47 protein-coding genes and 1 riboswitch (2 of these 48 cut by a window edge) are annotated in these 57,671 nt (G+C 53.4%); of the genes, 27 read left to right on the plus strand and 20 right to left on the minus strand.

Going from position 1 to position 57,671, the window contains the following annotated elements:
- A protein-coding gene (locus THS27_RS02445) for a nucleotidyltransferase family protein (protein ID WP_085587514.1) crosses the window boundary here: on the plus strand, positions 1 to 216 show its final stretch. Its footprint begins 363 nt before the window's first position; the window shows 216 of its 579 coding nt (coding positions 364–579); its start codon lies off the left edge, out of view; it ends in the stop codon at positions 214 to 216.
- Positions 217 to 251: 35 nt separating this feature from the next.
- Here THS27_RS02445 and rfaE1 read toward each other — a convergent pair whose 3' ends face one another.
- The gene (gene rfaE1 / locus THS27_RS02450) at positions 252 to 1,724 is read right to left on the minus strand and encodes a D-glycero-beta-D-manno-heptose-7-phosphate kinase (protein WP_085587516.1); all 1,473 of its coding nucleotides are present in this window, start codon (positions 1,722 to 1,724) and stop codon (positions 252 to 254) included.
- Positions 1,725 to 1,796: 72 nt separating this feature from the next.
- Positions 1,797 to 2,378 (minus strand): D-sedoheptulose 7-phosphate isomerase, encoded by a 582-nt coding sequence (locus THS27_RS02455; RefSeq protein ID WP_085587518.1) that lies wholly within the window; start codon positions 2,376 to 2,378, stop codon positions 1,797 to 1,799.
- A gap of 392 nt (positions 2,379 to 2,770) precedes the next feature.
- On the opposite strand from THS27_RS02455, the gene THS27_RS02460 reads away from it, so the two are divergent.
- Positions 2,771 to 4,006, plus strand: a complete 1,236-nt coding sequence (locus tag THS27_RS02460; protein WP_085587520.1) for a hypothetical protein — start codon at positions 2,771 to 2,773, stop codon at positions 4,004 to 4,006.
- A 137-nt stretch (positions 4,007 to 4,143) separates the two neighbouring features.
- Here the strand turns inward: THS27_RS02460 and cobT are convergent, their stop codons facing one another.
- Positions 4,144 to 5,178: a nicotinate-nucleotide--dimethylbenzimidazole phosphoribosyltransferase gene (gene cobT, locus THS27_RS02465; protein ID WP_085587522.1), complete on the minus strand. Its 1,035-nt coding sequence runs from the start codon at positions 5,176 to 5,178 to the stop codon at positions 4,144 to 4,146.
- A gap of 114 nt (positions 5,179 to 5,292) precedes the next feature.
- On the opposite strand from cobT, the gene THS27_RS02470 reads away from it, so the two are divergent.
- The gene (locus THS27_RS02470; protein WP_085587524.1) at positions 5,293 to 6,192 is read left to right on the plus strand and encodes an adenosylcobinamide-GDP ribazoletransferase; all 900 of its coding nucleotides are present in this window, start codon (positions 5,293 to 5,295) and stop codon (positions 6,190 to 6,192) included.
- Positions 6,192 to 6,803 (plus strand): histidine phosphatase family protein, encoded by a 612-nt coding sequence (locus THS27_RS02475; RefSeq protein ID WP_085587526.1) that lies wholly within the window; start codon positions 6,192 to 6,194, stop codon positions 6,801 to 6,803. Before THS27_RS02470 ends, THS27_RS02475 begins: the two co-directional genes overlap by 1 nt.
- A gap of 172 nt (positions 6,804 to 6,975) precedes the next feature.
- On the opposite strand, the gene THS27_RS02480 is transcribed toward THS27_RS02475, so the two are convergent.
- Positions 6,976 to 7,647 carry a hypothetical protein gene (locus THS27_RS02480; protein WP_085587528.1) on the minus strand — a complete coding sequence of 224 codons (672 nt, stop codon included), beginning with the start codon at positions 7,645 to 7,647 and terminating at the stop codon, positions 6,976 to 6,978.
- Between the two features lie 455 nt (positions 7,648 to 8,102).
- Positions 8,103 to 8,315, plus strand: a riboswitch (cobalamin riboswitch).
- A gap of 63 nt (positions 8,316 to 8,378) precedes the next feature.
- On the opposite strand from THS27_RS02480, the gene cobU reads away from it, so the two are divergent.
- From cobU to THS27_RS02530, 9 genes are all read left to right on the plus strand, one after another.
- Positions 8,379 to 8,906: a bifunctional adenosylcobinamide kinase/adenosylcobinamide-phosphate guanylyltransferase gene (gene cobU, locus THS27_RS02485; protein ID WP_085587530.1), complete on the plus strand. Its 528-nt coding sequence runs from the start codon at positions 8,379 to 8,381 to the stop codon at positions 8,904 to 8,906.
- 49 nt (positions 8,907 to 8,955) lie between these two features.
- Entirely contained in the window at positions 8,956 to 9,996 is a 1,041-nt protein-coding gene (gene cobW / locus THS27_RS02490) for a cobalamin biosynthesis protein CobW (RefSeq protein ID WP_085587532.1), read from the plus strand.
- Positions 9,997 to 10,109: 113 nt separating this feature from the next.
- On the plus strand, positions 10,110 to 13,895 hold the full coding sequence (gene cobN, locus THS27_RS02495) for a cobaltochelatase subunit CobN (protein ID WP_085587534.1): 3,786 nt from the start codon (positions 10,110 to 10,112) through the stop codon (positions 13,893 to 13,895).
- On the plus strand, positions 13,882 to 14,718 hold the full coding sequence (locus THS27_RS02500; RefSeq protein WP_085587536.1) for an endo alpha-1,4 polygalactosaminidase: 837 nt from the start codon (positions 13,882 to 13,884) through the stop codon (positions 14,716 to 14,718). Before cobN ends, THS27_RS02500 begins: the two co-directional genes overlap by 14 nt.
- Before the next feature lie 331 nt (positions 14,719 to 15,049).
- Entirely contained in the window at positions 15,050 to 15,730 is a 681-nt protein-coding gene (locus THS27_RS02505) for a hypothetical protein (RefSeq protein ID WP_085587538.1), read from the plus strand.
- 219 nt (positions 15,731 to 15,949) lie between these two features.
- The gene (cobO, locus tag THS27_RS02510) at positions 15,950 to 16,594 is read left to right on the plus strand and encodes a cob(I)yrinic acid a,c-diamide adenosyltransferase (protein WP_085587731.1); all 645 of its coding nucleotides are present in this window, start codon (positions 15,950 to 15,952) and stop codon (positions 16,592 to 16,594) included.
- A 101-nt stretch (positions 16,595 to 16,695) separates the two neighbouring features.
- On the plus strand, positions 16,696 to 18,417 hold the full coding sequence (locus THS27_RS27300; RefSeq protein WP_246832818.1) for a cobyric acid synthase: 1,722 nt from the start codon (positions 16,696 to 16,698) through the stop codon (positions 18,415 to 18,417).
- 339 nt (positions 18,418 to 18,756) lie between these two features.
- Entirely contained in the window at positions 18,757 to 19,431 is a 675-nt protein-coding gene (locus tag THS27_RS02525; RefSeq protein ID WP_085587540.1) for a glutathione S-transferase family protein, read from the plus strand.
- On the plus strand, positions 19,428 to 20,243 hold the full coding sequence (locus THS27_RS02530; RefSeq protein ID WP_085587542.1) for a trans-aconitate 2-methyltransferase: 816 nt from the start codon (positions 19,428 to 19,430) through the stop codon (positions 20,241 to 20,243). The genes THS27_RS02525 and THS27_RS02530 overlap by 4 nt, the downstream gene beginning before the upstream one ends.
- A 101-nt stretch (positions 20,244 to 20,344) precedes the next feature.
- Here the strand turns inward: THS27_RS02530 and THS27_RS02535 are convergent, their stop codons facing one another.
- Complete coding sequence (locus THS27_RS02535; RefSeq protein ID WP_085587544.1) at positions 20,345 to 21,376, minus strand: substrate-binding domain-containing protein; 1,032 nt, start codon at positions 21,374 to 21,376, stop codon at positions 20,345 to 20,347.
- 62 nt (positions 21,377 to 21,438) lie between these two features.
- Positions 21,439 to 22,317 (minus strand): tetratricopeptide repeat protein, encoded by an 879-nt coding sequence (locus THS27_RS02540; RefSeq protein ID WP_085587546.1) that lies wholly within the window; start codon positions 22,315 to 22,317, stop codon positions 21,439 to 21,441.
- Between the two features lie 333 nt (positions 22,318 to 22,650).
- Between THS27_RS02540 and THS27_RS02545 the strand changes: the two genes are divergently transcribed.
- Together THS27_RS02545 and THS27_RS02550 are read left to right on the plus strand one after the other, a co-directional pair.
- Positions 22,651 to 23,553: an SDR family oxidoreductase gene (locus THS27_RS02545; protein ID WP_085587548.1), complete on the plus strand. Its 903-nt coding sequence runs from the start codon at positions 22,651 to 22,653 to the stop codon at positions 23,551 to 23,553.
- A 175-nt stretch (positions 23,554 to 23,728) separates the two neighbouring features.
- Positions 23,729 to 24,736: a complex I NDUFA9 subunit family protein gene (locus THS27_RS02550; RefSeq protein ID WP_085587550.1), complete on the plus strand. Its 1,008-nt coding sequence runs from the start codon at positions 23,729 to 23,731 to the stop codon at positions 24,734 to 24,736.
- A gap of 174 nt (positions 24,737 to 24,910) precedes the next feature.
- Here THS27_RS02550 and THS27_RS02555 read toward each other — a convergent pair whose 3' ends face one another.
- Positions 24,911 to 25,492 carry a flavodoxin family protein gene (locus THS27_RS02555; protein ID WP_085587552.1) on the minus strand — a complete coding sequence of 194 codons (582 nt, stop codon included), beginning with the start codon at positions 25,490 to 25,492 and terminating at the stop codon, positions 24,911 to 24,913.
- Between the two features lie 130 nt (positions 25,493 to 25,622).
- Positions 25,623 to 26,018, minus strand: coding sequence for a DoxX family protein (locus THS27_RS02560; protein WP_085587554.1), 396 nt, complete (start codon positions 26,016 to 26,018; stop codon positions 25,623 to 25,625).
- A gap of 117 nt (positions 26,019 to 26,135) precedes the next feature.
- Here THS27_RS02560 and THS27_RS02565 point away from each other — a divergent pair, with 117 nt between their 5' ends.
- Complete coding sequence (locus THS27_RS02565; protein ID WP_085587556.1) at positions 26,136 to 27,047, plus strand: LysR family transcriptional regulator; 912 nt, start codon at positions 26,136 to 26,138, stop codon at positions 27,045 to 27,047.
- Between the two features lie 48 nt (positions 27,048 to 27,095).
- Here THS27_RS02565 and THS27_RS02570 read toward each other — a convergent pair whose 3' ends face one another.
- Together THS27_RS02570 and THS27_RS02575 are read right to left on the minus strand one after the other, a co-directional pair.
- Positions 27,096 to 27,773: a GntR family transcriptional regulator gene (locus THS27_RS02570; RefSeq protein ID WP_085587558.1), complete on the minus strand. Its 678-nt coding sequence runs from the start codon at positions 27,771 to 27,773 to the stop codon at positions 27,096 to 27,098.
- A gap of 4 nt (positions 27,774 to 27,777) precedes the next feature.
- Positions 27,778 to 28,674, minus strand: a complete 897-nt coding sequence (locus THS27_RS02575) for a dihydrodipicolinate synthase family protein (RefSeq protein ID WP_085587560.1) — start codon at positions 28,672 to 28,674, stop codon at positions 27,778 to 27,780.
- A 192-nt stretch (positions 28,675 to 28,866) separates the two neighbouring features.
- Here THS27_RS02575 and THS27_RS02580 point away from each other — a divergent pair, with 192 nt between their 5' ends.
- The 3 genes from THS27_RS02580 to THS27_RS02590 are packed head-to-tail and all read left to right on the plus strand — an operon-like array spanning position 28,867 to position 31,693.
- Entirely contained in the window at positions 28,867 to 29,871 is a 1,005-nt protein-coding gene (locus THS27_RS02580) for a sialic acid TRAP transporter substrate-binding protein SiaP (RefSeq protein ID WP_139835448.1), read from the plus strand.
- Positions 29,872 to 29,927: 56 nt separating this feature from the next.
- Complete coding sequence (locus THS27_RS02585) at positions 29,928 to 30,401, plus strand: TRAP transporter small permease (protein WP_168184802.1); 474 nt, start codon at positions 29,928 to 29,930, stop codon at positions 30,399 to 30,401.
- Entirely contained in the window at positions 30,398 to 31,693 is a 1,296-nt protein-coding gene (locus THS27_RS02590) for a TRAP transporter large permease (RefSeq protein ID WP_085587564.1), read from the plus strand. Before THS27_RS02585 ends, THS27_RS02590 begins: the two co-directional genes overlap by 4 nt.
- 115 nt (positions 31,694 to 31,808) lie before the next feature.
- On the opposite strand, the gene THS27_RS02595 is transcribed toward THS27_RS02590, so the two are convergent.
- Positions 31,809 to 32,606, minus strand: coding sequence for a cobalt-precorrin-6A reductase (locus THS27_RS02595; protein WP_085587736.1), 798 nt, complete (start codon positions 32,604 to 32,606; stop codon positions 31,809 to 31,811).
- Positions 32,607 to 32,763: 157 nt separating this feature from the next.
- The gene (locus tag THS27_RS02600; protein ID WP_085587566.1) at positions 32,764 to 33,867 is read right to left on the minus strand and encodes a cobalt-precorrin-5B (C(1))-methyltransferase; all 1,104 of its coding nucleotides are present in this window, start codon (positions 33,865 to 33,867) and stop codon (positions 32,764 to 32,766) included.
- 280 nt (positions 33,868 to 34,147) lie between these two features.
- Here THS27_RS02600 and cobA point away from each other — a divergent pair, with 280 nt between their 5' ends.
- The 6 genes from cobA to THS27_RS02630 all read left to right on the plus strand — a co-directional run bounded on the left by cobA (position 34,148) and on the right by THS27_RS02630 (position 40,562).
- Positions 34,148 to 35,068 (plus strand): uroporphyrinogen-III C-methyltransferase, encoded by a 921-nt coding sequence (gene cobA / locus THS27_RS02605; protein WP_085587568.1) that lies wholly within the window; start codon positions 34,148 to 34,150, stop codon positions 35,066 to 35,068.
- Positions 35,069 to 35,183: 115 nt separating this feature from the next.
- Positions 35,184 to 36,008 carry a sulfite exporter TauE/SafE family protein gene (locus tag THS27_RS02610; protein ID WP_085587570.1) on the plus strand — a complete coding sequence of 275 codons (825 nt, stop codon included), beginning with the start codon at positions 35,184 to 35,186 and terminating at the stop codon, positions 36,006 to 36,008.
- A gap of 138 nt (positions 36,009 to 36,146) precedes the next feature.
- A complete protein-coding gene (locus THS27_RS02615) occupies positions 36,147 to 36,785 on the plus strand; it encodes an SCO family protein (RefSeq protein WP_246832809.1) in 639 nt (212 codons plus the stop codon).
- Positions 36,786 to 36,807: 22 nt separating this feature from the next.
- Positions 36,808 to 38,253: a cobyrinate a,c-diamide synthase gene (locus tag THS27_RS02620; RefSeq protein ID WP_085587572.1), complete on the plus strand. Its 1,446-nt coding sequence runs from the start codon at positions 36,808 to 36,810 to the stop codon at positions 38,251 to 38,253.
- A gap of 225 nt (positions 38,254 to 38,478) precedes the next feature.
- Positions 38,479 to 38,919 (plus strand): YcgN family cysteine cluster protein, encoded by a 441-nt coding sequence (locus THS27_RS02625; RefSeq protein ID WP_085587574.1) that lies wholly within the window; start codon positions 38,479 to 38,481, stop codon positions 38,917 to 38,919.
- Positions 38,920 to 39,071: 152 nt separating this feature from the next.
- Complete coding sequence (locus THS27_RS02630) at positions 39,072 to 40,562, plus strand: PAS domain-containing methyl-accepting chemotaxis protein (RefSeq protein WP_085587576.1); 1,491 nt, start codon at positions 39,072 to 39,074, stop codon at positions 40,560 to 40,562.
- Positions 40,563 to 40,688: 126 nt separating this feature from the next.
- Here THS27_RS02630 and THS27_RS02635 read toward each other — a convergent pair whose 3' ends face one another.
- From THS27_RS02635 to THS27_RS02660, 6 genes are all read right to left on the minus strand, one after another.
- Complete coding sequence (locus THS27_RS02635) at positions 40,689 to 40,958, minus strand: DUF1150 family protein (RefSeq protein ID WP_085587578.1); 270 nt, start codon at positions 40,956 to 40,958, stop codon at positions 40,689 to 40,691.
- A 33-nt stretch (positions 40,959 to 40,991) separates the two neighbouring features.
- Positions 40,992 to 41,474, minus strand: a complete 483-nt coding sequence (locus THS27_RS02640) for an Hsp20 family protein (RefSeq protein WP_085587580.1) — start codon at positions 41,472 to 41,474, stop codon at positions 40,992 to 40,994.
- A 220-nt stretch (positions 41,475 to 41,694) separates the two neighbouring features.
- On the minus strand, positions 41,695 to 43,455 hold the full coding sequence (locus tag THS27_RS02645; protein ID WP_085587582.1) for an adenylate/guanylate cyclase domain-containing protein: 1,761 nt from the start codon (positions 43,453 to 43,455) through the stop codon (positions 41,695 to 41,697).
- A gap of 168 nt (positions 43,456 to 43,623) precedes the next feature.
- The gene (locus THS27_RS02650) at positions 43,624 to 44,352 is read right to left on the minus strand and encodes a gamma-glutamyl-gamma-aminobutyrate hydrolase family protein (protein WP_085587584.1); all 729 of its coding nucleotides are present in this window, start codon (positions 44,350 to 44,352) and stop codon (positions 43,624 to 43,626) included.
- Between the two features lie 162 nt (positions 44,353 to 44,514).
- Entirely contained in the window at positions 44,515 to 44,946 is a 432-nt protein-coding gene (locus tag THS27_RS02655; RefSeq protein ID WP_085587586.1) for a DUF6691 family protein, read from the minus strand.
- 1 nt (position 44,947) lies between these two features.
- The gene (locus THS27_RS02660; RefSeq protein WP_085587588.1) at positions 44,948 to 45,373 is read right to left on the minus strand and encodes a YeeE/YedE family protein; all 426 of its coding nucleotides are present in this window, start codon (positions 45,371 to 45,373) and stop codon (positions 44,948 to 44,950) included.
- 298 nt (positions 45,374 to 45,671) lie between these two features.
- On the opposite strand from THS27_RS02660, the gene THS27_RS02665 reads away from it, so the two are divergent.
- Positions 45,672 to 46,655: a methyltransferase domain-containing protein gene (locus THS27_RS02665; RefSeq protein WP_085587590.1), complete on the plus strand. Its 984-nt coding sequence runs from the start codon at positions 45,672 to 45,674 to the stop codon at positions 46,653 to 46,655.
- A 217-nt stretch (positions 46,656 to 46,872) separates the two neighbouring features.
- Here the strand turns inward: THS27_RS02665 and THS27_RS02670 are convergent, their stop codons facing one another.
- Together THS27_RS02670 and THS27_RS26840 are read right to left on the minus strand one after the other, a co-directional pair.
- A complete protein-coding gene (locus tag THS27_RS02670; RefSeq protein ID WP_085587592.1) occupies positions 46,873 to 47,715 on the minus strand; it encodes an FTR1 family protein in 843 nt (280 codons plus the stop codon).
- Positions 47,716 to 47,950: 235 nt separating this feature from the next.
- The gene (locus THS27_RS26840; protein ID WP_168184803.1) at positions 47,951 to 48,286 is read right to left on the minus strand and encodes a cupredoxin domain-containing protein; all 336 of its coding nucleotides are present in this window, start codon (positions 48,284 to 48,286) and stop codon (positions 47,951 to 47,953) included.
- A gap of 961 nt (positions 48,287 to 49,247) precedes the next feature.
- Here THS27_RS26840 and THS27_RS02680 point away from each other — a divergent pair.
- Positions 49,248 to 57,671, plus strand: partial view of a cadherin-like domain-containing protein gene (locus THS27_RS02680; RefSeq protein ID WP_085587595.1) — the start only. It continues 9,975 nt past the right edge of the window; the window shows 8,424 of its 18,399 coding nt (coding positions 1–8,424); it begins with the start codon at positions 49,248 to 49,250; the stop codon falls past the right edge of the window.

The raw sequence follows: 57,671 nt of genomic DNA on the forward strand, positions 1-57,671 counted from the left end.
ATTGGCCGTTTTGCCTATCAAACCACGGCAATTGGCGTGGCGCAAAATCCGGCTGGCGATTGTTGTGTTCATGCGCCATTCGGTTTGGAAAATGTGATGGCGGGGCGGGTTGTGCCTAATCCGGTTTTGCCGGTGGGTGATGTTTACCGTCAGAAAACAGCTCGCTGGGGTAAAATCTGGCCCCAACTTTCCATCCAGCCATGGCCGGATGCATAACTGTTAAATTGATTTGATGTCGAAATAACCCTGTTTCAGTCTGGCTTGCGGTTCATGCGCGCGATGGTTGAGGTGGTTGAAAATCCATCGGCCAGCTGGGCCAAAAACACCTTGCCGCCATAGCCCTGAACAATATCGGCCCCAACCACGGTTTCGATGGTGTAATCCGCCCCTTTGACCAGAATATCGGGTTTTAAGGCTGAAATAACGTCGCGCGGGGTATCTTCATCAAAAATAACCACACCGCTGACGGTTTCAAGCGAGCCCAAAACGGCTGCACGGGCGGCTTCGGACTGAACCGGGCGGGTTTCACCCTTCAGGCGTTTGACCGAGGCATCGGAATTCAGGCCAATCACCAGCCGGTCGCATTGCGAGCGCGCCTGTTGCAACAGGCTGATATGGCCCGGATGAAGCAAATCAAAGCAGCCATTGGTAAAGCCAACCTTATATCCCTTGCGGCGCCAGCGTTCGACCCGATCGACCATGCGGTCCAGTTTCATCAGTTTGGCTTCACCGATCATAAGGTCATGGTGATGCAACAACGTGATCAGTTCGTCGGGGTAAACAATGGCGGTGCCGATTTTACCGACCACAATACCGGCGGCAACATTGGCAATGCGGGCCGCATCGGCGATGCTGCTGCCTGCGGCAATGCTGGCGGCAAGGCAGGCAACCACGGTGTCACCGGCACCCGAAACGTCATAAACTTCGCGGGCTTCGGTGGGTAAATGAAGCACATCGCCGTTCGACGATACCAGCGTCATGCCATCCTGGCTGCGGGTCAGCAATACATTTTCAATGTCGCAGTTTTCAATGATATGGCGTGCTGCGCGTACTGCATCGTCATCACTATTTACGGCAATGCCGGTGGCGGCTTCTGCTTCGGTCCGGTTGGGCGTTACCAGTGTTGCCCCGCGATAGCGGCTGTAATCATTGCCTTTGGGATCAACAATAACGGTTTTGCCGGCGGCACGGGCGGCGGCAATGGTCGCGCTGACGATATGGGCATCCACAAGGCCCTTGCCGTAATCTGACAGAACAATGGCGTTTACATCGGGTGTTAGCTGTGCGGCGAGTTCGCCCACATGGGTCAGAGTGATCGCAGACGGGGGTAATGTGGTTTCGTTGTCGGAGCGTAATAATTGCTGACCGCCCGCGATAAAGCGGGTTTTAATCGTGGTCGGGCGGTTACGTTCGATCTGGATATAGGGTTCAACCAGTTTATCGCCCGCAACATATTCCATGACCTCGCGTCCGGGCAAATCATCGCCAACCATTGATAAAAATTTGACGGCTGCACCAAGAGCAGTGGCATTGCGCACCACATTGCCAGCCCCACCCAGCATTGCGCTTTCGCGTTGTACCCGAATAACCGGAATGGGGGCTTCGGGCGAAATGCGTGTGACAGACCCATAAACAAACCGGTCCAGCATGACATCGCCAATACAAAGGATTTTGGCATTGCCTAAATCTTCAACCAAACGGGCAAGGTGGCTAAGGTCGGTCATCGGCGGCACTTTCGGGTTTAGGGGCTGTTGGGTGTGGCAGGCAATGCAGGCAATAGTTGTGGCAGGGTAAAACTAGTCGCGCAGGCCCAGCCGGTATTCCAGAATACCCACCAGCATCTGGCCCAGCATGATGTGCATTTCCTGAATGCGGGCGGTGGTCTGGCTGGGGACGATCATTACCGGGTCACACAAGGCGGCCATGTCGCCGCCCGAACGCCCAGTCCAGCCAGTGGCAACCAGGCCCATTTCAGTGGCTTTTTTTAGTGCCAGATTAACATTTTTGCTGTTACCTGACGTTGAAATGCCAATGGCGATGTCACCGGGTTTGCCCAGGGCTTCGATCTGGCGTTCAAACAAATGATCAAAGCCGAAATCATTGCCGATGGCCGTCAGAGCTGAACTGTCGGTGGTTAATGCAATCGCAGGCAGGGCACGGCGGTTATGGACATAGCGAACCGTGAATTCAGTGGCGATATGCTGGGCATCGCCCGCAGAACCACCATTGCCAAAAAACAGCAATTTGTTGCCGGCGTTAAAGGCATCAGCGCACAGGTCAACCAGCTTGATAAACGGGTCGCGGGTGGCCTCGCGGGTTTTGTTGACCAGATCAAAATGCTCGTCAAATTCGGCATCAAAAAACGTGTTAATGTCCATTTTTCGGCTCATATCTTAATTTTTGAAAGTGTCAGCCACATCACGCGATCAGGTCACGGAAACAGTGGAAAGTGAGTTTGGCGATCGGGGTGATCATAGCGGTCGTGTTACAGGGCCTGTGTCCCGCCATGCCAGGAATTTCGATCGGGCCGGTTATCAGGGTGCGATAGCGTCGCCATATATCAATCCACAATCTTTCACGGTAATGATCGCGGCGAAACTAGCACTTTGGTTTGTGTGTGGCTACGGCTTATCAGACTGAAAGTAATGGAAGCATTCAAGAAAATATTCGACAATTGTTGGGTGTTGGATACATATGCTGTTAACGATAGGACGTTATATTATTCTTGAATCCGTATTTTCGGATTAAATGTGCAAATAACCGGGTAAACATGTCTGACAATTCATTACCCTCACCCGAGGCATTTCTGGTTGATTATGTCCGGCGGCTGGAACGTCGCAGGCAGGGTGTGGGTGCTGTCCATGTGCATATCTCGAAATTGCAAAACTATAACCGTCGCGAACATCATATTCGCACTTGCCTGACAGCGTTTGAAGACCTGGTGCCCGTTGTTACCGGGCGATTGTTTTTTCTGACCAATCAGGACATTATCTTTATCTATGAGCAAAAATACGTCGACGAAGTAAATGCGGCCATTTTTCGCCTGAAATTCCTGTTTAATGATGACCCGTTATTAAGCGAGGGCAAGGGGCCCGATGGTCTGCCGGGCAGCTTTACCGATTTTTTTGATGTCGATAAGGAATACAAGGATTTCCTGCATTTAACCCAGCGTCTGGTGCGCAGCAATGCAGGCCGGGAAAAAACCGTTAGCGAAGCCGCCCAGCGCCATAATGACGTTCCTGACCAAAATCAGGACGGGGCACCGTTAACGCCAAAAATTCTTAGCCGGATTGACGAGGCCCTGCGCCGTGCCGATCTGTCGAACCTGATGCGACGTCAGGCAATTTGCGCTGTGGTCGGTGGGGCCCAGCCCACCCCGGTTTTTCACGAACTGTTTATTTCGATCCGCGATTTGCAGCATACCTTGTTGCCCGATATCAATGTGACATCCAATCGCTGGCTGTTTCAGCATCTGACCGAAATTCTGGATCGCCGGATGCTGGCCTTGCTGTCACGCACCAATGACACCAGTGTTTCAGGTTCTGTCAGCATTAATTTGAATGTATCAACCCTGCTGTCGCCCGAATTTCTGACCTTTGACAGTAATGTAAAGGCCGGGCAGCGCGGAACGATTGTGCTGGAACTACAAAAGATCGATATTTTTGCCGATCTCGGGGCTTATTTCTTTGCCCGCGATTTTTGCCGGGACCGGGGTTATCGCATTAGCATTGATGGCATCAGCCATCTTTCCCTGCCCTATATCAATCGCAATAAACTGGGTGTTGATACCATCAAATTGATGTGGTCACCGGAAATGAGCGAGCTTTCGGCAGAGAAGGTGGATGAAATTCGCGAGGCCATTAATGTGGCGGGCGATACCCGTGTAATCATGTGCCGTTGTGATGACCAGACAGCGATTGATTTTGGCCATTCGGTGAATATCACCATGTTTCAGGGGCGCTATGTTGAACAGCTTTTGAACGAATATGCGCGGGCCAAAAAATAAAGCCTGATCCGAAGATCAGGACATGTAGCGCAGCTGAAAACCGAAACACCGCCAGAAAATGTACTGGCGGTGTTGCAATTTTCAGGGATGACTACGAAACGGGTTCGGGTTGGTCATCAGTTAAGTGATCTTCGTTATCAGGGAGTTTCACGGGTGCTGACATGGGCGGTTTCAAAAGTTGCCATACCGTTATGACATTCGGCTGCAGCGCGCAGCAATGGTAATGTCAATGCTGCCCCTGACCCCTCGCCCAGGCGCATGTTGAAGTCCAGCAATGGTTTTTTGCCCAGTTTCTCGATCAGGTTTTTGTGGCCCGGTTCAGCAGACATATGCCCGATCAGACAATGATCCAGGGCATCTTCGCGCATTTTAAATAAAATGGCGGCTGCTGCACAGGATACATAGCCGTCAAGCACCACCGGAACCCGCAGGAACCGTGCCGCCAGAATGGCGCCAGCCATTGCCGCAATTTCACGTCCGCCCACACAGCGCAAAACACCCAGGGCATCGGCCATCTGGTTGCGATGTAATATCACGGCATCGCCGACCACCCGGGTTTTGCGGGCCAGTGTTGTGTCATCGATGCCGGTTCCACGACCGGTCCAGTCGGCGGGAGTACCACCAAACAGGGCATGGGCAATGGCAGCGGCGGCGGTGGTGTTGCCAATGCCCATTTCACCGGGTACAAAAATATCAATGCCGGGTTCAACCGCGCTCATGCCAAAGGCCATGGCTTCGGCGCAATCTTCGTCCAGCATGGCGGCTTCGCGGCTGAAGTCATTGGTGGGAATTTCAAGGGCCACTTCCATGACCCGCAATTCGGCGTCTACCGCCTTGCAAATCTGGTTGATCGCGGCACCGCCATTGATAAAGTTTTCCACCATCTGCTGGTTTACACTGGCAGGAAAGGCGGAAACACCCTGTTCACATACGCCATGGCTGCCGGCAAAAATGGTAACACGCGGGCGGCTTGCGCGGGGCCGCGCACTTCCTTGCCAGCTTGCCAGCCACAGGCTGATCTCTTCCAGCCGCCCAAGCGAGCCTTCAGGCTTGGTCAATTGCGGTTCGCGCGCCAGAACAGCATCGCGGGCCGTTGCGTCGGCGGCGGGAAGATCGGCCATAAGGGTACGGATATCATCCAGATTTTGCGGCGGATGTTTGGGATCGAACATGAATTTGGTCTCCGGGCGGCAGGAAGTGCCAAGGGCAATGGAGCTTGGCTTTGGTGCGCACCATGATTAGTCTGCCCATAGTGAAATTGCCAGTTTGAAAATGGGAAATTGCCGGTGCAACAAAATCAGCCGCCTTTTAATGCCCGGCCAGTGCAGGGTGTCGTGCCGGAAAAAACAGCGGATGAAAAAACTGATGATCGCGACGCACAAGATATGACAGATGCACAAAATCGCGATGATACGGGCTTTTACAGCATGGTTTGCGGTGATTTTGGCCGGGCAGTGATGCTGTTGTCGCGTATACCGTGGCCTGCAGATGTTCAGTTTCGGCCAACTTTGATTGCCCGTTCGGTCTGGTGTTGGCCTTTGGCCGGGTTGTTTCTGGCCGGGCTGGCGGTTTTACCTGCCCTGGCCCTGTTATGGTTAAGCGGTAATAACGGGCTTGCTGCTGTTTTTGCCATTCTGACAATGGTGGTTTTAACTGGCGCCCTGCACGAGGATGGCCTGGCGGATTGCGCAGATGGTTTCGGTGGCGGAATAACACGTGATCGCAAACTTGAAATCATGCGCGATAGCCGAATTGGCAGTTACGGTGTCGTTGCACTGGTTCTGGCGTTTGCGGCGCGTTTTTTTATCGCCGTGCAGGCGTTTGATCTGGGCATTTTCATCACGGCGACGATCATAACGGCAATGTTTTCGCGCCTGGCGATGCCGGTTTTGATGATGGGTCTATCCCCGGCACGGTCCGATGGTTTGGGGCATGGGGCCGGACGACCGGGGGTAATTCCATTTTTGATTGCGCTGTTAAGCGTGCTGCTGGTTACCATCATTCTTGGCGGTGCGGTGATGATGCTGGCCGGCTTATTGGCACTGGCTTGTGCCTGTCTGGTTGTCGGGTTTGTTGCCAAATGGCAAATCGGTGGTCATAGCGGTGATGTTTTGGGAAGTGCACAGATGATCGCGGAAATTTTTGTTGCGATTGCGATCCTCTCTGTCGCTGTGCGGGGAATGTGATGAGTGGCTTTGCCGTTACGCGCTGGTGGTTGGTCCGCCATGCCCCGGTCAATAATCCGGATGGCGTTATTTATGGTCGTACTGATTTGCCAGCCATTTTTGAAGATGACGGTTTGCTAAAACGGGTTAGCGCAGCCTTGCCAGAAGATGCGATCCGGGTGGCGAGTAATTTGGCACGCAGTATTGATACGTTAAAACGCCTTAGCCTTTCGCAGCGCGACCAGCTTGACATCAAGGTGATACCAGCCCTGGCCGAACAGGATTTCGGGGTTTGGGAAGGACAAAGATGGGCCGGTATCCCCGCCGAGCAGGCCCGTATGTTTTGGGATGATTATGCCAGTTCCGTGCCGCCAGGGGGGGAAAGCTTTAATCAGCTTGCAGTTCGGGTTGGCGAGGCCTTTCATGCCCTGACGACGGAATATGCAGGGCGAAATATTGTGGCTGTTTTACATGGCGGCTCGATACGTGCCATTCTGGCATCTATATTAGGTACGCCGCCTGCGGCATCATTGTCATTTGATGTCGCCCCGCTTGCCATCACCCGGGTTGATTATCTTGATGCGCCAGATAATCCCGGTTGGCGTATTGGCAGTGTTAATCTGATGTTATAAGGCGCGTTTTTGCCGATAGCCGAATTTCCCGGTTGATATTATTGTTTGTTTTGAATCCGGTATGATGTCTTCGGGCACAGTCCAACGGCGTTAGTTGCCTGTTTTTCCCTTGCTGCTATCCCGGCCATTACCGGAAATTATGGTAATGGCCAAAACGGCGCTGATCCCCTGATCAGGCCGATTGACGGTTTTCGTTTTCATCACTATTGGCGGTAAATTCGGACAAAAACCGGTCCAGATTGTCGTGGGCGATATTGTGTTTAACGGCAAGATCGTTCAGATCAGAAAGATATGCCTTGTAATATTCAAGCGGCCGGCTACGGGACTTGCCGCGCAAGCGATTGGTCCGGGGGAAATCCTCGGTAAATTCGCTGCTTTCAATCACGCCCGAAATCGAATCATCAAGGATCGCTGCCGGGATACCTTCATACATTTTACCGCAGGCAGACAGCATTTTGCTGGCCGTCGGAACAGAGATTCCCGGCTGTCCCAACAAATGATTCAGGCCATTATCGTCAAAGCTGTCGCATTCAAACAAGGTCACCAGAGTTGGCAAGTCGCGCACCAGCAACGATAACGCGTTTACACGAATACCCCGTGCGTGGGCCCAGATGATTGCTGCAACCATACCCAGTTCACGGTCGGCCTTGTAAAGGGCGCGCACCTGGCGGCGACGCAGAACGACTTCATGGTCGTCTGCATGCTGTTCCAGAAAACTGGAAAAGTGGGGCGCGTCATTTTGCAGCCGGTCCAGCAATTTTGTCCACATATCGCGACGCGAGGTGGTTTGCCAGATCAACAGTTCCTGGGTCCGGATCTTTTCGACATAGTTTTCTATAGCCATTGGGATAAACAATTTTGTTGTTATCTGGAATGATGGTTAGCAGACAGCGCTCGGTTCCCATACACCCGGGTTTTCCCGGTGTGTTCGATATCAGCAAGTTCCATTCCGTATTTTTATTGTTTTCATGTTCTCTCAAAGGATTCCCCGTCTCAACATATCAATTCTTACAAATACTGACCTTTAGTCTAGTAGCGGTTTATGCATTAAGGAGGGGGCGGGAAATTATAAGGGGGGGATTTTGCCATATGGTTATGCTTAAGCCCGGAAATCTGCGGTGGGGCGGTTCGGCTTTTATATGGCAGCGCCTGTTTAATTTCTGTTTTGCAGGACTGTTTTTCAGCTAGCAGCAAAGTGATCTCAACAGTCTGATTTTATTGATATTTGCAACCAATACGGTTCGGTTGAATCTGCAATGCGCCTATTGGGGGAAATCTGAAAGGGCGACGCGGCCTCTTCTATTAACGAGTCTTTTGGGCTAGGGTGCGTCGCTGTTTGGTAATGGGAAATCCGGTGCAAGGCCGGTGCTGCCCCCGCAACTGTATCGGGATGGGTTATTTACGGCAGGTACGCCCTGTCACCCACTTAAGGATTGGTTTGAAAGTCCTTTGGGAAGGGAAATAACTGACATGCCCGAAGCCAGGAAACCTGCCAAAAGCGATCCGCGTGCAAGTGTGCCGGATCTATGCAACCGGGTCTCGGGTGGAGACCATAGCGCAAGGAACCGACGGGCCATGGCCCCAACTGTAATTGAAAGCGGCGTTCACCTGATATTGGGGGGGGCGCGTTCCGGCAAAAGCAAATTTGCCGAAGACATGGTCATTGCTGCCGGCGGGGGCACCTATATTGCCACCGGGCGCGCGTGGGATGACGAAATGCGCGATCGTATCAGCCATCATAAACAACGCCGTGGTCCGCTTTGGGCCACGATAGAGGAACCGCATGACTTATGCGGGGTTTTGTCGCGATTAGATCAGCACAGCGAAGGACCGGTTCTGGTCGATTGTCTGACCCTGTGGATCACCAATCTTATGATCAATGAAGACAATATTGATCAGGAAGTTGATCAACTGTGTGATCTGTTGCCCCGGCTGGCTTTGCCGGTATTGCTGGTGTCAAACGAGGTTGGCTTTGGCATTGTCCCCGAAAATGCCATGGCACGGGCCTTTCGTGATCATGCCGGGCGCTTGCATCAGCGTGTTGCCGCCCTTGCCCGGCGCGTGACCCTGGTGGTTGCGGGCATTCCGATGACGGTTAAATAATTTCATATCCGATGTTTGAACATCCGATTTTATCAAGGATTTAAAGACTATGGCGCATTTGGGTAAAATCCCCGCTACTGTGATTACCGGCTTTTTGGGTGCGGGCAAAACCACCATGATTCGCAACATGCTGCAAAATGCCGGAGGCAAGCGCATTGCCCTGATTATTAATGAATTTGGCGATGTCGGCGTTGACATGGAAGTCATCAATGGCTGTGGCATTGAAGGCTGTGCGGAAGAAGATGTGGTTGAACTGGCCAATGGCTGCATTTGCTGCACGGTTGCAGATGATTTTGTCCCGACCATGCAAAAATTGCTGGACCGCGAGACACCGCCGGATCATATCGTTATCGAAACTTCTGGTTTGGCTTTGCCCAAGCCGCTGGTCAAGGCGTTTAACTGGCCGGAAATCCGCTCGCGCGTGACGGTGGATGGTGTTGTTGCCGTGCTGGATGCCGCGGCCCTGCGTGACGGGTTATTTGCCCACGACCATGCCGCCGTGCAGGCCCTGCGTGAAGCAGATGATAATCTGGACCACGAAAGCCCGCTGGAGGAACTGTTTGAAGAACAGCTTCATTGTGCCGATATGGTGGTTCTTAATAAAACTGACCTGTTAAGCAGCGATGAACTGGTTAAGGTCGAGGCCGACATTCGGGCGGAGCTGAAACGCCCGTCGGTCAAGATCATTTCAACGGAGCATGCACGCATTGAAAATGCCGTTTTGTTGGGCCTGGGTGCGGCTGCCGAAGATGACCTGGAAAGCCGCCCGTCCCATCATGATGACGGGCATGAGCATGACCACGACGATTTTGAAAGTTTTGTCGTGACACTGGATGATGTTAACGATCCGGCCCTGCTGGAACAACGTCTGATTGCGGTGGTGCGTGACTTTGACGTGTTGCGCATCAAGGGCTTTGTTAATGTGCCGGGCAAGGCCATGCGCCATGTGGTGCAGGGCGTTGGGGAACGGTTTCAGCGTTATTTTGACCGCCCGTGGCAAGAAGGCGAAAGCCGCCAGTCGCGTTTGGTGGTGATTGGCTTGCATGACATGGACCAGGCCGCGATTGCCAAGGCCATTTTGGCCGCCTGAAAAAGTCAGAACGGGCGGGGAAATGCCATTGCATAACCCCGCCCTGTTTTTTGATCGGCAGGGTTATGCCCTGCCGGTATTTCTGCGCCCATTTTACCAGACAGGTTCTGTTTATGCACTTACTTGCCGCACAGCCGGGCACGATCACCGATGGTAGCGAAGCCGTCGATCTGGGGCAAAGCCCTGGTGATGTTGTTATTCTTTCGGCGGCAGAATCCGAACTGGCCTGTCTGGCATCGGCGCAAACCGGTTTACAGACGGAGTTTGATGGCACTGTTCCGTCGCTGCGCCTGGCTAGTTTGTTACAGCTCGGCCATAACATGTCGGTTGATTTGTATCTGGATGATGTGGTGTCCCATGCCCGTTTTATCATTGTCCGGGTGCTGGGGGGGCGTGGTTATTGGGAATATGGTGTTGAACAACTGGTTGCCCATGCGCGCGACAACGATATTCCGCTGGTTTTGTTGCCCGGCGATGATCAGCCCGACGGGGAAATGCTGTCGCTTTCAACCCTGAAAGGTCAGGCGTGGCAACAAATATGGCGCTATCTGGTCGAAGGTGGGCCGGGCAATGCAGGCAATTTGTTGCGATATGTTTATCAATATTTGACCCCGGATACTGACTGGCACTGGCAACCCCCGGCCCCACTGGTTAAGGCCGGTCTCTATTGGCCCGGCACAACGGGAATGTCGTTGGCCGAAATTGGGGCCAAATGGCACGCAGATCGACCGGTGGCGGCAATTGTGTTTTACCGTGCGCTGGTTCAGGCGGGTAACCTTGACGTGATTGACGCCCTGATTGGCGCGTTGGATGTTGCCGGGATCAATGCCCTGCCCGTTTTTGTGTCCAGCCTGAAAGATCCGGTGGCCGCTGCCCTGGTGGCAGAATGGCTGGCGCAATCGCGATCAGATCTGATTTTAAATACCACTGGTTTTGCCCTTGCCGTGCCGGGGGCCGTGCGCGGCGAAAGCCCTTTTGACGCGGTGGATGCACCGGTGATGCAGGTGGTGTTATCGGGCGGTAGTGCCGCGGCATGGCGCGACGGGGTTAACGGGCTGGCCGCACGCGACATCGCCATGAATGTCGCCCTGCCCGAGGTGGATGGGCGGATATTTTCCCGTGCTATTTCGTTTAAGGGATCTGCCGGGCGTGATGCGCTAACGCAAATTGACCTGGTTAAATATATCCCGGTGGCTGATCGGGTGGGTTTTGTCGCCCAACTGGCGGCAAACTGGGTGCGGTTGCGCCAAACCCCGGTGGCCGAAAAACGGGTGGCAATGGTGATGGCAAATTACCCCAACCGCGATGCCCGCCTTGGCAACGGGGTGGGCCTTGATACGCCCGCTGGTATGATGGAAACCCTGCACGCCATGCAGGCCGCTGGCTATGACATATGCGACATGCCTGATGATGGCGCGGATTTGATTGCCCGGGTCAAGGCGGGGCCAACCAACGATTTTAAATCGCTTGATCAGCGTGTTGTGCGCGTTACCCTGCCCGTCGCCGATTATCGTGCTGCATTTGCGGCCCTGCCCGGTTCTATTCGTACGCAGGTCACAGATCGTTGGGGCGCACCGGAAACAGACCCGTTTTATCGCGCGTCGCCGGGCGGGTTTGTTTTATCAATTGTGCCCGTGGGCAATGTTGTGATCGGGCTGCAACCGGCGCGCGGCTATAATATTGACCCGCTCGAAAGTTATCATTCCCCCGATCTGGTGCCACCGCACAGCTATTTTGCCTTTTATATCTGGCTGCGGCACAGCTTTGATGCCCATGCCATTATTCATTTTGGCAAACACGGCAATATGGAATGGTTGCCGGGCAAATCGCTGGCTTTGTCCGAAAATTGCTTTCCCGAGGCCGTTTTGGGCCCCACCCCGCATTTATACCCGTTTATCGTCAACGACCCCGGCGAAGGTACACAGGCGAAACGCCGCGCCCAGGCCGTGATTATCGACCACCTGACCCCGCCTTTAACCCGTGCCGAAAGTTACGGTCCGCTGAAGGATATGGAGGCTTTGGTTGATGAATATTACGATGCTGCTGCCGTTGATCCGCGCCGGTTAAAGCTGCTCAAGCGCGATATTCTGGAACTGGCCGTGCGCATTGGGCTGGACCGCGATTGCGGTATCGCACCGGGCGAAGACGAAGAATCTGCCCTGGCAAAGCTCGACAATTATTTGTGCGAGCTGAAAGAACTGCAAATCCGTGATGGTTTGCATATTTTTGGCAAGGCCCCGGAAGGTCGCCTGTTGACCGATTTGCTGGTGGCTCTTGCGCGCCTGCCGCGCGGCAAGGATGCCGGGGCAACGGCGTCACTGCACCGTGCGCTGGTGCGCGATTTGCTGCCAGACCTTGAAACAGCGTTTGACCCGCTTGATTGTGTGATGGGCGATGTGTGGCAAGGTGACCGCCCGCAGGCCTTGCGCGATTATGACGCGGTTTGCGGCGCGTGGCGCACCCATGGCGATACGGTGGAACGGCTGGAATTACTGGCGATGGATCTGGTGGCGGGGAAAAAAGCCGCCCCAGGTGATTGGGGTCAGACCACGGATGTTATTTGCGATATCGAAACATCCCTGCGCCCGGCGATAACCCGATGCGGTACTGCCGAGATTAACGGGCTTTTGCGCGGGCTGGCGGGCAAGTTTGTCGAACCGGGGCCATCGGGTGCCCCGACACGCGGCAGACCCGACGTTTTACCGACCGGGCGAAATTTTTATTCGGTCGATACCCGAACCGTCCCAACCCCGGCGGCATGGCAACTGGGGTGGAAGTCGGCCGAATTGTTGCTGGAACGCCATGTGCAGGAACATGGCGAATGGCCAGCGGCCCTTGGCCTGTCGGTGTGGGGGACCAGCAACATGCGCACAGGCGGCGATGACATTGCCCAGGCGATGGCGATGATGGGGGTCAAACCAACATGGGATTCCGCATCGCGCCGGGTGACCGGGTTTGAAATTATTCCGATCACGTTATTGGGCCGACCGCGCATCGACATTACCCTGCGCATTTCCGGGTTTTTCCGCGATGCTTTTCCCGGATTGATCGATTTGTTTGACAGTGCCGTGCGCGCGGTGGCGGCCCTGCGCGATGAACCGGCTGATATGAACCCGATTGCCCGGCGGGTTCGCGCCGAAACAGCCAAGCTGACAGCCGACGGTGTTGATGCCGTTTTGGCAGAGAGACAGGTGGCGTTTCGTGTTTTTGGTTCCAAACCGGGGGCCTATGGGGCCGGTTTGCAGGCAATGATCGATGAAAAATTGTGGGAGAACGAAGCCGACCTTGCCGATGCCTATCTGGCATGGGGCAGTTATGCCTATGGTAACGGGGCCAGCGGCGAAGCGGCCCGCGATGTTTTTGAAACCCGGCTGGGGGCAGTGGATGCCATCGTTCATAATCAGGATAACCGCGAGCATGATTTGCTCGATTCTGACGATTATTATCAATTCGAAGGTGGAATGACATCGGCGGTGCGCCATATATCGGGCCAGCAACCGGTTATTTACCATAACGACCATTCCCGCCCTGAAAGCCCCAAAATACGGACCCTGGACGAAGAAATCGCCCGGGTGGTGCGGGCGCGCGTGGTGAATCCCAAATGGATCAACGGGGTTATGCGACACGGTTATAAAGGGGCGTTTGAAATGGCGGCAACGGTGGATTACCTGTTTGCTTTTGCCGCAACCGCACGCTGTGTTGCCAACCATCATTTTGATCTGGTTTATGATGCCTATCTGGGTGACGACGCGGTGCGCGATTTTATCGCCACCCATAACCCCGATGCCCTGAAAGACATTCGCGACCGCCTGGCCGAGGCCATTGACCGCGGATTATGGCAACCAAAGCGTAATAGTGTGGCTGCCGATTTAATGGCGGGGCGCGATGAAGCACGGTAAAGCGATGTGGCTGGAAAAAATTGCCTTTTTTGCAAGGTCTTGCCTGATTTTATCAACCCCGCTTCTGATGCTGCCAGCAATTGCCACGGCCACCCCCCAAAAGGCAGCGGCAACGTGGTTACCTGTCCCCAACAGGGCGCTGCATTGGCAATTGCAGGGCGATGTCGTGCCCGCACCGGGAACAAAGGTTATTGACAGCGATTTATTCGATACACCGGCCAAACAGGTGAAAAAATGGCGCGATCAGGGGCTTTATCCTGTGTGCTATGTCAATGTGGGGGCCTTCGAGGACTGGCGTGACGATGCATCTGATTTTCCCGACGACGTGATCGGGGCGGTTTATGATGGCTGGCAAGGTGAAAGATGGCTGGATGTTCATCACTTTACCAAATTTGCATCGATCATTGAAGCGCGGCTGGATTTATGTGCCCGCAAAGGTTTTTTGGCTGTCGAGCCTGATAATATTGATGGTTATGATAATGAAACCGGGTTCGATATAACCCGCGATGACCAAGTGGCCTATCTGCATTGGCTGATCGATCAGGCCCACAAACGCCAATTGGCAATCGGGCAAAAAAATGCCCCCGATTTGATCGATGAACTGGTGGGGGATATGGATTTTGCCCTGCTTGAATCCGCGTGGCGAGATGATTTTTTATCGGATTACATACCGTACCGTCGACAAAACAAGCCGGTTTTTGCCGTGGAATACCGTGAAGACGGCGCCTCTCTGGCCGCTATATGCCCGGATATAAAGCAATATGGGTTTGTCGGAATGGTGGCAAATTATGATCTGGCTGGCCAGGTTGAAACCTGTCCCTGAGACCGTATGATTTTGAAAATACGGGTCGGTTTACGGGGGTGGCATTTTCGCAATTTGGCAACCTATACGCAACCGGGCGGGATGTAATTTGATTTTTGAATCGATATAGAAACAATTATTTTCATCTGTATATTGTGGCAAATCTGCCGCGATACCCCAAAAAGTGGAATTTCGGAACATTTGGGTAAAGTTTAACGTTTCGAAACTGGGTGATTTATGCGTTAATAGATTATTAACCCTTGGTTGGGCGAAGAGTCACCCCATTAGGGGCCGGGACGCAGCGGCGAACACAGCCGGTTAAAATGCGCCAGGCCCAAGGCAGGAGGCCGCAATGGAGACTTTGAAACAGGTTCGTTTGCCCCATTATGTGCAAACACCGCCCCCCGCCCATGGCGGGCATGCGGAAATTATTGATTTCCTATTATCCGGGCAGGATGTGCCCCAATGGCTGCGCGATGATTTGCATGGCACCGGCACGGTGCGCCCGGCGCGCGGTGCCATTGGCGCGGTTTTGGCTTTGCGGGACCATTTTGACCAATGCCATGAACCGGTTAGCCAAAAACAGTTTCACGACGGGTTATGTGAACTGGGCGGCCATTTTCCCTTGCCTGAACATCAAAAAATATCGTCGCGCGAACGCATTTACTGGCGGTATTTGCAAGGCGTTGAAAAACCGGTGTGGCAGGCGACGGTGTCACTGGCCCATATTCGGCAAAAAACATTTCCAGTGGTGCGCGATTTACGCAGCCTGATTGCCGATGTGGTTGCCAGCCGCAACTGGGCCGAACACCGCCTGGAGCTGGTGGAACAAAGTTTCCAAAAACCGGCAGCTGCCCCAAATGCCGTTATGGCAAAGGCGTTGGTGCGGCTGCGCCAAATGTCCCCCGGTGATCGGCTGCAACTGTTTAACAAGGCCAGGATGCGCCGCCCCGAACTGGCGAATACCGACATGCGCGAACCGGCCAAATGGGCCGATCTGGTTGCATCCGATCTGGGTCTTGTTTCGCGCTAGGGACAGGGCAACAGATTCTGAGCGGATTATATGGAAACGGTACGCTATGGTGTCATGGCGTGCCGTTTTGCGTTTGCACTGACTGACAACAGGAATGACGGCAACTGGCCCCTGAATGGGAAAATTGACAATCCTCCTTGATTGTCATCGGGCTTTGGCCGAGTTTGGCAGGATAAAAATGGTGCATACGCGCAAATTTCAGCAATGATGGAAAAGCCAATGACGGACACCCCGCAAACCCCGGCAACCGGCCCGGCCCCGGATGATCAAAACGCACGCCACGATGAGAAAATGAAAAAGATCAAGGCCGCGCGCGACCGTATGATGGCCGAGAAGATTGACAAAAAAGGCCTGGTGATTGTCCATACCGGCAAGGGTAAAGGCAAATCATCCTCGGCTTTTGGCATGGCGATGCGCTGTGTGGGGCATGGCATGAAGGTGGGTGTGGTGCAGTTCATCAAGGGCGGTTGGGAAACCGGTGAGGCAAAATTGCTGGCACAATTTCCCGACCTGTGTGAATTCCACGCCATGGGGGCCGGATTTACCTGGGAAACGCAAAACCGTGCTCAGGATATTGCGCTCGCCCGTCAGGCATGGGAAAAAGCCCGCGAAATGATGCGCGATCCGTCTTATGCCATGGTGATACTCGACGAATTGAACATTGTTTTGCGTTATGATTTTTTACCGCTGGATGATGTTTTGGCAGCCCTTGTCGATAAACTGCCAGACCAGCATGTGGTGATTACCGGGCGCAATGCACCTGAAAAGCTGATCGAAGCCGCCGATCTGGTTACTGAAATGACAATGATCAAACATCCATTTCGGGAACAGGGGATCAAGGCGCAGATCGGGGTCGAGTTTTAACTGGCCGTTTAATCGTGCTCATTGGGCCGTTTTGACCGGTTTGCAAGGAAAGTTTCGATTTTTTAATGAAATTGCCAGCCGTCAAAACCACCCCGGCCCTGATGTTGCAGGGGACGGGATCGGATGTGGGGAAATCCTTGCTGGTGGCGGGTCTCTGCCGGGCGTTTGCCCGGCGGGGATTGCGAGTACGCCCGTTTAAACCACAAAACATGTCCAATAATGCTGCTGTAACCGCCGATGGTGGTGAAATCGGCCGTGCGCAGGCTTTGCAGGCCCGTGCCTGCGGGGCGGAAGCCTGCGTGCATATGAACCCGGTTTTGCTTAAACCGCAAAGCGATATTGGCGCGCAGGTGGTGGTGCAAGGCCAGGTCTTAACCAATGCGCTGGCGCGTGATTACTATCGCCTGAAACGGGATTTATTGCCCCGTGTGATCGAAAGTTTCGATATTGTTGCCAGTGACGCCGACCTTGTGATTGTCGAAGGGGCCGGGTCCCCGGCAGAGGTAAATTTGCGCGCCGCCGATATTGCCAATATGGGGTTTGCCGAGGCGACAAAAATGCCGGTGGTTCTGGTTGGTGATATTGACCGGGGCGGGGTGATTGCCTCTATCGTTGGGACCCATGTTTTATTATCCGATAGCGATCGGCAATGGTTACGCGGTTATATCATCAACAAATTTCGCGGCGATGTGTCGCTGTTTGAACCCGCGCTTGATATTATTGTCGATCGCACCGGCCTTAAAAGTTTTGGTATCGCAACGTTTTGGCCGGGGGCCGCAAAATTGCCCCCCGAAGATGGCGTGGCGTTGGGGCAGGTTGAACGTTATCGTCGGTCCCTTCGTATGTCGGGATCCGCAATACAAAATCATAAAAATGATGGTATGGCAGATCGCAAGCGTGATGTTGATACGCAACGTCATGATGAACCACACCCGCCCATCAATGCCGGTGCCGATGTAGATGCCGCTATCACTGCCGCTGCCGCAGAAAAAACCGGTGGAAATGCTGCCGCTGACGGGGAGGCCATATTGCCAAATGGTAGGGTGCCTGTTGTGCGAGTTGCTGTACCGCACTATCCCCAAATTGCCAATTTTGATGATCTGGACCCCTTGCTGGCCGAACCGGGTGTTGACCTTGTTTTGGTAAAACCCGGTGAGGTGATGCCGGTGGATTGTGATCTGGTAGTATTGCCGGGCAGTAAGTCGACATTAGCTGATTTACGGTTTTTAAAGGCACAGGGCTGGGACATTGACATTAAAGCCCACTGGCGCAATGGCGGGCATGTGATGGGCATTTGTGGCGGGTATCAAATGCTGGGTACAATGGTATGTGATCCCGATGGGGTTGAAGGTGCGCCAGGTGACGAAGCAGGGCTGGGTTTATTAAACGTGGAAACCGTGATGGCGGGGCGTAAAACCCTGCGTACGGGCCATGCAGTTGTGGTGGGAAATGGCCGGTGTCCGGTGCCCGACGGCACGGTGTTGCGTGGATACGAAATTCACATGGGCCAAACTACCGGGCCGGACCGCAGGTTTGGCTGGGTGGCAACAGCGGGCAAGGTCGGGGCGGACACTGCCGCTGTTAATGATGCAGATGGCGCCATTGGTGGCGAAGGCCGGGTGATGGGGTGCTATTTGCATGGCATTTTTGCCAGCGATGATTTTCGCCGGGCATATCTGGCCGCCCTTACCGGGCAGGATGTTTGGGGGCAAACTATCGCGTTTGAGGCCGAAATCGATGCGACGCTGGACGGGTTGGCCGATCATCTGGAAAAATGCCTTGATCTTGATGCCTTGTGGGCGCTGGCCCAAACCCGTACCTGATAAAGGGCTGTGGTTGTTGATGCCGTTTTGGGGCATGGTCGTTTTAAATGCTATAGGGTTGTGTCTGCCGTTTCGGATGTCATGCTGCGTAAATCTATTCGGGCGGGTTTCAAAACCTGTTCTTACGGAAACATTGTTATAATCCGATGATTTAATTCGTTTTGTTAACGATTAGGCGGCATAATGGGGCATGTTAAACCGACATGGCGGTCAGGCGAAGGGATGGCTTTACATCACCCCCTGGCACATGTTTTTTAAAACCATTGCAAATCGGTCCCAAACCGGGTCAAAAGCCATCACTTTGTCACATCTTAATTCCTGATCGGTAAGCTGCTGACCATGCGTCAATTATATCACTTCTGGCTGTCCCCGTTTTCGCGTAAGGTCCGGCTGGTTCTTGCGGAAAAGAAACTGGATTTTCAATTGGTTGCTGAACCGGTATGGGAACGGCGCGAAGAATTTTTGCGCCTGAACCCGGCGGGTGAAGTGCCGGTTTTGCAAGAAGAAGATGGCACGATCATCGCAGACTCGACCGTGATTTGTGAATATATCGACGAAGTTTACAAAGATGATCCGCTTATGGGCAGTTCACCGGTGGAACGTGCCGAAATTCGCCGACTTGTTGCATGGTTTGATGGCAAGTTTAATACCGAAGTCACAGATAACCTGTTGGGTGAGAAATATCTGAAACGTTATTTTGCCAAGGGTTCCACACCTGATACCGGCTGCTTGCGGGCGGGCCGGGTGAATGTCGGGCATCATCTGGATTATCTGGGCTGGTTGTTTGAGCGTCGTAAATGGCTGGCGGGCGATCATTTGACGATGGCCGATATTGCTGCTGCCGCCCAAATTTCCGTTATCGACTATATGGGCGATATCAAATGGTCGCGTCATGAACGGGCCAAGGAATGGTATATGCGGATTAAAAGCCGCCCGTCGATGCGCGAAATCCTGGCTGATCGCCAGGTTGGTTTTCCGCCCGCGTCGCATTATGCCGATCTGGATTTTGAATGACCTTTGCCAACCCGCCAAAGTCGCCCGGATTTTATCCCGCTGGCGGGTTGAATGTTGCCAGTTATGATTTGCGCGCCGAACTGGACCGCAAACTGTTTGATGATCCCCTGCCCTTTTATCGCGACCTCGCGTTAAAGTCGGGTGGCCCGGTGTTGGAACTGGGCTGTGGTACCGGCCGTATCAGCGCCGAAATTGCTCAAAACGGCATTGAAGTTGAAGGGCTGGATTTATCCGACGCCATGCTTGCCATTGCCCGGCGCAAGCACCCTGCCCTGACTTTTCACCATGCCGATATGTGCGACTTTGATCTGGGCTGTCGGTTTGCCCTGATCATTATTCCGTTTCGCGGATTGCAGGAAATTGTGACCGCACAGGGCCAGCGCGTCGCCCTGGCGCGGGCATTTGCGCATTTAATACCGGGTGGCAGGCTGGTGTTTGATTTGATCGACCCTGATTTGCGGTATTGCCTGCCCGAAGGCGATGCGGAAATCGTCGCATTGCCGTTGTTTCCCATGCCTGAAAATCTCGGTTCTGTTGCGGGCAACAAATTACGTATTACTGCAATGGAACGTACCAATAACCCGCTGACCCAGCAATTTTCCGAACATTGGCGGTTTGAGGAAATCACCCCGAATGGAAAAGTTCTGCACCGCGAGGATAATTGGCATCACATGCGGTGGGTGCATCGGGCTGAAATGGCCCTGATGCTGGAGCTTTGCGGTTTTGTTTCGATTTCGGAATATTCAGGGTTTAACTTTGAACTTCCTCGCTATGCGGCCAATCAGGTGTGGATGGCGCAACGTCCATTGTAATGTCTGCCGTTGTACAGGCATAAAAATGGCCCGCTACCGATTTTCGGGCAGGCCATTTATGACGTGATGGACGTGGCGATATATCCCGCACCCGGCAATGGTCAGTTTTTGATAAACTTCTGGGCTTCGGCCAGCGCATTGCTGCGTTCGCCTTCGGGCAGCGGCACAAGGCCGTTATCGACCAGCAAGCCTTCGTCACCAATAATCGCATCGGAAACATAGCTGGCAACAAACGGGGCCAGATCGGGCACCAGTTGGCGGTGGTCATCCTTGATATACAGGAACAGGGGCCGCGAACCGGGATAGCTGCCATCCAGAATGGTGTCGTAATCGGGCATTACACCGGCAATGGGAACGCCGCGAAGCGATACCATATTGCGTTCCAGATTGTTAAAACCCATCACGGCATAGGATGTCGGGTCTTTTTCCAGTTTGCTGATCAAAAGCCGGTCGTTTTCCCCCGCTTCGATATAGGCGCCATCTTCGCGCATGGTACGACATAACAGGCGAAAACTGTCGGGTTCACTGCTTTCCATGGCGCTGATATCGGGGAATGTTTTACATCCCCGGTCCATCAAAAGCTGGCCCAGCAGGTCGCGTGTGCCCGATGTGGGCGGCGGGCCATAAACACGAATGGCAAGGTCGGGCAAGGACGCGTCAATATCTGACCACTTCTGATAGGGGTTGGGGACGCTGGCCCCCTGCACCGGCACGGTCCGTGCCAATGCCAGATAAAGCTGCCGCGGGCTGAGCTTCATTTCCGGGGCCTGTTTGGACCCAATCAGAACAATGCCGTCATAGCCAATGCGGATTTCCGAAATATTGCGCACAGAATTGGCGGCACAAACCGCACGTTCGCTGCCGGTAATCTGGCGCGAAGCATCGACAATATCGGGAAATTCATCGCCGATGCCGCCGCAAAACAGCTTGAACCCGCCGCCCGACCCGGTGCTTTCGACAACAGGGGACGGTTTACCAGTGGTTTTGCCGTAATGTTCAGCAACCTTGGCAGTCAGGGGATACAGCGTTGACGACCCGACAATGCGTATCTGGTCACGCGCCTGCGCCCCATGGGCAGACAAACCAACACCACATGCCAGGGCAATAAGGGCAGAATAAACGGAACGGCGCATCTTATCCCCCGATGCAAACACACAATAACAGGATCCGATTCACAATCAGATTTGTTTGCACCTTAGTTCTTCCTGGTTTTTTCTTCCATCTTCTTATCGTTACCGTTTTCGGACTCGACATCCATCTTTTCGATATTGTCGCGTGCGGCTTTTGCTGCCGGGGTGCCATCGCCCTGTTCAATCACGGCCAGCCAATCCTGGCGGGCTGCTTTTTTGTTGCCTGCAATCCGGTAAAGATTGCCGCTTTCCAGGCGGGCCTGCAGATGGTCGGGTTGCAATTCAAGGGCGCGGTCAATGTCGGCACGGGCAAGGTCATATGTTTCAAGCGCACGCCATGCACTGCCGCGATAAACCAGCGCATCGACATTTTTCGGGTCCAGGTCCAGCGCCTTGTTCAAATCATCAATTGCTTCCCAGTATTGCCCGGCCATGCCCAGGGTCACGGCACGGTCCACCCACAAGGACGGGTCCTTGTCGATCAGCTTTAACGCACGGGTCTGATCACGCCAGGCAAATTGCAGGTTGTTTACCATCGTCCATGCCTGTGCTGCCTGGCCCAGAAAACCTGCAACAATGTCAGCGGTAGATGCGCTGTTATCAGCCAGGTTATCAAGCTGGGTGGCCGCCTTGGTATAGTCGCCCAAACCAATCAGGGCGACGGCCGCGCAATGTTTGGCAGGTTCACCACCACCAAGATCAGCCCATTGGCTGGCACTGTCATAACCTTCCTGTGGTTTCAGACGGGCAAGTTTCAGGCAAGCCGCATATTGATGGGCGGCTTCGCTTTGGGGGCCTGCATTGGTTTCTGCTGTTTGCGCCATCACCGTTGCCGGAGCAACGACCAGGGTTCCGGTAAATGCCCCGATCATTCCGGCACTAACGGCTGTAAACAGGGACAGTCGGCGAAAACCGGAAAAAGGCGAAACGGTGCGTCCGGGCATGAAATCCTCATTGTGTGACATGGCGTTGATAAGGGCATCGTGTGCTGGCCAACTATAGCCGAAGTGCCGACATCCCATGCGATGAAAACGGCAACAAGATGATAGTGTTCCCGAAAAGACCGGTAATTTGGCAGTAATTCTTTTTTTGAAGCAGTTTGAATTGTTAAAACTGTGACAAAAAATAACCGGGATCACCGAGGGGGCGTCGCGGGCTTTTAAGGGTGCCAAGGGCGCATAATGCCAAGAGTCTCCTTCTAATTGGCGGCAAAAAACCCTACTGTGCGGCAAAATCAGGTGAAAAATCCTGCCCGCATTCAATAAGGCCGTATTGGTATGAGCAACAAACTTTTCTGTTTTGGCACCGGTTTTAGTGCGCGCCTCGTCGCGCGCAAATTACAGGCCGAGGGTTGGGAAGTCGCCGGAACCACGCGCAGCACTGATAAATTTGATGCCCTGATTGCCGAAGGCATTACGCCCTGCCAATTTGCCGAAGGTTTGCCGGTCGCCAACATTGCCGATGCCTTGCGGGGCGTGACCCATGTGCTGGTTTCTGCGCCGCCGGGCGGCGATGGCGACCCGGTGTTAAACCTGCACCGGGGTGATCTGGCGTCATTACCGGCGCAAACCTGGATCGGTTATTTATCGACTACCGGGGTTTATGGCGACCGGAACGGCGGCAATGTCGATGAGGACAGCGAATTACTGCCCAGTGGCAAGCGCGGCCGCCGCCGGGTGGCGGCGGAAAAGGCGTGGTTTGATTTGGGCGCGCGTCATGATTTATGCGTGCAATCGTTTCGGCTGGCAGGCATTTACGGACCGGGCCGCAATGCGCTGGAAACAGTACGATCCGGTCGGGCCCGGCGGATCGTAAAGCCCGGGCAGGTTTTTTCGCGCATCCATGTCGAAGACATCGCCCAAACCGTTCTGGCATCTATTGCGCGTCCCCATGCCGGGGCGGCCTATAATGTGTGCGATGATGACGCCGCCCCGCCCCAGGATGTGATTGCCTATGCCTGCGGGTTGCTGGGCATGGACCCGCCGGCCGAGGAAAATTTTGAAACCGCAGTGCTGAGCCCGATGGCGGCCAGTTTTTATGAAGATAACAAGCGGGTGGAAAATACCCGCATCAAGCGCGAACTGGGTGTTAATTTGCGCTATAATAGCTATCAGGCCGGGTTACAGGCGCTTTTGGACGACATTTTACGCAAAACCACGGGCGATCCCGGTGAAAATTGACAAAACCACATTGTTGACGGGGCTATTGCGTCGTATATAACCCTTCGACAGATGTATCAAAGTGGGCCGCATATCCATGACGGTGACCACCCCCCTGAATGGGCAGCCATCGGGCCGCCATCCCCTGGCACGCCATCAGCGCGGACCCAAGAGGCCGACGAGGAGAGAATTTACAATGGATCGTCGTATCATCACCGTATTTGGCGGCAGCGGCTTTGTTGGCCGTTATATCGTCAAGCGCCTGCTGGAAGCCGGGTACAATGTACGTGTCCCGACCCGTTATTTCGAGCGCACCAAAAAATTGAAACCGATGGGATATCTGGGCCAGATGGTTCCGGTTCATTGCGACATCAAGGATACGGATGCGATTCGTCGCGCTGTTGATGGCGCCGATGCGGTGATCAATCTGGTGGGTGTTCTGTATGAACGCGGTGCCAGCAGCTTTATGAACATGCATGTTCTGGCTGCCAAAAACATTGCCGAGGCATCAAAGGCCGCCGGGGTTAAAACCCTTGTGCATATGTCGGCACTGGGCGCGAACAAAAACCCGCACTCGCAATATGCCACCTCCAAACTGGCTGGTGAAAAAGCCGTGCGTTCGGCATTCCCCGAAGCCGTCATTTTCCGCCCGTCGGTTATTTTTGGCCCGGAAGACAACTTCCTGAACAAATTTGCCAGTATGTCGCGTTTTCTGCCGTTTATTCCGGTGGTGGGTACGCCTGCATTGCCGCATGTTGACCTTGGCAAGGGATCGGTTGATTTCTTTGGCGAAGGCGGCCCGAAATTCCAGCCGGTTTATGTGGGCGATGTTGCTGATGCTTTTGTAAAAGCTGTCGAAGACAAACATCTGGCCGGCGAAACCTTCGAACTGGGCGGACCGGAAGCATATAGCTTCTTGCAAGTACTGGAAGACATTCGTGAACTGACCCGTCAGCGCGTGTGCCTGTTGCCCGTGCCGTTCTGGATGGCGTCAATCATGGCGTTTTTCCTGCAATTCCTGCCCAAGCCGCCTTTGACCCCCGATCAGGTACGGTTGCTGAAAACCGATAACGTGGTTTCTGCCGATGCCAAGGGCTTTGCCGATCTCGACATCGTGCCCAATTGCATTGAAACCGTCGCCCCGTCTTATCTGAAGCGTTTCCGTCCGCCGCTTAAAAGTGGCGAGTTCCGCCGTTTTAGCTAAACCGGTATGGCGGGTTTGTTGGCTGCACCTGTTTGGTCTGGTGCCGTCTGACAAAATGCTGTGATACAAAAATGAAACACCCCGTCACAGAAATGCGGCGGGGTGTTTTTGTCTGGCTTGCGCCATCAAACGGGTGGGTTTTTTCGCCGTGTTTGCGCCGGCGGGATGCGGCCCTTATGGCTTGGCAAATCGGCTGGCGATTTGTGCGACACGTGCGCCATAGCTTTGCGCGGTTTCCATATCCCCCCTGGACATTTCATCGGGCGATGCATCGGCATCGGATTGTGCCATTGGCCCGATATAGGACCCCATCCGGTTGGGATCATCGCGTTTGGATGATTTCAGATTGGCAGGTTTGATTGCCAGGCTGACCCAGATGCCGCCATGCTGCCCGGCCAGAAGGGCGAAATATTGCAGGGTGTTCAGCTTGTCGCCATTGATGCTGGCGCTGTTGGTGAAGCCGCCAAAGATTTTGTCTTTCCATTTTTCTTCAAACCACGGTTTTGAAGACGCATCGGCGAATTTTTTAAATTGCCAGCTTGGCCCGCCCATATAGGTTGGAGAACCGAAAATGATGGCATTTGCACGGTCGAGAATGGTCCATGCATCGTCGGGGATATTGCCATCGGCATCAATCGCGATCAGGGCGGCATTGCCAAGGGATTCTGCCCCTTTGGCGACGGCTTTTGCCTGACGCTGTGTGTGGCCGTAGCCCGAATGATAGACGATGGCGGTGGTGATTTCGGAATGGGTCATTGTGGTTTCCTGTTATGCGTCGCGTAAAGCGATAGAAAATCGGTGGCTTGGGGGAAATGCGATAGGGCGGGGTGCCAGCATTGGCGTTCGGTATGAAGCAGACCGGCCGGTGGAAAGCGCATGGAATGTGCTAGCGGGTAAGGGGCAGAAGCGGATGCAGGCGGGGATCGCGCAGGTAAAGGCCACCCCAGGTTAAGACACCCAGCAAAGCCGAGGCGATTTCAGGGGCGGATCCCATTTCGCCCAGTCGGAAATGGGCGCAAATTGCCCCACCAAGAAACCCGGTGACCAGAATGGCCCCCAGGAAGCGCGTGGCAGGGAGGGCATATAAAAGGGCGCATCCCAGCATGATGTTGCCCAGTACCGGGGTTAAAGCCATGTCAAAGCCGGTTTCCTGCATCATGGCGGTGATGCTTGCCGGGGCAAGGAGCTGGGATGCGCCATCCAGTAGCAGAGCGATAACAACCAGCGCACTGGCGATCCGGCCAATCCATAGGGTGCGGTGTGTTGGAGAAAATTCGGGCATGAACCCTCCTTGAAGAATGCTTCAATTTGGGTGCGACGGTATAGTGTTTTATGAATGCAATAAATTATGCAAAAATGAACGCATTGTTATTTGATTGATAAACAATGGTGGTGCCGGATGCATAACCTGGAGCCGATCCTGATTTTCGTCAGGGTCGCGGAAATGGGCAGTTTTACCCAGGCTGCGGACTTTTTGGGGATTCAAAAAGGGCGGGCATCGACCGTTATTCGCAAGCTGGAAGAAGATGTTGGTGCGCGGCTTTTGCACCGGACGACGCGCAGCGTGCAATTGTCCGAAGATGGCAAAGCATTTTATGAACGCGCCTGTGCGTTGCTGGCCGATATGGATGATCTGGAAACCATGTTTTCGGGCGAACATGTTGGTTTGCGCGGCAAGTTGCGGGTTGATGTGCCAACAGGGGTGGCCTGGAAGGCGATAATCCCTGCCTTGCCCGATTTCATGGCACGATACCCGGAATTGGAACTGGAGCTGTCGAGTACGGATCGCAAGGTAGACCTTGTTCAGGAAGGGTTTGATTGTGTACTGCGCATCGGCCCTATCGGTGATGACAGCCTGGTTGCCCGTTCTTTGGGGCAAATGTGCATGATCAATGCGGCCAGTCCGACTTATCTTGCACGGGTGGGTACACCCCGAACTCTTGATGATTTGCGCAGTCAGGGGCACCGGGCGATTCATTACAGCCAGAATTTGGGGGCAAAACCTTATGGCTGGGAATATCCGTTAGAAGACGGTTCAGGCTATGCATCCATGCCAATGGCAGGTTCGCTGCACGTAAATAGCGTGCAGACATATGAAGCCGCTGGTCTGGCCGGGCTGGGCGTTATGCAAGCGGCCTATGCGGGGATAAGGCCGCATCTTGAAAGTGGCGAACTGGTTGAAATTCTGCCGGATTTGCGGCCATCACCGCTGGATGTGGCCCTTGTTGTGGCGCATCGGCGCAATTTATCGCGCCGTGTGCGGGCCTTTATGAACTGGGTTGAAGGGGTGATGACGCCCTATCTGGAATAGGGCGCTGAGCCGTACCGGTATTAGAGCCTGTGTTGCCGCCTGCGAACTTTACATCTCGCCCAGACCAAGGGCACGGCCACGGGCATTGTCGAGATGGCTGCGCAGGGCATTGACCGCGCGATCAGGGTCGCGGGATTCAAAACCGGCGATGATTTCCAGATGGTCATTCATCACGGTGGTCAGCAGTTTTTCGTTCAGACGGAACCGTTCCTGGCGGATCAGGCGGATTTTAACCGAATTGACCCGGTAAACATTGGAAATGATCGCGTTATTAAGCGAGTCGACAATACAGTCATGCAATGACCAGTCAACGGCCTGTGCGCGTTCCAGCAGTTCAGGGGTGATGCCTTTTTCCGCATCTTTCAGGACTTTTTCGTGGGCGGCGCGAATGTTGCCGATCATGTCATCGGTCGCGTTGATGGTAAAAAGGGCGGCGGCCTCAAGTTCCAGAAACATGCGCAGCTGAAACGCATTGCGCACCAGATCAAGGTCGATATGGGCGACCTGCATGCCACGCTGGGGAACGGTGGTGATCAGCCCGTCTGCTTCCAGACGGGGGACCAGTTCGCGAATCGCACCCAGCGGCATGCCGGTAATTTCGACCAGTTCACGTTGAGACAGAAATTGCCCGGGTAATATGTCGCGGGCCAGAAGCCGCTCGGTAAAGCTGTCATAGGCGCGGCTGCGAAGGCTGCGTTCTCCTCTGGGCCGGGCGGCTTCTGTCATGGTCTTACCTCGTTGGCGATGCAAACAGTTCGTCATAGCGTTGTGCAAGGGCTTGATACTGTGCCGGGGCCAGACGGGCAAGGGGGGCGCGGGCCGCCAGCCACGATTGATCGTTCCCAAGATGCCCGACCAGGGCCTTGACCGCCGGTGTTACCGGATATTGCAGCAGGGCCTCGACCAGTTCGGGCAGGCGGGCATCGGTGGGTTTACCAGCCAGAATAGCGGTTAAAAGGTCTGGGCGGAAATTGGCAACACCACTGATGGCGCCAGCAGCACCCAGGGCAACACCCTTTGCCAGCAGGCGTTCATCGCCAATCAGAATATCAAGGTCGGCAAAACGTTTAAGAAGTTCTTCGGTGTTTTCCCAGTTTCCTGCCGAATCTTTCACGCCGGTAATCAGGGTCGGGAAGTCTTTTTTCAGTTCTGCAACCATGTCCGGCGTGACCGGGGCGGCTGTAACCTGCGGGATATGGTACAAAATTACCTTCAGCCCGCTGGTGGCAATTTCATTAAGCAAGGTCCTGAACCACGCCAGTTGGCCATCATCGGCCACACCTTTGAAATAGAAGGGCGGGGCCAGCAAAATATGGCTGCTGCCCAGATCGGCCGCTTCGCGCGCACAGGCAACGGCATTGGGCAGCGACGATTCGATAATGGCAAACACGATTTTATCGGCCGGAATACCTGCCGCCGTCATGGCATTGTGCGCGCTGACTTTTTCAGCCTGCGACAAAGACGGACCTTCGCCGGTGGTGCCACCAAGCGTGACCGATGTACAGCCCTGTTCCAGCACATGCTGAACATGGCGCACCAAAAGGTCATTATTAACATTGCCGGCAGCGGTAAACGGGGTGGTTAGCGCGGCTGAAATGCCAAAGGGGCGGGTGGTGTCAAAAGTCATGGAGCGTTCCTGTCAGGCAATAGGCCTAAAATAGTGTTTGTTGTTGGTGGATTAACTGTTGTGTAGCACTAACATGTTAGTTATACAATATGTTTGTTGGCGCTATAAACCCGGTTGATTTTCCGGCGGGAGCCATCCAAAAAGAATAATAAATTAGAAAGATCAGGTAATTAGTCCACGGGAGGACCCTAAATGTTGAAGCATCTACCCAAATACACCGCCGGTATCGCGGCGGCTGCGTTGCTGGCACTGTCCGGTGTTGCGACCTCGGCGATGGCCGATCCGGTGAAATTACGCATTTCGACCCCGGCTGTTGAAAGCGACTGGCATGCGAAAATGCTGACCGTTTTCAAGGATGAACTTGAAAAGAATGCGCCAGGCGAATTCGATGTTGAAATTCATCTGAATGCCAGCCTGTTCAAACAGGGAACCGAGCCTGCCGCCATGCAGCGCGGTAACCTTGATATGGCCATGATTTCCGCCCAGGACATTGCCAAGCAGATCCCGGCATGGTCGGTCTTTACCGCGGGTTACCTGATTCGCGATCCCGACCATCAGCGCCACGTTTTCCACAGCGACATCGGTAAGGAATTTTACCAGATGGTTGCTGATGACATGAATATTGAAATTCTTGACGTTGGCTATCTTGGTACGCGTCAGCTTGACATTCGTGGCGAAAAGAAAATTGAAACCCCGGCTGACCTTGCAGGCATAAAACTGCGCATGCCCGGTTCGGATGCATGGCTGTTTTTGGGCAATGCCCTTGGTGCCAATGCAACCCCGCTGGCATTTGGCGAAGTTTACACCGGCCTGCAGACCGGCACGATCGATGCCCAGGATAACCCGCTGCCGACGGTTAAAGCTGCCAAGTTTTATGAAGTAACCAATCAGATTGTTTTGACCGGCCACCTGGTTGATGCCGTGTTTTTGTCGATGGCGAAGAAAACATATGACAGTCTGAGCGAAGAGCAGCAAAAAGTTGTTCGTGATGCCGCCGAAGTGGCAACGTTGTACAACAATGTGCATCGTATCCAGGACGAGGAAAAGCTGATCGAATTTTTCAAGGAACAGGGCCTGAAGGTTTACAAACCTGATGTTGCAGCATTCCGCAAAAAAGTTCAGCAGGACTATCTGGAATCCGACTTCGCCAAAGACTGGCCGGAAGGCATTGTCGAGCGCGTTAACGCAATTAAGTGAGCGTAGTTGTGCGATCCTATCGATCCATAATGAAAAAAGGTTGCGAGGGCGTCGCGGTGACATTGTTCATCGTGATGTTCGCAACCTTTCTTTTGCAGATCTTTTCCCGTTATGTCCTGAATGCTCCGTTGGGCTGGACGGTTGAGGTTTGCGTTATTTTGTACATTTGGCTGGTGTTCTGGACCTCGGCCTTTTTGCTGCGTGATAGCGAGCATGTTTCGTTTAACATGCTGTTTTTAATGGCCAACCCGCGACAAAAACGCGTGATGGCCATTTTGGGCATATTTTGCATCGGGGCGGCGATGGCTGCTGGCCTGCCGGTAATTATCGATTATGTGCAGTTTATGCGCATCGAAAAGGCTCCGGTTACGCGCATTCCGCTTGATTACATCTATGCGATTTTTCCGGCTTTTATCATCGCGGTGGTGATCCGGTCGGTGGTGTCGCTGTACCGGTTGTTTACCCGGCGCTGGCAGGATGAAGTCGCTGCCATTGCCGGTGACGAAGAAGAACAAAGGGATCAGCCATGAGCATGGCTTTTATGTTTAGCCTTGGCGGGTTTTTGCTGCTGGGCGCGATTGGTATGCCAATTTCACTTGCTGCCTTTGCATCTTCGATCGCCTATCTGTTCCTGACCGGGCAGGATGTGGGGCTGGTGGCTGAACAGTCGCTTAATGGCCTGTTTAACAGTTATGTCTTGCTGGCCGTGCCGTTGTTCATTCTGGCTGCCAATTTTATGAATGCAGGCACCATCAGTGACCGGTTGCTGAATTTTTGCGTTGCCATTGTTGGCCGGTTGCGCGGGGGCCTTGCCCATGTGAACGTGCTGGCCAGCCTGATTTTTTCGGGCATGTCGGGTTCCGCCATTGCCGACGCGGCGGGCATTGGCCGTGTCATTATCGACCTTATGTGTCGTGATAACCGCTATCCGCCGGGGTATGCTGCGGCCTTAACGGCGGCGTCCAGCGTGATCGGGCCGATTATTCCGCCTTCGATTCCGATGATTTTGTATGCGCTGATTTCAGATACCTCGATTGGGTTTCTGTTTTTAGGCGGGATTGTACCGGGCCTTTTGCTGGCCCTGGTCTTGATGATTTTAAATGCCATTACCGCACGTCGGCGCAATTTTGCCCGGGATGAAGCCGTACCTTTACGCGACATTCCCAAGCTGACCATGCGGGCATTTCCGGCCCTGATGCTGCCGGTAATTTTGCTGTATGGCATTTACGGTGGTGTAACGACCCCGACCGAGGCCGCAGCCGTCGCCGCAGTTTATGCACTGGTTTTGTCGGTGCTTTTCTATCGGTCATTGTCCTGGAAAGATTTTTACAAGCTGGTGCTGGACGGGGCGCGGTCAACATCGGTGGTCGGCTTGATCATCGCATCAGCGCTGGTGCTTAATTATCTGGTTGCCAGTGAAAATGTGCCGTCAATGGTGGCAGGGCAACTGGCCGGACTGGAAATGTCGCCGGTGGTGTTTTTGCTGGGCGTTAACGTGCTGATCCTGCTTTTGGGGTGCCTGTTTGATGCAACGACGCTGCTGTTGATTGTTGTGCCGCTGTTTTTGCCCGCCGCCAAGATGCTGGGCATTGATCTGGTGCATTTTGGTGTGGTGATTACGGTCAATATCATGATTGGCCTGGTGACGCCGCCCTATGGCGTGGTGCTGTTTGTGCTAAATGGTGTAACCGGCATTCCGCTGCGCGATATTATCCGTGAAATCTGGCCGTTTATCTTTGTGTTGTTGTTTGCCCTGTTGATGATGACCCTAATACCGTCGATTGTTTTGTGGTTGCCCCGCATGTTTGGGTATGCCGGATAAAACTGCGGTTAAATCAAAGACATCTGGGCCTTAAACAAACAACATCCGCGCAAGTGCATCTTGCGCGGATGTTGTTTTAAAGGTGCCTTTTGGGGAATGCCCGAAATGTCCGCTTTTATTGCGCGGTGTGGTGTGCTGCGACCTTAAGCACCACATCCTCGATCGAACCGGCGTAATCCACGTCTTGCAGGTCGGGACGGTCTATCATGATGACCGGCAGGCCAAGGTCACGGGCAGCGATTAGTTTGCCTTCGCTGGCATCGCCACCGCTGTTTTTGGTGACCACAACATCGATTTCATAACGCTCCAGCAATTCCAGTTCGCGTTCGGGCGAAAAGGGCCCGCGCGCAGATAACCATTCGCCATTGGCAAGGTTAAACGGATGATTGGGGGCTTCGATGGTGCGAACCAGCAGCCAGCAATCGTGCAGTTCGTTGAAATGGTGCAAGTTGCGCCGTCCAATGGCGATCAGGGCGCGGTGGCCCAGCGTTGGCAGTTTGGCAGCCGCAGCGGGAATATCGGGGACGGATACCCAGTTGTCGCCGGTTTGGGCCACCCAGGGCGGGCGGCGATACTGGATACATGGCACAGATACACTGTCGCATGCCTGTGCGATATGGTTGGAAATCTGGGTGGCATAAGGGTGGGTTGCATCAATAACCAAATCGATCCGGTCGGTTTTCAGGCTTTTGATGATACCATCCGGCCCGCCAAAACCGCCGATACGAACCGGGATGCCATCGGGAAGGTTGGGTGCACTGGTGCGCCCGGCAAGGGACAACTGCAAACGGATATGGGTGCCAAACCTGACCAGAAGTTCACTGGCAATGCGATTGGCATCGCCTGTACCCCCGAAAACAAGAACGTTTAACGGGGAAAGGTGCTTTTTCAGTCTCAGGTCAGGATCGGGCATCGGCAATCGGTTTCCATATATAGTGTTTGTCGGTATCAAATCAGCCTGATACCAAAATTGTGTTTTCGGCGGCAAACAGGCCGGATATGCAGGGCAAAGCATGTCGGATGACATTGCGATGGGCGGATCAGGCCTGATATGAACAGGGCCCGAATGACTATAATTCTTGCCGGTCAAATTGCCCGGCCCGGCCAATCATTTCGCCCTGGCGGTCAAAGATAACCACCTCGATCGCGCAGGCACCATCAATGGTGGCCATTGCTGCTTCACGCGCCTGTCGGGCGATCACGCTGGCTATGGTAACGTTTTCGCGGGCACAAAGTTCCAGCACATGGCGGGCGGTATTGGCCGTTTTTATGGCTTCACACAGTTTTTCGCTGGCACCGTTGTTATGGGCTGTTTCGGCCAGTCTTGCCATATTAACCTGTGAGCGGCTGCTGTGAAGGTCCATATGGCCCTGTGCCAGCTTAACCAGCTTGGCAAAACCACCGGCAATCGTAACCTGCGCAACAGGGTTTTTGCGCAAATATTTTAACATGCCGCCTGCGAAATCCCCCATATCAAGCATCGCTTCGTCGGGCAGGTCATACAGGGCCTGAATGGCACTTTCCGATGTTTTGCCGGTTGCCCCGGCCACGTGGGTGCGCCCTGTGGCACGTGCAACATCAATGCCGCGATGGATGGAATGGATCCAGGCCGAACAACTAAACGGGATAACAACGCCTGTGGTGCCCAGTACTGACAGACCACCAATAATACCCAAACGCGGATTCCAGGTTTTTTGGGCAATTTCAGCCCCGCCGGGAATGGATATTTCAATTTCCACATCCGCAGCAACGCCAAACCGTTCGGCCAGTTCCGTAATTTGCGCAACCATCATTTCGCGTGGCTTGGGGTTAATTGCCGGTTCGCCCACGGGCACGGGCAAGCCCGGTTTGGTAACTGTACCCACCCCCGGCCCGGCGTGAAATGAAATGCCGTGGCCCGGTTTTGCCCGGCGCACTGTGGCAATAATTTCGGCCTGATGGGTAACATCGGGGTCGTCGCCTGCATCCTTGATGATGCTGGCCTGCGCCCAGTTTTCTCCGATTTCGTGTTTTACCAGGGCAAAACACGGGGTTTCGCCGCGTGGCAGTGTAATGCAAACCGGATCGGGAAATGTGCCATCCAGCAGGGCGTGCCAGGCCGCGCGGGTGGCGGCGGTGGCACAGGCCCCGGTTGTCCATCCTTTGCGAAGCGGGCCTTCTGGCTTGCGGGTCATGATTGTAAATCTGGTTCCTGTGGGTGGGCTATGGGGTTACCCCGGTTAGAATTTTTGCCATGCTAGCGGTTTTGGTTGTGTGGGGCCATCGTGCCGTTTGCGGAAGTTATAACATAAAATAATTGTTCTATTTTTGGTATTACCATAAATAATTGGATTTATCTGTTGCCCTGTGATGGTTATTCCTGTGTAAGATGGCTGGTAACGGCCCCTGCTGCAACGGGGATGCGCAGACAATGTTTCAGCAATATAGCCCCATAAATTCGGATAGTTTTGGCGTATGACAGCACTTGGTATTGATTTTCCGCTATTTGAAGCAGGCTGGGTGTGGCTGGTGGGGGCTGGCCCCGGTGATCCCGGTTTGCTGACCTTGCATGCCGTTAACGCCATGCAGCAGGCCGATATTGTGGTTTACGATGCACTGGTTGACGACCGGATTTTAAATTTGCTGCGCCCGGATACCAAGCGGATTTATGCCGGAAAACGTGGAGGGCGGCCATCAGCCCGGCAAACCGATATTTCGCTTGAACTGGTGGATCTGGCCCGCCAGGGATTGCGGGTGTTGCGCCTGAAAGGTGGCGACCCGTTTGTGTTTGGCCGGGGCGGCGAAGAAGGCTTGACCCTGGTGGAACATGGTATTCCGTTTCGGGTGGTTCCCGGCATTACTGCCGGCATTGCCGGTGCGGCCTATGCCGGTATTCCGGCGACTCATCGCGATTGCAATTCGTCGGTTACCTTTGTGACCGGACACGGGGCCAGCGGCGATGTACCAGATAACATCAACTGGGCCGCATTGGCGCAAGGGTCTCAGGTGTTGATCATGTATATGGCGATGAAACATCTGGGCCGGATTGCAACGGAACTGATTGCGAACGGGCGTGCCCCGGATGAACCGGTTGCGGTGATTTGCCGGGCGACAACACCCCATCAGCAATTGCTGATTACGACGCTGGCCGATGCGGCACAGGATGTTGAAAAAGCCAATATGGAGCCCCCGGCGATTTGCATTGTTGGCAAGGTAGTTAATTTGCGTGACCGGTTACAGTGGCTTTCTCCGCAGGATAATGTTTCGGCGGTGCGCCATGTTGCCTTTGACCAGATATTGGAATTAATCACGACGCCTGGCGACGATGGTAAAACAGCAACGGTATCTGCCACGGCACCCCCGACAGCGCCGGCATCCACGCTAGACGATCATTAATATCACCAACTGCTGATTACCAACGACAGAGATTGATCTATATCGTTGTTCTTTGCCCGGCCCGCCGTCACAATCGCGACCGGGCCGGGAAATGGCCGTTGCAACAGGTAGGCCAATGGACGAACAGCAAATTCTTATTCGCATTATCGAAAGCGGCTGGGCGCAGTGCAGTACTGCTGTGCGCCAGGATGGGGGCGTAATGGTTACCGCCCTATTGGCCGGGCTGGTGGGCAGCGCAACCCATTGTGTGGGCATGTGCGGGCCGTTTGTTGTAAGCCAGGTGACGGCCCGTATGGAAAAAATACCGCTTGAAAAAATGTCGGAATTTCGCCGGTTAACCGGGGCGGCCCTGTTTCCATATCATTTCGGTCGGTTAACGACATATATTTTCCTGGGTGTTCTGGCAGGGCTGTTTACTGACAGCATTACCGCTTTGGCGCAGGTTTGGTGGATAGCACCGATATTGCTGTTGTTTGCGGCGGTGTTTTTCCTGATTTATGGCATTTCGGGGCTGGTGCCCCATCTTGGCGGTTTGCTGCCCCCCAAAGCAGATGGAAAATCGCGTTTTCTTTCAGGCAATGTGTTGAAACGCGGTGGTTTGGGGCAATGGTGGCATCGCCATATTGCGGGTCGTTTAAGCCCGTTTTTTAATGCTCCGTTCGGGGGGCGTGGTTATATTCTGGGATTGTTGCTGGGGTTTATTCCCTGTGGGTTGATTTATGGTGCGCTGGTTCTGGCGGCTGCCGGCGGGTCGGCCTTTTCGGGCGGTATGGTGATGGCGGCCTTTGGGGTGGGGACGGTGCCAATGCTGTTTGCCACGGGGTGGATCGGACAATATGCCACCCGTAAATTTCGCAGTGTGATGGCGCCCGTCGGGCGTGGGTTGATGGTGGCAAATGCGGTTGTGCTGGCGTTGCTGGCTTATCACCAGATCGCCTAGGTGCCAGGGCTGTTAACCGGTTTTGGCCGCAAATGAATTGTCACAAATTGGTGTGGATAAAGGCGAAGGCTTGCAACCGGTAATGAGCGTTTTATAGTGCCGGTTGGTTTGGCCCCAGATGCAAGGGACGGGTAGCACGTGAATAGAAGAACCTGGCTGATTATTATTGCCATTATTGTGGTGCTGACATTTGGTTTTGGCTTTCGCCTTTATAATATGGGGCGCGATACGCAAGCCGGAAATGGCGGGCAAACCAGTTCGTCGGGCGTTGCCAGTATTGGCGGGCCGTTTAACCTGATTGATCAGAACGGCAAGGCGCGTACCGAACAGGATTTTCGCGGCGAATATATGCTGGTTTATTTTGGCTATACCTATTGCCCGGATGTGTGCCCGACCGAATTGCAGGCCATGTCCAACGCGATGGATATTTTGCCTGCCGATGTTGCCAAAAAAGTGCAGCCCATATTCATCTCTGTTGACCCGGAACGTGATACGGTGGCGGCAATGGCTGATTATGTACCGCATTTTCATCCGCGTTTGATCGGTCTGACCGGAAGCCTGGAACAAACCAGTGCCGCGGCAAAAGCATATCGGGTTTATTATTCCAAGGCGTTTGAAGAGGGCGAGCCGAAAGATTCGGACACGTATCTGGTGGATCATTCGTCCTTTATTTATCTGATGGGGCCAAACGGGGCCTATGTTCGCCATTTCAATTATGGTGAAACGCCGGAAAAAATTGCGGAAGGTATTGAAAAAGTTGTCGAAACCCAGGGATAAGCGCCTCCCTGTTTCGGGAATAATGATTGCTGCACCGGCCTCTAACAGCGGTAAAACCGTGGTGACGCTGGGCATATTGCGCGCGCTTGCCAATCGCGGTTTGAACATTGCAGCGGCCAAGGCCGGGCCGGATTATATTGATCCGGCCTTTCAGCATGCAGCCAGCCGAACGCCTTGCCTTAACCTTGACCCATGGGCAATGACACCAGATGCGATTTATGATCTGGCGCGCTGGCATGTCGACACGAAAGACAGCCCCTTTGTGATGTGTGAAGGGGTGATGGGCCTGTTTGATGGTGCGGCAGGCGGTGGTGGTTCATCGGCCGATTTGGCCGCGATGATGGGTTGGCCGGTGGTTCTGGTGGTGGATGTGCGTGGGCAGGCGGCATCGGCCGCCGCTGTTATTACCGGATTTTCCCGGTTTCGGCCCGATGTGCGGGTGGCCGGTGTTATTTTAAACAGGGTCGGCAGTGACCGGCACAAACAGCTGATTGTTGATGCCTGCGCGCAGGCGGTGCCCGACATACCCATTATTGGCGCGGTGATGCGTAATGATGACCTTGTATTGCCTGAACGTCATTTGGGACTGGTGCAGGCCGGGGAACACCCGGCACTGGAACCGTTTCTTGATCGGGCAGCGGCGATTATGGCCCGCGATATTGACCTTGATGCGTTGATTGACCTGGCAACAATGCCGTTGCCCGATGGTTCGCCAGACCAAACCCGTACCAGGGCGGCAAGTGCAAGTATTGATGTGGGTGATGTCGGAACGGGGAATTTTGCCGGCTTTTATAACGGGACGCATGCGGACCAGGCTGTTGGCAGAAAGGGCTATGTACCATCGGGCGCGGGTGCGGGTGCTGCTGTGGCTCCGGTTACGATTGCACCGTTGGGGCGTCATATTGCTGTGGCACGAGATGCGGCTTTTGCGTTTTGTTATCCGCATATATTGGCAGGCTGGCAGGCCGCGGGGGCAACGATCAGTTTTTTTTCGCCTTTGGCCGATGAAGCCCCGACGGCGGAATGCGATGCAGTATATTTGCCCGGCGGATACCCGGAGCTGCATGGCGGCATTTTGGCCGCAGCACAGACCTTTCAGCATGCCATGCAAGATGCCGCACGACGCCAGATCACCATATATGGCGAATGCGGGGGGTATATGATGCTAGGCGAAATTTTGGTTGATGCCAATGGTCTTGCGCACCAAATGACCGGGTTATTGCCGCTTGAAACCAGCTTTTATGATCGAAAGCTGCATCTTGGTTATCGACAGGTTGAAATACGCCAGGGATGCAAACTGGGGCCGCCGGGAACGCGTTTACGCGGCCACGAGTTTCATTATGCCAGTACGACACAGGCGGCAGGCGATGGCTGGTTATCGGCAAAAACAGCCGATGGCCGCGACCTTGGCCTTTGTGGTTTGCAAAATGGATCGGTGTTTGGATCTTTTTTTCATCTGATCTGTTAATGGGCGGATCTGCTTTCCACATCAGCACGTATAAATTCGTGATATGACCAGGCGCAAAGTGTAGGGTGCAGGCGCATAAATATGATTGTCCTTTGAACCGTCGGGATTTATCCGGTCTGCTTTGGCGCATCACCTTGCCGGGGTTTTGCTTCGTGCATTTGCACAAAACCGGACGATCATTTCGATCATATGGGCACCCCCTGATTGCGATCTAGCACTGGATAAATGATGACTTTGCCTTTCTGGAAAACCAAGCGCCTTGAAGAAATGAACCGGGATGAATGGGAATCGGTTTGTGATGGTTGCGGTAAATGCTGTTTGCATAAGTTGCAGGACGAAGACACCGATGTTTTGTTTTATACATCGGTCGCATGTCGGCTGCTTGATTGTGATAGCTGCCTGTGCAGCGATTATCCCAATCGCCGAAAACATGTTCCCGATTGTGTAAAGCTGACCAGAAAGAATATTGCCGATATCGACTGGATGCCCTCAACCTGCGCGTACCGACTGTTACGTGACGGCGAAGACTTGCCTGAATGGCATCCCCTGATTACCGGTGATCCAAAATCAACTGTAAAAGCGGGAATGTCAGTCTCCGGGCGGGTTACGTCAGAGCTTGATGCAAACCCGAACCTTGAACTTTACATCGTTGATTGGCCCTCATGACGTAAACCGGGATGAGATAAATTTTCCCGGCGGAACAACTGGGGGTATTTTTTTCGCTATGTATGTATACTAAAGTGTAGTATAGCTATCCCAAAGATCGAATTTCAAGTTGTTATAAGTTGAAGTTGTGGCTTATTTTCAGGTGACACAAAATGGCATTTTCCCGGTTCTTTCAGTCGAAAAAAGCGCAGGAAGCGACCCAAATTCTTGAGGCGTTAAATCTGTCGATGGCGACGATCGAGTTCTCGCTTGATGGACGCATTCTGGACGCCAACGAGAACTTTCTGGCGATCAGCGGGTATTCATTGTCCGAGATTGTCGGGAAATCGCATAGTATTTTTGTGCCGGCGGAAGAGCGTGATTCTGCGGAATATCGCGATTTCTGGAAGAAGTTGCGCGACGGAAAACACCAAAGTGCCGCGTTTCGCCGCGTCAATAAAAAAGGCGAACAAATGTGGCTTGAGGCCAGCTATAACCCGGTGCTGGATAATACCGGTACGCCGGTTAAAGTGGTTAAGTTTGCCACCGATATTACGGAACGCCGCAAGGAGCGGGCGGTTTTGCAAAGCGTATTTAATGCGATTAGCAAGTCACAGGCCGTTATCGAATTTGATCTGGACGGGAACATACTGACCGCCAATCAGAATTTTTTGTCGTTGTTTGGTTATCGCCTTGCTGACCTTGAAGGGCGGCACCACAGCATGCTTCTTGATGCCGGTGTTAAAGGCACGCGCGAATATAACGATTTCTGGCGGGCGTTGAAGCAGGGTGAATTTCAACAGGGCCAATACAAGCGCATCGGCAAAAACGGCAAGGTTATATGGATTGAAGCGTCGTATAATCCGGTGCTGGACCCGATGGGAAAACCGCTTAAAGTTATCAAGTTTGCCACCGACGTTACCGAGCAGGTTAACCTGTTGATTGAGCTTAAGTCGATGATTGATAACAATTTTTCCGACATTGATATCAATATCAACATCCTTGGTACAACAGCAACAGATGCGGTAAGTGCCGCTGAGAATACATCTGAAACGGTGCATACCGTTGCGGCCAGTGCCGAACAGCTGGCAGCATCAATTGCCGAAATTTCACGCAGTATGGCGCAGTCGCGTGCCGCGACCGAACAGGTGTTTGACCAGACGGTTGCCGCTGATTCATCGACCCAGCGGATGTCGGAAGTTGTTGCAGCGATGGGTAATATTGTTGAGGTTATTCAGGATATTGCCGGGCAGATTAACCTTTTGGCCCTCAATGCGACCATTGAATCGGCCCGGGCGGGCGATGCCGGCAAGGGGTTTGCCGTGGTGGCCAACGAGGTGAAAAACCTGGCCAATCAGGCCGCGCGGGCAACCGATCAGATTGCGGATGAAATTTCGGGTATTCAGTCGATTACCATCGAGGTGGTTGACGCCTTGGGGACGATTCGCAACTCAGTGGAAATGGTACGCGATAGCGTGACCAATATTTCATCTGCTGTTGAAGAACAAAGCTCGGTTACCGATGGTGTGTCGCAAAATATCCAGTCCATGCGCCATACAGTAGAGGCCGTGTCGCGCAATATTGGCGATATCCAGAAATCGGCTGATTCGGTTGCGACATCGGTTAATCGCACCCGCGAGGCCGCAGAGGTGTTGGCGCGTTAAAACTGATTGCCGTATCCTGAGTTACTTTTGCAGGCCGGTTTGGCAATATTAAATACGAAAAAGGCAGCCCGGGATCAGGGCTGCCTTTTTGTGTTTTGATCCGGTTATTTACCGGACAAGCCTGTGTTAGTGAACCGAACGCGGTTCCATATCGTGTTGGCGGATCGCGGCATAGGCCACGGCATAGCTTTCAAACGAGGCAATATGGGTGCCATCGGCAGTGAATACACCATAAATCCGGGCCGCTTCGGCATCTTCGGGGTTTCGCATTTTGCGGACATAGGCAAAATCCTGAATCCCCAGCATGGCGAAATCGCCTGACGACAGCATATGAAGATCCTGCTCGGCCGGGATGACGCCTTCTGCGTCGTCATGGTCTGAGATGCGATTGCTCATATGAACCACTCCTTTAACTGGCCTTGCGGCTTTTTAGACATTTGTTTCATTATCGTCGTCATCTACCTTCATGTCGATGGTGCGCGACGGGATATTTTTTTTGCGGTTCGAATTGATGGCAATTTCACGCACAACCGGTTCGGGAACCGGCCGGTTAAGGTCAATATGCAGCAATCCGTTATCAAGATGGGCACCGATCACTTCGATGCCTTCGGCAAGAACGAATGAACGCTGGAACTGCCGGGAAGCGATGCCGCGATGGATATAGACGCGGTTGCTTTCATCTTCCTGGTGTTTGCCCCGAATGATCAGCTGGTTGTCTTCGGTGGTGACAGCAAGGTCATCATCGGAAAACCCCGCGACAGCAACCGTGATACGGATGTGATTGTCACCAATCTGTTCGATATTATAAGGCGGGTAGCCTTCGGCTTTGGTTTTTGAAACCTGATCAAGAACGCGTTCGATCTGATCGAAACCAAGGAGCAGGGGGCTGTTAAACATTGAAATACGCGACATGGCGATTACTTTCACCTCCTCTGAATGAGCGAGCGTGCAACGGATCAGATCCTTTCGGCATCTGTCTGCCCTGGCCCGGCTACCCGGCACCAAAGACGCACTTTCCTTATAATTACATGTTATTTTGTTACCGGTAGTCAAGCCCCAACCATTGCCGTTACGCAACTGGCTGCCCTGTTAACGTTCATTCAGCCCTCGTCATAGTCCATTTTGTCACGGTCTATTGTACCTTTTGGCTGGCTGTTGTGCCCTTTGCTGCGGTTTTTTCAGTATGTGACGAAATGGTGGGCAAGGTGGTCAGGGCGTAATATTCCACCTCGCGGTCCTTACCGCGTAACGCTTCGCGGTGTATTTTTGTTCCTTCGGGGATGTGCAATTTTCCACGCGTGATGATATCGCGCGAGATAATCAGCGGCACACCATGTTCCTTGCATTTGGATTCGAGCCGGGCAGTCGTATTAATGCTATCGCCAATCGCACTGATTTGTTCACGCTGGGGGGGGCCCATTTCGCCAACAATGGCATCCCCGATATGAATGCCCAGGCCGATGCGCAAATCGAATGGCAGTTCCGATTTAAGATGGTCGTTTAGTTTGTCGATTCGGGCCAGCATTTCGGCAGCACCACGCATGGCATTTTCGATTGCCCGACGGATATTACGGTCTTCCAGGCCGTAAAGCGCCATCAGGCCATCGCCGGTAAACTGGGCATAATGTCCCCCGGTTGCCCTTAATGCTTCGGTCATTTCGGCAAAAAACTGGTTGAGGATAAACAAAACATCGTAGGGCATTTTGGTTTCGCCCAGTTTTGTTGAATCTCGCAAATCGGTGAAAATAACCACAACTTGCCGTTCGCTGCCCGTTAGGCCACCGGGGCGACGGCCATCGCTGGCGGTGGCGTTGGCGGGCAAAAGCGGGGTAATGGCGAGATTGGCCGTGGGGCGAATTTGGCAGGCAAGGCGCCAGTCTTCCGGGGCATTTATGCTGCGCAGGGCCGCACTTTCGACGGGATTTGGGCTGGGTAAATCGGTCAGGCCACTCCGGCAATGCAGGCGGCATGTGGTGCAGCGCCCACGCCCGCCGCATACCGATGCAATAGGGACTTTCGCCTCGCGCAGGGCCTCAAGTGCAGTGGCACCGGGCGCAACCCGGACTGTTTTACCATTGGGGAGCTGCAAGGTGTGGGCACGGCGCACGCGGTCCAGAATCAGACGTAAGGGGCGCAGGGCGAACGGGCTTATTGCCAGCAGCAGGGTAATGATCAGAAAATATTCTGACATGAGGCTATAGAAGGCAAAGGACTGTGCCGTTCGCCCCGCTTCATTGATGATATGTGCAAGATAGGGGGTTCCGCCGGTGGCGGCACGTTGTAGCACGGTGCTGGCAGCCGCTGTATACCCGGCAAGCGCCAGTGTTGGCACGGCAACGGCCAACCCGCCCAGGACAGCACGGTAACGCGGATAAAACGGTTTTACTGCCAGCCAGTAATGAATACCGATGCAGCCGTGGGTCCAGACGACAATCAGGCTGATGGCCTGCAATATGCCGATACGGGGGCTGAAAACGGCCAGATCGACTAACACTCGTTCATAAAAGGGATCAACTTGCCAGGCGATTTCGGCAACCCGCGTGCCAAGTATATGTTGAAATAGCAAAACCGGGATAAGCAGCCCCAAAACGATTTGCAGCCATTCCTTGGGTTTTAACCGCAGAGACCGACGGCGTACCAGCCGCCCTGTTGCCAGCAAAAAATGGAGGATGATGGCAAGCATCAGCAATTGTTCAAAGGGCGGGTATTTCCACGGTGTAGTCAGAAAAAAATCGGCGCGTTCCATTGCTTCGGGCGAGATAAGACCAAAGGCATGGTTGCAGAAATGCATAAATACATACGTAAAAAGCAACAGCCCCGAATACAGGCGCAAGGAGGGAGCACGTGCCGCCAGTTTTGCAAGGAAAGGCTTGGCAGTAGGGGCTGTTGTCATGAGGCGGCCAATTGTTGAAATAAAGTTATACTCTATCGGTGGTTTGGCTGGCCCCAAAGCTGTGAATTAATGAAACACGTAAAATTTACGGCGACCGGGCGTTTTGGCCGGTCGCCGTTAAATGACGATTTGCGATTTGTTGCGTTGCGTTTGAGCAAGACGCGGTGGTCAGGCTGCCTTGCGGTTTTGGTGGCCTTGCAGGAAGGCGAGTAACCAAGTGGCAAAGCTGCCACCATCAACCGGATTTTCCAGTGATTTTTCTGCAATAACAGCCAGATCTTCGGCAATGATATCGCCCCGGCGTGATTGCAACAGGGCATTTTCATAATCGTGCGAAAATTCGGGATGGGGCTGAATTGATGCGGCGTTATCGCCGTAACTTAAACCGGCATAAGGACAAAAATCTGAACTGGCCCAGACCTTGGCATTTGCAGGCAATTGTACCACCTGGTCCTGATGAAAGGCATGCAATTTCATTGATGATGGCGCGTTATGAACCCATTGCGGGGCGTCATTTGCCAATGTGTATTCATGAACACCAATGCCCCAGCCCCGGTCCGACTTGACCACAGTGCCCCCCAGGGCGGCGGCCAGAATTTGATGCCCGAAACAAACACCAAAAACCGGTATGCCTGCGCCAACAATGTCGCGAAGCAGGGCCTGAAGACGCACCATCCAGGGAAGGTTTTCATATACCCCGTGTTTGGACCCGGTAATGATCCAGGCGTCGGCATCGTTGATGCTGGCGGGGAACTGATCGATCAGGACGGACCAGCTTTCAAATTGCAGGGACGGGTCCACTGCGCCCAACATTTTTTCAAACATTGCGGGATAGCTTTTGAACTCGCCCTGCATGTCTTCGGGGACGAAACCGGTTTCGAGGATGCCGATCTTCATGTTTTACCTTGTGAGGCTGCGGGAATGCTTTTTCACAGGTAGGCTAGACGGATTCCAAAGACAAGGTTTATGCGTATACGCGACGGAATACCTGCCATGTTTGCGACTGGCCCGAAAATTGATTGCCGGAATAATGTGTGCTGCCATCGGGGCCGGATTTGATTATCTGGCCCACAAGGTTTGAAAGATGCGTTGTAAAGCCATGCCGACCAGCATTGCCGCAACAAATAACAGCGATTTGGTTTGAAATTGCGACAGGGCCGCAATTGCCGGCCCAGGACATAACCCGGCCAGTCCCCAGCCAACCCCGAATAATAATGACCCGATCACCAGCGGGCGGTCTATTTTGCGTTTGACCGGTAAGGTGATGGTGCCACCCAAAAGGGCGTTTTTCCGGGGCTTGGCCCAGACAAAAAACGGAATCGCCACGACCAGCCCACCCAGCATGACCAGTGCCAGGCTGGGGTCCCAGCTGTTACTGGCAATGGCTGCGATATCAAGAAATGCCAAAACTTTTTGCGGGTTGATCATGCCTGAAACCGCAAGCCCGGCACCAAACAATGTGCCGCAAAATAATGCACCTGTAATACGCATTTTAAAACCCCGCCACATGACGTAACAAATAGGTCGTTACGATGCCACTACCCATAAAAGCCAGCGTCGCAACCAGGGACCGGGGCGAAAACCGTGCCAGCCCGCAAATGCCATGACCACTGGTGCAACCACTGCCCAGGCTGCTGCCAAACCCAACCAGAAGTCCTGCCATGACGAGAATGGGCAGGCTGGCATCAACAATGATTTGCGCGCGGTTGCCGGTTATTAGTGCCACCAGCAATGGCCCCAGGACCAGACCGGCCACAAAGGCTGATCGTTCCAGCCGCTGTTGCGATGTGCCTGTCGCAATATTGCTAATAATGCCACTTATGCCTGCAATCCTGCCATTCAGAATCAGAAACAGCCCCGCAGCAAGGCCGATCATGGCGCCACCGCCAAGCGCGCTAAACGGAGTGAAATTTTCCATAATGATGTCCTGCTTTTAATTAATTAATTTGTATATTGTAATGTATTAATTTAAATCAAGGGGAAATCGGATTTGTCCGCATGTTTTGTTCGTCTGACCTGTTGGAAGTAGCAATCGGGCATGTAAGGCCGCTGTTTTGCACAACGCAGACGGCCTATCGGTTTCGGAATTTGAATTTTAAATATTAAGTGTTTGTTTTTAAATGATTTAATCTGTCTTGCCAAAAGCGCGAAACAGGCAGATATAGCGTTTGGTTTTCCCGGCATCCTGTTGGGTGCATTTCCAGGATTTTTCACCCATGAGCAATGATCGGCTTTCAGCAAGTCGGCGCCTTGATGTTGCGCTGGCAATGGCGGAACGGGGCGATATTGATGCCGCCATCGAAGTGGCAACGGCGGCGCTGGAGGCTGATGCAGACTGGGACGAAGCCTATTTTGCCTTGGCCGAGATGCTTGAAAAAGCAGGTCGCAAAGACCCGGCAATTGATGCTTATCGCGAGTATCTGAAACGCGACGCCACCGACCGCATGGGGGCCGAAGTGCGCCTGATGTTGCTGGGGGCTGCGGCAATGCGTGACCGCTTGCCGCCCGAATATGTGCGAGCCCTGTTTGATGATTATGCCCCGCGGTTTGAACATTCCCTGCGCGACAAGCTGACTTATCGCGCCCCGGAATTGATGTTTGAGGCGGTTCGAACCTTGCTTGCCGATATGGCCCATCCGCTTGAAGTGCTGGATTTGGGGTGTGGTACCGGGTTGGTTGCCGATGTTTTTGCCGGTAAAATTGATGTTCTTGACGGGGTAGACCTGTCGCCACGCATGTTGAATCGTGCGCGGGCCAAAGGCAGCTATCGCGATCTGGTCGTGGCCGACATTACCGCCATGCCCGATATGGCAACATCGCGCTATGGTATGGTGATTGCCGCCGATGTTTTGAATTATCTGGGCGACCTGGAACCGGTTCTGGCCATGATCCATTCCCGTTTGTTGCCAGGCGGTATTTTGGTGATGTCACTGGAAGAAGGGGACGTTTACCCGTTTGATCTGGGGCCGGGACAACGGTTTCGTCACCATCCTGATGTGATTGCCGACTGGTTTAAGCGGGCCGGACTTGAAATTATATCGGACCAGCAAGGTGCGTTGCGCCAGGAAAAAGGTGTAGCCGTGATTGGACGTATTGTGGTGGCACGGGCTGCTTCTGCCATTTTGGGTGTAACAACGGTGCCCGAACTGGCGGTTGCCGCCATTGACGGTGAATGCGGGGCACCGGTAATTTTGCATTAAGGTGCAATGTTACCGGTTCGCGGTGCTATATGGTGGGCATGTTGATCAAAACAGACCAGCACCTGTGCCTTTCCACCGTAGGCAGCACTGAATTCCCTATTGAAAAAGGCGTTTCCAGCCTGCCAGCACCCCTTTGACGTGTGACGTTTTGCATGCGAAAGCTTGCAGATGCCGGTGCGGCCTTTTTGATTGTACCTTAAGGGCCGTCAAGCAGCAGTTATTCGGCGGCACTGGCATGGTTTTGCTGCCGGCTTGGTCGCGCTGCCGCGCGTTTGGTTATTTTGCTGGCAAATGTAATGGCAATAATGGTGACCAGATAGGCAATGATTTGCGTTAGCGTCGGGCGATCCATGTAACCAACCAGAGTATGCAGGGCTTTGCCCACAAGGCTTTCCTGGCTAAGCAACCATGAGCTATCCCAAAGAACCGGACCGAGATTAAGGATATCTGCGGCCGATAGGAAATTCATTGCCTGTGCGGCCATCCCGGCCGCCAGAAGCGTGATCATGATGCTGGTGACGGAAAACAGATACCGGGTGGGAATGCGCAAAAGGCCCAGATACATGCCGGCGCCAACCACAACCCCGGCCGCAAGGCCGATGCCACCACCGACAAGCGTATTTGACAGGCCACCTTCGGCCGTTGCCAGCCCATACAGAAACAGGACAATTTCCGAACCTTCGCGCAGAACGGCAACACCAACAACAATGGCCAGCGCGGATAATGATTTTTTGCCATCCCGAACGGCATTGCCCGCATCGCGCATTTCCATTGCCATTTCGCGGCCATGCACCGACATCCAGGCATTGTGCCAACCCAGCATCAAGACAGCGACCAGCAAGATTGACGCATTGAAAATTTCCTGACCATACCCGGCCAGTGCCCCGGCGATTGCGCCCGCGAAATAGGCAACAATGGCTGCCCCGGCAATGCCACCGGCAATCCCGGCGGCGATCCAGCGCCGCGCACCGCGTACACCATTTACCGCAGCCAGAACAATTCCGACAATCAGGGCAGCTTCCAGGACTTCACGAAAGACAATGATCAGGGCAGCGGACATGGGATCGATCCCGTTTGTGTTTGTGGCAACAAGAAAATGAAAAACAGCGCAGATGACGTGTAGTTTGGCGGCGGACTGACCGGAAACAGATGATATTGCGTTGCAATGTGGTGGCCAGAGCACAGGCCGGAGCACGACAGAGCAAACAAGGACCATGCTGGCGCAGTGCGAATTTAGCCAAAGCAAGCAGGCAGGTAACAGGGCGCAAGCCGTTCAGGCGACAGGTTGCGATTTATTATTCAACATGGACCATACCCTTGGCGGTGCTGGCGTGAAATTCCCCCATGAAGCTGTAATCACCCGGGCTAAGGCCATCGAGTTTGATTTTTGCGGTCATGCCCGGGGCGATGATTTTTTCGCGGCGCAGATCATGGCTGTCAAATTCCTCGACGGCGGAATCTGCGTTTTTAACCTGCAAGACTACCGGAGTATCGGCCGGAAGGGTGATTTCGGCCGGGCTGAATTTATGATCCTTGATTACGATATCGATGGTTTGGGTGTCGGCATAGGCTGCGACCGACAGAACGGTGCCAGCCAGAAAAACAGACAGTGCTGCAAAGATTTTGGTCATAACAGAACCTGATGAAACGGGCAGGATTGAAAAAGCGGGATGGGCCGGGCAGCCCTGGATGCGGGTCGCAATTGCAACTGACTTGCGATTGCGACCTTCATACGCCCGGAAGCCGGTCAGGGTCAAGTCTGGAACAAAAAATGTGGCGGCAGATCGATCCGAAGCAGCGGACCCTGGTAAATGGCAAAAGGGTCGCGAAGGCGGTCCTTCGACCGGGGCAGGTTTACCGCAATGGGCATTAAAGCTGACCTCGACCGGGTGCGCGGCAGACGCTAGCTGATCAAGGTCAGTGTATGGCGCAGGTGTCGCGCAGGTTGTGGTTTGGGCGCGAGAGCCGCGTCTTTCGAGGCAAGCAGCGGTATTTTGATTTAATCGGTTTAATTGTAATGGATGATTATGATGCATCTTTATCATTGTATTTGGGTCGAAATGATAAAGTAATTGGCGGATTTGATTTGTTGTATTTATCTTTTTTGGTGTGATGGAACGGCTCTTTGATTGCAATATTGATCGCGGGGTAATATTTGATTTTTCTGAAATACCGATTCGACGACGCAAAAAATGATTAGCCTATTTTAACGTGAAGTTTTGTTTGTATGAAGCTGATCTGGCGTGTGTTTTGCCTAAGGTCAGAAAATGTCAGATTTGAATTACTGTGGTTATCTTTGCCGACTGAAAATATTTATTATTCTTACGCATAAACAGATTTATATACATAAGTCGTTGAAAAATAGTCATTATTCGAAATAATTTATATTCGACTATCCTAAAAAATATATCGTAAGTATAGTTTAATGTTGCGTTAACTATTTCCTGTTGACTGGCTGGGTTTTTTAGGTAGTCAAATTTTACCTTGCTAGTGGATAGTGTTTCCCGATATATACCCTCCGGATAGTAAACTTAAAATCACCGTCAATATATCTTTACGTATATATTTTCGGCGTGTTCGGGGTAGGGAATTATGACGAAACTGTATTTTTCGGCATTAGAGCCGCGCGTTCTGCTGGATGCGGCAGCCGTTGCAACAGTTGCATCAGAAGTTAACCATCACGATCAGGCCGAAACCAGGCATCAAACAGATGCGCAAAAAACGTCGGATACCCAGTCTGATTCCACCTCGCAGTTTGATGCTGTTCTGGCAAGCATTAACCCGGAGACGGCCAGTGGCCGTGTGCTGGTGGTTATTGATAGCCGGGTTGAAGGGGCGCAGGAATTTGCCCAAAGTCTGGAAGGCAAGGCCGATGTCGTGATCGTTGATAGCGATCAGTCGGGGGCCAAGGCCATTGCAGATGCCCTGGCAGCAGGGGCTGATGTATCGGGTTTGCATATTATATCGCACGGGGGCGACGGCAGCTTTGAACTGGGGTCAGATACAGTTAATAGCGCCAGTCTTTCGGGGGAGACCGGGGCCGAAATTTCATCATGGAGCGAACATTTATCGGCGGGAGCCGATATTTTGCTTTATGGCTGTAATATCGCCAAGGACGGCACCGGCAAACAGTTTGTCGATGATCTTGCCAGCCTGACGGGGGCCGATGTTGCCGCGTCTGACGATGTGACGGGCAATGACGACCTGGGCGGTGACTGGGATCTGGAATATGCCACCGGGCAGATTACCTCGGTCCTTCCCGCAGACTCATCCGCCCTGCATTCCATTTCGCAATTGCTTGATGATCCGGTCACACCTGTTTCAGGCCATCAGCCGACCATCACCGTGTCAGATGCGGATGCATCGGTTGAAGCAACCGAAGATACGCCGGTGACCATTGGCGGTGTTTCGGTTGGCGATATCGACCATGATGGCAGCAATGTTGGCGATACCCTGACGGTGACAATCACCGTCACTGATGGATTATCGAACCCTACCGGATCGATTAAACTGACTGGTACTGACGGTCTTTTAGTTACCGGGGATGAAAGCAATACCATTACGCTAACAGGCAAGCAGGATGCGATTAACGCGGCCCTGAACGACATGATCCTGACCCCGTCACAGGACTTTAATGGTAATCTGACCATTCATTTTTCCGTGCATGACGACACATCAACCGACACAGTGACCAAAGACATTTCGGTAGCATTCTCACCGGTTAATGATGCCCCCAATCTGACGCCATCGCCGGTGTCAGTGGATGAAGGCGGCTCTGTTATTATCGGGTCAGATATATTTAACCTCATTGATCCGGAACTGGACGTTAACCAGACTTTTAAACAGACTTCCAGTCAGGAAGTTTTCCAGGTTACGGCACTGCCGACCGAAGGCGTGCTTAAACTTAATGGCAACAACCTGCTGGTGGGCAGTACCTTTTCGCTGCAGGATGTGACCAGTGGCAAGCTGACCTATCAGCATGACGGAACCGATATTGTCGTTGGGACTAATAACACTGATGGTTTTTCTGTTACCGTGAATGACGGTGGCGGTAGCGGCAATGTCGGCCCGTTTGACGTTGACATCAATATCGACCCGGTCAACCAGGCCCCCACCGTGGATGGCAGTCCGACGGTTCATGAAGGCCAGGGAACCGAGGATGTTTATAATTCCCCCGGCACGGTGACGCAGGCGGCCGAGATCGGATCGCTTTTGAACATTTCCGGTGGTGACGCCGATAGCGCCGATGATCTGGCAAAAATGACCATCACCATTTCCGAAGTCGATAATCAGGGGCATGGCACCCTGTTTATCGATACGGATGGCGATGGCATTTTCAATTCCGGCATCGACCAGATTATTACCGGTTCGGTTACGATTTCGGGTGCGGATATTGGCAAGCTGAAATTTGCCCATAATGGCACGGAGCCCGATGGCAACAGCCCCAGCTTTAAAATCACCGTAACCGATGGCGGCGGTGGTGCGGGTGATGCGGCAAAGGCCAGTGTTTCCAAAACCATCACCATTGGCGTGATCGGCAATGATGATAACCCCGAAATTGATACCAACAGCCCGCAAACCGTGGATGCCGGTGTTGTTACTGTATTGTCTTCGGCAAACCTGAAAGTTACCGATATTGACGATACCAGTGGCGGCAAGCAGCTGGTTTACAAGATTACGTCGCTGCCGACCTATGGCGAATTGCGTCTGAATGGCGTGATCCTGAGCGTGGGTGACCGTTTCAGCCAGGACGACCTTGATAACGGCCGGGTGACTTATTTCCAGACGGCAAAGGTTACTGCAGCCGACCGTGTATCGGGTGAAAACTATGTCGCGGATGGCTTCAGCTTTGAAGTTCGCGATTCACAATTGCGGTCCTATAACCAGGCTGGTGCCGAAGGTGGTGTGGTCGACCCGACGACGGGCAACATCAAAACCAACAGCTTCGAGCTGCGCATTAATGGCGACTGGACCGGTGACGGCGGTGAAACCCCCGATGGATTGGTGACCATCAAGGGAACCCCGGTCAATAGCGGCCTGCAGGTAACCGAGGAAGACGGCATTGTTGGGGGTGCGGATACCGGCACCATCACGTCTTCGATGCTGAATTACATTTTACAGGCGACCAGCGGTGGCAATACCTATGACATTGCCTCCAGCGACACGATTTACCGCCTGACCGACCTTCCGACCAATGGCAAGCTGTATCTGAACGGTGTTGAACTGCATGTGTTCGATTCCTTCACCCAGGCCGATATCGATGCCAATAATGTAACCTTTGTGCATGATGGCAGCGAAGACCATCAAAGCAGCTTCGGGTTCTCGCTGTCGGTTGGTGTGAATGAAGTCGTCAAGACAACCTTTTCGCTGCGCGCAACCGCGACAAATGATGCGCCGACCGTTTCGGGCGGCACCGCAACCGTTGCCGAAGGCAGTGCGGTTGGGCTGACCACGTCATCGCTGGGCATGGCGGATGCCGACACATCCAACGAACCCGGTGAACCGGCGGATGCCAATGACGAAGCCCAGGCAGATGATCTGTATATCCAGATCACGACATTGCCGCAAAATGGCACCCTGCAATATCTTAGCAATGGAACCTGGATTGATATTCAGGCGGGTGACTGGATTTCGGCCAAATTGCTGACCGGGGATGCGGCCACAAGCGGCATTCGCTATGTGCAAACGGTTGATGCCGTTGCATCAGACAGCTTTGAATACCGTGTGCGCGACGATTTCAAAGATGACAGCACAACCGATAGCGACAATGTGCGAACAGGTGTTGCCGACCCGGATGCCAACCATGTTTCGGGTAATGGTACGGTTAGTCTGACGATTACATCGGTTGATAACCATGCCCCGTCGATTTCCGGGAACCCGAAAGCCTATGAAGGCCAGGGAAGCGAAAACCTTTATAATAATAATTCCACCAAAACCCAGGCCGCCGATATTGGCAGCCAGATCACCATTGGCGATTTTGATAGCTTTGACGATGCGGCACATTTAAGCGTCGATATCAGCAATTTGAATACGCACGGTGTTGGCACGCTGTTTCTTGATGTTGATGGCGACGGGCATTTCGGCTCTGGCGATACCGAAATTACCGGTAATGTCAGCAGTCTGACGATTGATCAGATCAAAACCCTGAAATTTGCCCATGACGGGTCAGAACCGTCAGACGCGACGGATCCGTCCTTTACCCTGACCGTGACCGATAGCGGCGGCAGCTTTGGCAATGATAAAATCCTGTCGACCAGCAAAAACATCGTTATCGATATTTTGGCCAACGATGACTATTCATCGCTTGATACCAACCAGACTGCCCAGATTGATGCGGGCCAGTCCTTTGTGATTGATACATCCTATCTGAGTGTTTCTGACGTTGATGACACCAGCAATGGTGCCCAGCTGGTTTATGAAGTGACCGATTTGCCAGATCATGGCGAATTGCGTTTGAACGGCGTGCGTCTTGGCCTGGGGGACAGGTTTAGTCAGGCCGATGTTGCGGCAGGCAAGCTGGTTTATGTACAGAATGGCGCTGTAACAGATCCTGATTCCGATCATGATACACAGCCAGGTTCTGCCTTTACCGCCGATAGCTTTAATTTCAAGGTTTACGATTCCCAGCAGCGTGTTTTTAACAATGATGGGGCTGAGGGTGGCGTGGTTGACCCCAACAACAACCATGAAATCGCGACAAATACCTTCAATATCGAAATTCAGGGCGATTTCGCCGGTGATTGGGGCAGCACGGAGCCAAGCAAACCGGCAGTAGTTGCTGATTCGACCAATAACGGCATCGACGTTGTTGAAGGTGATGGTGTTTCGGGTGGTAGTGATGGGGATACCCGTACGCTGACCAAAGACGAGCTGTCCTATCAACTGAAATATACGCAGGACGAATCAGACTATACCGTTCCTGCCAATGCCACGGTATACCGTATCAGCAGCCTTCCGACCAATGGCACCCTGTATGTCGATGGCAAGGCCATTGACAGCCTGTATGATTCCTTCACCCAGGACGATATCGATAATGGCCGGGTGGTTTTTGTTCATGATGGCGGCGAAACCCATCAGGGCAGCTTTGGTTTCACCATTTCGGTCGGAACGTCCGAGCCGATTGTGGGCACATTTGCGCTGCGCGCAACCGCGACCAATGATGCACCAACAGCAACTGGCGGCACATTGGCCGATGTTACCAAGGGAACAACCGTTGGCATTACCACCGGCACATTGGGCATGGCGGATGTTGATGTTGCCAATGAAAGCGGTGAACCGGGTAATAATCCCGAGGCCTCAAAGGACGATCTGTTCTTTAAAGTCACCGACCTGCCCGATGGCGGCACGTTGCAATATAAGGATGGCGGCACCTGGATTGATGTGACGTCAACGGACTGGCTGTCGGCAGGGCTTTTGACAGGCGACACTGCCACCACCAGCCTGCGTTACGTCAATGATGATGGCAGTGTGCTAACGGCGGATAATTTTAAGTTTATCGTCCGTGATGATCTTGATGCCGCTGGTGGTGTCAAACAAACTGTGGCGGATCCGGCCAGTGGCAACGTTTCGGCGGAAAAACAGGTTAGCTGGAACGTTGTTGCTGCGGTAAACCACGCGCCGACGATTGATGGCACGCCAAGCGTTTATGAGGGCCAGGGCACCGAGGATGTTTATAACAATCCCGGTACCAAGACTTCAGCTGCCGATATTGGCGGCCAGATTACCATTGGCGATGTTGATGCCAGCGATAGCGGCAATCTGACCATCGAGATTTCCGATATTAACACGCATGGTCTTGGCACACTGTTCCTTGATGCAAATGGCAATGGACTGGTTGATGACGGCGAAGAAATAACTGCGTCTTCAATGACTTTGACAGTTGATCAGTTAAATTCGCTGAAATTTGCCCATAACGGTACCGAGCCGGATGGCACCAAACCGGAATTCAAGCTGACCGTTACCGATACGGGCGGTGAACCCGGCGTTGGTCATGAACTGACAACGGAAAAAACCATCCAGATTACTGTCGTCGCCAATGATGATCATTCGGTTCTCGACACCAACAAAACCGCCACGGTTCAGGCAGGTGTTTCCACCGTTATTACGCGCACATTGCTTCATGTTTCTGATGTTGACGACACCAGCAGCGGCACGGAACTGCTATACCGTGTTATGTCCTTGCCGAGCTATGGCGAATTGCGCCTGAATGGCAATGTGCTGACCATTGGCAGCACATTTACCCAGGCCGATATCGATGCCGGGCATGTGACTTATGTGCAGACCAAGGCGGTTACGGATTCCGACAGCTCAACCGCGGGCACGGCCTTTACCGGTGACAGCTTTAATTTCCAGGTAACCGATTCCCATAGCCGCGTTTTCAATAATGCCGGTCAGGCGGGCGGTGTTGTCAACGCTGCCGATGGCGAGATTGCGACCAATACCTTCAACTTGCAAATTCAAGGGTCTTATGACCCGGATGCAGCGCCCAGTGGCGACCCGGTAGTGATTGACCAAAGTTCGGTCAATACCGGCATTGAAGTGACCGAAGGCGACGGCGTGCGCGGTGGTACAGATAATGACACAGTCACCATCACCAGCCAGAATCTGTCTTATACCCTAAAGGCGACACAGGGCTCGTCGGAATATACCATTCCGGCCGAAGGCACGGTTTATCGCCTGACCTCGCTGCCGCAAAACGGCACCCTGTATCTGAATGGCAAAGCACTGGGGATTTATGATTCCTTCACCCAGGCCGATATCAATAATGGGCTGTTGCAGTTCACCCATGACGGTGGTGAAACCCATCATGGCAGCTTTAATTTCTCGATCTCGATCGGGACGGGCAAGCTGGCCGATGATCGTGCGCAGGGCACATTTACCATCACCGCTATTCCGGTCAATGATGCACCAACGGCAAGTGGCGGCACGGTGCCAACCATTGGCGAAGGGGCGACGGTTAACATTACCACTGGCACAATGAAGCTGGCTGATGTTGATAACCAGGCCGAGGCCGATGAACCCTATGGTGAGGCTGAACTTGATGACCTGTATTTTCAGGTTGTTGACCTGCCCGATACCGGCACGCTGCAATATAAGGATGCAGGTGGAAACTGGGTCGATGTTCAGGCTGGTGACTGGCTGTCTGCCAGTTTGTTAACGGGCGATAAAAACACGACCGGCCTGCGCTATATCCATGATGGTACGGAACATTTTACCGATAGTTTCCAGTTCCGCGTGCGCGATGACCTGCATAGCAGCGATGGGTTGCGCCAGACGGCAACGGATCCTGCGACCATCAATACCTCCAATAATGCGACGGTCAATTTCACCATTGCCCCGCTTAATGATGCGCCGATTTCCGATGAAGGCCCGGGCTCAACTACCGGAGCAACCGAAAATGGACGGACCACGGTTAACGAAGTGCTGGAAGTTTCCGAAGGTGGCATCGGCACGATTTCGGATAGCTATCTTGTCTCGGTTGACCCCGATAACGCCCCGGAAACCTTGCAGTATCGCATTACGCAAAATGTGACGTCGGGTGTTCTTTATCTTGATGGCAAGCGTTTGGGGGTGGGATCGGTCTTTACCCAGGCCGATATTGACGCGAACCTTTTAACTTACAAGCATGATGGTTCCGAAGTTCGGAACGACAGTTTCCAGTTTATTGTTTCCGATAGCGTCAGCGACCACATCTATACCGGCACTACTGGCACTGAAGGTGATAAGGGGGCATCACGCTTCGATATCCTCGTGCCGGCTGACAAATACGCCAACGATGTGCCCAAAATCACCCGTGCGGAAGCCAGCTATGACGTGTTTGGCACCAACACCTTTAATCTGAACGGCATATTCACCCTGAGCGACCCTGACCTTGTTGTGGTTGACAGCCCGGGTGAAACTGATTTCGTTTCTGTAACGGTTGTTCTGAAAGACAATCTTGGCAATGCGGTTGATCTAAGTGGCGTAGGTTTTACTATCGGTACGCCCGGCGATACCATCACGACACTTACAGATCCTGCAAATGGCACCATTGTTTTTCAGGGTAAACTGGCTGACATGCAAGTCGTGCAAAAAGCACTCGACAGCATTTCGCTGGAACTGCCAGCAAATGACAATAACACAACCTATACGCTGGAAGTTAGCGTGGATGACCGTCTGCGTGATGGTAATGGTGATCTTATCGGAGGGGCTAACGGGTCGGAAAATGCCACGAAAAATCAGGATGGAACAGACATTGATGCAATCAACAACATTGCAACAACATCAATAGAGCTGCGGTCTTCTAGCGTCAACACTCCACCGACAATTGATGTGCCGAATCCTGGGGATGCGCGCGTTACATACGAAGATACGACCAAAACCATTTCCGGTATCCGCATTGACGATACCGATGCCTTTGGCAAAGACGTTAAGGTAACCCTGTCGGTCAGCAATGGCCGTCTTGAATTTTCGGCACCGGGTGATGTGACGATTTCGGGCAATGACAGCGGCACTGTTACGCTGACCGGTTCCGTGGTCGAGATCAACGCGATCATGGATCAGCTGACCTATGCCGGGAATCAGGATTATGTTGGTTCCGATGTTCTGAACATTACGGTTAACGACCTTGGCAATTCCGGTGGTCCGGCTGAAACGGCAACGACCACGGTCAATATTACCGTTAAGTCCGTCAACGATGCGCCGACCATTACCAATGGCACAACGGGTCGCATTGATGTTGTGAATAACAACACCTACACCTTTGGCGATAGCAACAATGGTTTCATCATTGATGACATCGACCTTGATGGCGGTGCGGGTGATGATGCCTTTGTGGTTACGGTTCGTATTCTTGATCCGAATGGCAATCCGGTTTCGGCGGCCTCCTACACCACCGGTTCAAACAATATCGTCATCAGCAGCACGGACAGCAGTGGTGCCGTTACGGTGGATGGTACCTATAACGGTGTTGGTGCTGCCCTGCGCATTTCCGGTTCGGAAGCCGATATCAATAATTACCTGAAGGGGCTTCAGGTT

The sequence above is a fragment of the Thalassospira sp. MCCC 1A01428 genome (genome assembly GCF_002115825.1).
Classification (GTDB): Bacteria; Pseudomonadota; Alphaproteobacteria; order Rhodospirillales; family Thalassospiraceae; genus Thalassospira.

What these genes read in the sequence shown, in the direction of transcription:
- rfaE1 (WP_085587516.1), bottom strand. Translation starts at nt 1,724, where the DNA reads ATGACCGACCTTAGCCACCTTGCCCGTTTGGTTGAAGATTTAGGCAAT.
- THS27_RS02455 (WP_085587518.1), bottom strand. Translation starts at nt 2,378, where the DNA reads ATGGACATTAACACGTTTTTTGATGCCGAATTTGACGAGCATTTTGAT.
- THS27_RS02460 (WP_085587520.1), top strand. Translation starts at nt 2,771, where the DNA reads ATGTCTGACAATTCATTACCCTCACCCGAGGCATTTCTGGTTGATTAT.
- cobT (WP_085587522.1), bottom strand. Translation starts at nt 5,178, where the DNA reads ATGTTCGATCCCAAACATCCGCCGCAAAATCTGGATGATATCCGTACC.
- THS27_RS02475 (WP_085587526.1), top strand. Translation starts at nt 6,192, where the DNA reads ATGAGTGGCTTTGCCGTTACGCGCTGGTGGTTGGTCCGCCATGCCCCG.
- THS27_RS02480 (WP_085587528.1), bottom strand. Translation starts at nt 7,647, where the DNA reads ATGGCTATAGAAAACTATGTCGAAAAGATCCGGACCCAGGAACTGTTG.
- cobU (WP_085587530.1), top strand. Translation starts at nt 8,379, where the DNA reads ATGGCCCCAACTGTAATTGAAAGCGGCGTTCACCTGATATTGGGGGGG.
- cobW (WP_085587532.1), top strand. Translation starts at nt 8,956, where the DNA reads ATGGCGCATTTGGGTAAAATCCCCGCTACTGTGATTACCGGCTTTTTG.
- cobN (WP_085587534.1), top strand. Translation starts at nt 10,110, where the DNA reads ATGCACTTACTTGCCGCACAGCCGGGCACGATCACCGATGGTAGCGAA.
- THS27_RS02500 (WP_085587536.1), top strand. Translation starts at nt 13,882, where the DNA reads ATGAAGCACGGTAAAGCGATGTGGCTGGAAAAAATTGCCTTTTTTGCA.
- THS27_RS02505 (WP_085587538.1), top strand. Translation starts at nt 15,050, where the DNA reads ATGGAGACTTTGAAACAGGTTCGTTTGCCCCATTATGTGCAAACACCG.
- cobO (WP_085587731.1), top strand. Translation starts at nt 15,950, where the DNA reads ATGACGGACACCCCGCAAACCCCGGCAACCGGCCCGGCCCCGGATGAT.
- THS27_RS27300 (WP_246832818.1), top strand. Translation starts at nt 16,696, where the DNA reads ATGTTGCAGGGGACGGGATCGGATGTGGGGAAATCCTTGCTGGTGGCG.
- THS27_RS02525 (WP_085587540.1), top strand. Translation starts at nt 18,757, where the DNA reads ATGCGTCAATTATATCACTTCTGGCTGTCCCCGTTTTCGCGTAAGGTC.
- THS27_RS02530 (WP_085587542.1), top strand. Translation starts at nt 19,428, where the DNA reads ATGACCTTTGCCAACCCGCCAAAGTCGCCCGGATTTTATCCCGCTGGC.
- THS27_RS02535 (WP_085587544.1), bottom strand. Translation starts at nt 21,376, where the DNA reads ATGCGCCGTTCCGTTTATTCTGCCCTTATTGCCCTGGCATGTGGTGTT.
- THS27_RS02540 (WP_085587546.1), bottom strand. Translation starts at nt 22,317, where the DNA reads ATGCCCGGACGCACCGTTTCGCCTTTTTCCGGTTTTCGCCGACTGTCC.
- THS27_RS02545 (WP_085587548.1), top strand. Translation starts at nt 22,651, where the DNA reads ATGAGCAACAAACTTTTCTGTTTTGGCACCGGTTTTAGTGCGCGCCTC.
- THS27_RS02550 (WP_085587550.1), top strand. Translation starts at nt 23,729, where the DNA reads ATGGATCGTCGTATCATCACCGTATTTGGCGGCAGCGGCTTTGTTGGC.
- THS27_RS02555 (WP_085587552.1), bottom strand. Translation starts at nt 25,492, where the DNA reads ATGACCCATTCCGAAATCACCACCGCCATCGTCTATCATTCGGGCTAC.
- THS27_RS02560 (WP_085587554.1), bottom strand. Translation starts at nt 26,018, where the DNA reads ATGCCCGAATTTTCTCCAACACACCGCACCCTATGGATTGGCCGGATC.
- THS27_RS02565 (WP_085587556.1), top strand. Translation starts at nt 26,136, where the DNA reads ATGCATAACCTGGAGCCGATCCTGATTTTCGTCAGGGTCGCGGAAATG.
- THS27_RS02570 (WP_085587558.1), bottom strand. Translation starts at nt 27,773, where the DNA reads ATGACAGAAGCCGCCCGGCCCAGAGGAGAACGCAGCCTTCGCAGCCGC.
- THS27_RS02575 (WP_085587560.1), bottom strand. Translation starts at nt 28,674, where the DNA reads ATGACTTTTGACACCACCCGCCCCTTTGGCATTTCAGCCGCGCTAACC.
- THS27_RS02580 (WP_139835448.1), top strand. Translation starts at nt 28,867, where the DNA reads ATGTTGAAGCATCTACCCAAATACACCGCCGGTATCGCGGCGGCTGCG.
- THS27_RS02590 (WP_085587564.1), top strand. Translation starts at nt 30,398, where the DNA reads ATGAGCATGGCTTTTATGTTTAGCCTTGGCGGGTTTTTGCTGCTGGGC.
- THS27_RS02595 (WP_085587736.1), bottom strand. Translation starts at nt 32,606, where the DNA reads ATGCCCGATCCTGACCTGAGACTGAAAAAGCACCTTTCCCCGTTAAAC.
- THS27_RS02600 (WP_085587566.1), bottom strand. Translation starts at nt 33,867, where the DNA reads ATGACCCGCAAGCCAGAAGGCCCGCTTCGCAAAGGATGGACAACCGGG.
- cobA (WP_085587568.1), top strand. Translation starts at nt 34,148, where the DNA reads ATGACAGCACTTGGTATTGATTTTCCGCTATTTGAAGCAGGCTGGGTG.
- THS27_RS02610 (WP_085587570.1), top strand. Translation starts at nt 35,184, where the DNA reads ATGGACGAACAGCAAATTCTTATTCGCATTATCGAAAGCGGCTGGGCG.
- THS27_RS02620 (WP_085587572.1), top strand. Translation starts at nt 36,808, where the DNA reads ATGATTGCTGCACCGGCCTCTAACAGCGGTAAAACCGTGGTGACGCTG.
- THS27_RS02625 (WP_085587574.1), top strand. Translation starts at nt 38,479, where the DNA reads ATGATGACTTTGCCTTTCTGGAAAACCAAGCGCCTTGAAGAAATGAAC.
- THS27_RS02630 (WP_085587576.1), top strand. Translation starts at nt 39,072, where the DNA reads ATGGCATTTTCCCGGTTCTTTCAGTCGAAAAAAGCGCAGGAAGCGACC.
- THS27_RS02635 (WP_085587578.1), bottom strand. Translation starts at nt 40,958, where the DNA reads ATGAGCAATCGCATCTCAGACCATGACGACGCAGAAGGCGTCATCCCG.
- THS27_RS02640 (WP_085587580.1), bottom strand. Translation starts at nt 41,474, where the DNA reads ATGTCGCGTATTTCAATGTTTAACAGCCCCCTGCTCCTTGGTTTCGAT.
- THS27_RS02645 (WP_085587582.1), bottom strand. Translation starts at nt 43,455, where the DNA reads ATGACAACAGCCCCTACTGCCAAGCCTTTCCTTGCAAAACTGGCGGCA.
- THS27_RS02650 (WP_085587584.1), bottom strand. Translation starts at nt 44,352, where the DNA reads ATGAAGATCGGCATCCTCGAAACCGGTTTCGTCCCCGAAGACATGCAG.
- THS27_RS02655 (WP_085587586.1), bottom strand. Translation starts at nt 44,946, where the DNA reads ATGCGTATTACAGGTGCATTATTTTGCGGCACATTGTTTGGTGCCGGG.
- THS27_RS02660 (WP_085587588.1), bottom strand. Translation starts at nt 45,373, where the DNA reads ATGGAAAATTTCACTCCGTTTAGCGCGCTTGGCGGTGGCGCCATGATC.
- THS27_RS02665 (WP_085587590.1), top strand. Translation starts at nt 45,672, where the DNA reads ATGAGCAATGATCGGCTTTCAGCAAGTCGGCGCCTTGATGTTGCGCTG.
- THS27_RS02670 (WP_085587592.1), bottom strand. Translation starts at nt 47,715, where the DNA reads ATGTCCGCTGCCCTGATCATTGTCTTTCGTGAAGTCCTGGAAGCTGCC.
- THS27_RS26840 (WP_168184803.1), bottom strand. Translation starts at nt 48,286, where the DNA reads ATGACCAAAATCTTTGCAGCACTGTCTGTTTTTCTGGCTGGCACCGTT.